The following is a 57,671-nucleotide window of genomic DNA, read 5'->3' as shown; positions in this document are numbered from 1 at the left end:
CTGCGTTATACGGGACGATCACGAGGACATCGACTCCTTCTGCGATGAGCGTTTCCGCCTGCAGCACCTGGAGGGCATCATCCCCACGGGCCTCCGTGATCAACACTTCCGCTCCCTGGTCCTCCACGGCCTGCTTGAAGAGGTCCCGGTCCCGCACCCATCGCTCCTCCTCAAGCGTATCCATGGAGAATCCGATCTTCACGGAGCCTGGTGCTTCTTTTTTTTCTTTATGGACCGGAACAACCGGTGCTTTCTCTTCGCATCCGGCGAGGATCATCCCGAAGAGGAGGAGCCACGCCAGGTGACGCATCGCTTTCCCCATGCCCCATCACCCTTTACACATGTTGTCCGAGCAGGCTCCTCCGGTACTCTTTCGGGGAGTGCTTCGTCATTTTCTTGAATACCTTACTGAAATAATTCGGATCGTGATACCCGACTTCGTAGCTGATTTCCTTGATGCTTTTCTCGGGATCCTTCATGAGCCCCTTCGCCTTGTCCATGCGGCATTCCGTGAGAAAATCGATGTAGTTTATTCCCTGCTTCTCCTTGAACATCTTACTGATGTAAATCGGGCTGAGATGGACGGTCTGGGCCAGGGTGTCGAGTGACATGTCCTCGTGGGAGTGATCCTGGATGTACTGCTTGATCTGTTGGAACGTATCAGCCTCCGTATGGCTGAAATGAGTCCGGTAGCCTTCCTTCATATCATCCAGTAGGCGCTCCGCTTCCTTCCGCAGCGTGCGGTAGTCCGTCGGCTGCACGGAAAAGAGAGGCTCCTGCGTGTCGATTCCGCTCTCACTGAGAACACGGGACGTCATCCACAGCACCTGGAGGATCCGCTGCTGGGAATAGATGATTGGCGTCCCTTCTTTCTCCAGGGTAGTGATGGCGTTGGTCACCTGAGTCTGGACCCGGTCCCACTGGCCTAAGCGAATGTTTTCCATGAGCTCCTTCTGGTCGGTCAGCCTGCTCCCGGGTTTCGGGCTTCAGGGGGATTTCCTCGAAGAAGCGGTACCGTTTCCGTCCCTGTGTATCGACGGTGGCGAGCATCGCCTCCTGATAGGAACGCCTCACGTCATCCAGGGAGGAGCAGACGGTCCCAATCCCGATGAACCAGTCCTGCTCCGAACCGAGGGAAAGGAGCTCCCGTGCAAGAGCCGTCGCCTGTGAACGGTACGTGGTCCCGGGCTCCCTGAAGACGATGAGGGGAAGCTGCCGGCCGTATAAGGCACCGGTCCAGCCGCGCTGGCGGATCGCCTGACGAATCTCGGAGTAATGGGCATCCCCATTTTCCGGAAGGAGGAGGACCAGGACGAACAGATCCCCTTCTGCCGGAACGTCCAACATCTCCATGAGCAGATCCACATGCACATCGTGGACGTGGTCAAAGAGGAGCTGGGTCACGACGTCGGTTTCAACGAGCATCCGTGCCCTCTCCCATTTCTCCTGCTGATCGAGGCTCGCCACATGCTTACTACGCTCCGACTCGATTTCACCGAGGACCTTTCCGATCGTCGCCACGATCTCCGCCGCCTTGCTCGGCTTCAGGATGTAATCCTTCGCCCCGAGCTTGATGGCTGCTTTCATATAAGAAAAGGTATCATAGGCCGTCACCATGATGAACTTGATATGAGGTTGTTCCGCCGTGATGGCCTCGATGGCTTCAAGGCCGTTCATCCCCGGCATCTTGATGTCCATGAGGATGAGATCAGGGGTGAATGTGGCCGCCATCTCAACGGCCACCCTTCCGTTTTTCGCCTGTTGGATGACGATGTCGGGGAAATGCTTCTCCAGGATGAGCTGCATCCCTTCCCTTTCCATCGGTTCATCATCCACGATGAGCAATTTGATCATGATTCTCCGCTCCTTCCCGTTTGATTCGCAGTGTGATGGTCGTTCCCTTTCCCTCTTCGCTTTCGATCGCAATCACATCCTCGACTCCGTAAAAGAGGTGCAGGCGCTTCACGACGTTGCTGAATCCTATGCCCGTCGAATGCCCTTCCGGCAGTGCTTCTTCCTCGACGATCTGACGGATTTTTTCCCGGGGCATGCCCGCTCCGTCATCACTGATTTCAACCGCGATCCCGTCTCCCTCCTCATACACCCGGAAGCGGATGTTGCCTCCATCTTCCTGCGGTTCGACGGCATGGATGACGGCATTCTCCACGATGGGCTGCAGGGTGAGGGCCGGGATCTTCGCGTCCAGGCAGGAAGGATCGATGTCGGTGGTGAACTGAAGGCGGTCGGCAAACCGGGCCTTTTGGATATCCATATACTGAAGGAGCACAGCAATCTCATCCCCGAGGGTGACGGAGCGGTTCTGGCGCTTCAGGTTGTAGCGCAGGATGCCCGCCACGCTCACCAGCAGGTCACTCGTCTCCTCGGACCCTTCCATATAGGCTTTCTTCGACAATGTATTCAGCGTATTGAAGAGAAAGTGAGGATTGATCTGACTCTGAAGGCTCCTGAACTGACTTTCCTGGAGGAGAAGCTTGCTTTCCTGAAGCTCCCTCTCTAAGGCAGCCTTCTGTTTCATCTCCGAGATGAGGTTGTTGATGTTGATCCGCATCCGGTCGAAGGTTTTTGCGAGGAAGGCGATCTCGTCATTCCCCTCCACCTTCACCTCCTGGCTGAAGTTCCCCCTGGACAGCTCATTGGCGGCTTTCGTCAATTTGAAGACTGGCCGCGTGATGCCTAAGGAGAACCAGTACGAGGCAATCAGCAAGAGACAGGTGATGAGGAGGAGCACCCAGATCCCGAGCTTGATCACTTCGGCGGACTGCTCCATGATCCCCCGGTAGCGCACATTGTACGTCGTGAGCTCCTTATCGATCAGAGTGAGGGTCGTTTCGGAAATATACCCCGAGATCCGGTTCGCCTCGGCAAACTCCCTCGCCGACGCTTCCGCATCGTTCTCTTCCTGGAAAAGGAGGAAGCGATCCGTCGTCTCAACGAGACTGTCGATGAGATTCAGATAGTTTGATAGGGTGAAATCATTGTCCCGGTTCCGCAGGCCGTCCACGACGGTCTTCCCGTCCTTCATCTTTTCTTTGCTTGCCTGCAGTTTCGCTAGATTCCCATCGGTGCTCTCGACCATATAGTTATTGAGATCCGTGACCACCTGCTGGCTGTTCCGTGATACCTCATTCATGCCGAGGTAGCGCTGGAGGATATCATTATATTGTTCGTGTGTGCGGTAATTGTAGTAGGTCAGGGCAAGCCAGATCGCCGACATGATGATCATGACGACCGTGATGAGGGTGAGGATCTTTTTCTGTATGTAGGTCATCGGTCGTCACCTTTCACAATCTTCACGTCGGTAATGTAGCCCGCGGGGTCAAGGGGTACCGTCTCCCCGTTCAGCCATTCCTCCATGAGCTGAACGCTCCACTCCCCCATGCGTTCGGGTTCCTGTTCGACGACGGCGTTGATCTTGCCCTTGGCAAGGAGCGTCATGGATTCGGGACCGTCATCGAAGGAGTAGATGAGGTACCCTTCTTCTTGAGAGCGCTTACTTATTTCCTCGATCATGGCCCCGAGATTCCCCGCATTCACCGAGATGAACGCATCGACATCGGGCTCACGGTTCATGACCTCCCGGGTCGCCGTGATGATCTGGTCGCGGGCGCTTCCTGTTTCCCCCTCCACGATGGTGATGGACGGATGACTATCAAGGACGGAGCGGATGCCTCGTATTCTCTCATTCTGATTGTATTCGCGCTCGGCATCCACCATGAGGACGACCTTGCCTGCATTCCCCATTTCCTTCACCAGGGCTTCAGCCATGAGCTTGCCAGCTTCGAATGGATCGGAGCCGATGTAGGTGCGGCGGAGGCTCTCACTCATGGGGACGTCGTTGGCAACCGTGATGACGGGGATCCCGTTGAAGGAGGCTTTCACCTTCGTCAGCTCCTTGAACTCCGGCGTATCCATCCCCTGGATGAGGATGCCGTCTACTTTCGATTGAATCGCGATCTCGATATTCTTCAAAAATTCTTCTTCATTCTTGCCGTACGTCCCCCACACCTCGAGACTCACGCCTTCCTTCTTCGCCTGCTCCTTCGCCCCTGTCGCCACCTGATCCCAGAACGGCGTCTGCGTATCCTGGGTGATCAGGACGAGTCGGCGCTGCTCCTTGGCAGCAGGCATCGATTCCCGCAAAGGGCCTTCATCGGCCAGAAATACTTTTTTCGCTGACAGGAACGTCAGATGACACAGCATCAGCACCCCCACACACAGCACCACCAACCCGATCTTCCTCACGTCCCATCACCTCCCGTACATGCCAAATCTCCTACGCCTATCATAGCATGGCAACGCCCTCTGCGCTTCCTATTTTTTGCAGGTGCGCGAGGACGATACTTGTGTGTCATGTCACGCCCCTTCACTCAGCAAACGCCCAAAAGGACGACCCTTTTGGGGCCGTCCTGGTGCGTCAGCGTTTTTTACGGGTAAGGACGTCGAAGATGACGGCGCCTGCAAGTACGCCTCCGCGGATCATGTATTGGTAGGAGATCCCTACTCCGAGGAGGTTCATGCCGCTTGTGAGGGAGGCCATGACGATGGCACCAATGATGGCACCTGTCACTTTCCCTACTCCACCGGCACTGGATACACCGCCGACATAGGCCGCGGCGATGGCATCAAGCTCGAACAGGGTCCCGGCCGTCGTGGTGGCCGATTGGAGCCTGGAGGTGAAGAGGATTCCCGATAGGGCGGCTAGCATCCCCATGGAGCCAAACACGATATACGTGATTTTCTTGACGTTGATCCCGCTCAGGTGAGCCGCTTCCGGATTACTTCCGACGGCGTAGATGTGACGTCCGAGGACGGTTTTCGTCGATAGGAAGTGATACACCACCACGACGAAGAGGATGATGACCATCGTCCAGGAGAAACCGTTGTATCCGGCAAGGATCCATGTTACGTAGCCGATGATGGCTGAGACGAACACGAGCTTCAGGGCAAAGATCGGCGCTGAAATGACTTCGAACTCGTACTTGATCTTGTTGCGGCGTGTGGAAAATTCGCTGTAGATGTACAGGAGAATCCCCACGACTCCGACCAGTAAGGAGAGGAGGTGAAGACCGTTCACCTGTGTGAGGGACGGGATGAACCCGTTCCCGATGGCATTGAATTTGTCATCCTGGATGATGATCGTCCCGGTCTTCTCCGTCACCTGAAGGAGGGCTCCACGGAAGATCAGCATGCCGGCAAGGGTCGCCACGAAGGACGGGATGCCGATTTGTGCCACAAGAAGTCCGTTGAAGAGTCCCACAACCGCCCCGAGTACGAGGATGATGGGAATGGTCAACCATGGGGACAAGCCCGCCTGTGTCAATAGGATCGCTGCAATGGCCCCAAGGAACCCGGCAGCGTACCCGACGGAAAGATCGATGTGGCGGATGACGATGACGAGGGTCATCCCCACGGCAAGGACCGCGATGTATCCGGCGGAATCCAATAGATTACTAATGTTCCTCGACGTCATGAACAGCCCGTCGGTCATGAATGTGAATGTTAGAATGATAACGGCTAATGCAATGTACATCCCGTAGTCACGGATATTATCCCGGATCAGCATCCTTGTTTCTTGAAAAATATTCATCTCTATCTACCCCCTTATTGCGTTGCTAGCTCCATGATTTTTTCCTGATTGGCGTCTTCAACTTGAAGTTCGCCCTTGATCTGGCCCTGGGCCATGACGTATACCCGGTCGCTCATGCCGAGGACCTCCCCGAGTTCGGATGAGATCATGACGATGCTGAGGCCCTGTTCAATGAGCTCATTCATCACCGTGTAGATCTCGAACTTCGCCCCGACGTCGATTCCCCGCGTCGGCTCATCGAGGATGAGCAGCTTCGGTCCGACGAACAGCCATTTCCCGATGGACACCTTCTGCTGGTTCCCCCCGCTCAGGTTCCCGACGAGTTGCTCAAGGGATGACGCCTTGATGTGAAGGGATTTATGATATTTCTCCCCTACCCGTATCTCTTCGTTTTCATTGATCACGCCGGCCTTGGAGGAAATGCCCCCGAGGTTCGCAGCGGAAATATTGCTCTTGATATCCTGGAGAAGGAAGAGTCCATCATCCTTCCGATCCTCCGTCACGTAGGCGATGCCCGCCTTGATGGCATCACGCGTATGCTTCAGGACGGTGAGGGTGTCGTTCCAGATCAGATCCCCTTCTAGCTTGTAGTGCTTGGCGTTGCCAAAAATACTCATGGCAAGCTCGGTACGCCCGGACCCCATGAGCCCCGCAATCCCGACAATTTCGCCTTTTTTCACCGACAGATTGACGTTCTTGATCACCTGTCGGCCGAGCTGCGGGTCATAGGCCGACCAGTTGTGGAGCTCGAGGATGTTCTCGCCGTGCTTCTTATTCGGACGCTTCGGATAGATATCCTGGATGTCGCGCCCGACCATGTTCTTGATGATGACGGGTTCTGTGATCTGGCCCGTCGCGGCATCGAGGGTACAGATCGTCTGCCCGTCCCGGATAACCGTCGCCTTGTCGGCGATATGGATGACCTCTTTCAGCTTGTGGCTGATCATGATGCACGTGATGCCCTGTGCCTTCAGGTCCTTCAAGAGCTCCAGCAGGTTTTCACTGTCGTCTTCATTCAGTGCCGCCGTCGGCTCATCGAGGATGAGGAGCTTGACGTCCTTACTGAGTGCCTTCGCGATTTCCACGAGCTGACGCTTCCCGACGCTGAGGTCGCGGATGAGCGTATCGGGATTCACGTCGAGCTTCACTTTCTTCAGAAGCTTCTGGGCTTCCACGATCGTACGGTTCCAGTCGATGAACCCGCCGACCTTCACTTCATTCCCAGCAAAGATATTTTCATAGACCGTGAGATCCGGGAAGAGAGCGAGTTCCTGATAAATGATGGCGATGCCTGCCTGCACACTGTCACTGATTTTGTTAAATTGCTGAACGTCCCCTTCGAACACAATGTCACCCGTGTAGGTCCCATATGGATAGACGCCGCTCAGCACCTTCATGAGCGTGGACTTCCCAGCCCCGTTTTCCCCGATCAGACAGTGGATTTCGCCTTCCTCGACCTTGAAATTCACATCGCTCAGTGCTTTGACCCCTGTAAACTCCTTGGAGATATCATTCATCTCCAGCAAATACTTCTTCAATTCGTTAACCCCCTTTAACAAAAGCAATGACAGGTGGAAAAGTGGCGGGATCGCCCCGCCACCACATCCTTCTTACTCCAAACCTGTGAATTCGCTAGCTTCATAGTATTTGGAATCAATCAGCTTTTCTTTCACATTTTCTTTATCCACTACGATGACTTCCGTTTGCTTCGCTTCTACTTCTTTCTTGCCATTATCGTAAGAACCGGTTGTTTCAGGTTTCTTATCATCAAGCACGTCGACTGCGATACCCATGGCATCCGTTACAAGTGTGCGGACATCCTTGAAGACCGTCATGGACTGCTTGCCGTCGATTACATATTGGATCGAAGCTTTCTCTGCATCCTGACCTGTGACCACAAAACTCTTCACTTCTGAATCGGATCCGAATACATCCGCGATGCTTCGTGCCGTACCATCATTCGGTGCAAGGACGGCTACGTCACCCTTCATGTCCGCTCCGACTGCTGTCAAATGCGTTTGAGCCTTGTTCTTGGCTTCGTTTGGATCCCAGTTCGTTGTGACCTGTCCGAGGATCTTACTCATCTGGTCACGGCTGAGTTCTGCCGTATCCTTCAGGCCTTCTGCTTCACTTGAGTTGGCAATCTTGAAAGTGCCATCGGCGATTTTCGGTTGAAGGGCTTTCCAAGCTCCTTCGAAGAATAGGAACGCGTTGTTATCTGACGCTGCCCCAGCATACAGGTAAAGTGGTACATCCTTGCCTTTTGCGTGGTCGATTAAGTATTGACCTTGAGCTTCCCCAACCGCGACGCTATCGAATGTCACGTAGTAATCAACGGCATCCGTATTCGTGATCAAACGGTCGTACGAGATGACCGTTACGCCTTCTTTCTTCGCAGACTCGACAGCCGCTGCTGCAGCGTCCCCGTCCTGAGGCGTGATGATCAGGACATCGATGCCTTTATTCAGCAATGTTTCCACATTTTCTTTTTCCTTGGCAGATGAACCCTGACTGAACAGGATTTCAACATTGTAATCCGAATCCTTCAGCGCATCTTTAAAGCGTTTTTCATCCTGAACCCATCTCGGCTCATCCTTCGTCGGAAGAACGATCCCGATATCGACGCCGGATTTGCTCTTTCCTCCACCTGAACTACTGCTGCTGCCACAAGCGGCCAGCATCCCCATGAATAAAGCCAGAACCATAAAAAATGAAGCCATTCTCAACATTTTCTTCACACTTGAATCCCCCTTTAACGTGTTGGTACATCTTGATTATATGGGTCCTTCATCATAATTGTAATCGCTTTCAATAGCACTCTTTTGGTATCACCTGTATTTTTTTGGTGTTGGGGGTTTGGGAGGAATAGGATGGGGGGAGCGGGCGTATGGTTTTGGGTTGCGCTGTGGTGAGTTGAAGATGGGTTGATGGCTGCGCGTTTTTGTTGGGAGTGTCGGAGCTTGAATGGTGGATGGTCGTTCAGGGGGGATGGCGGTGGTGGCTCGGGGTTGGAATGATGGATGCGATCTGTTGGTTGGTGCCCGTTAGTGGTTGTTGGCGTTCGCACATAACGAAGTAGATTCATATGGAACAGCATTCAATCGCTGATTTGACTGGAATGTCGCAAGTAGAAAAACGGTGAGGCTGGGAGTTCGCAAATAACCAAGCAGATTCATATGGAACAGCATTCAATCGCTGATTTGACTGGAATGTCGCAAAATAGAAAAATCGTAGACCCGGGAGTTCGCAAATAGATTTTCGTTTTTCGCAAATAAATTTTTAAAAGTCGCAAGTATTTTTTTGATTTTCGCAAGTAAATCGATCTTTAACAGTTCCGAATCTTCCCGTTCGACAAGGTTCGACCAAATTCACAGCGTGTTTGAATGATTCAAGACCTTTTTGAACAGATCCGTTGAAATTACGACTGGTAAACGCATGGTAAATCAGGGCAATTCTCGTATAAATTTAGATTGTTAACGATATCGGGAAAAAGTCGCAAATAAGCTGCATGCGGCCCATTCAGAAATGACCACCATCCATCCCCCCACCTAAAAAAGACCCCCTATACCTTACGCCTTCAGGGGGTCCCTCCATTATTTCATCAATCTCGGTACAACCTTGATATACACCAGCTCCCCCACGAGCTCGACGATCGTCTGGGTGACGATGACGGCGGCAGCGATCCTTGCCCAGTCCCCTGGCAGAGCGAGGGCGAGGGGCAGCACAACCAGTGAATTCCGCGTACCGGCGCTGAAGATAAGGGCGCGTCCCTCCCCTGTGTTGAGCTTGAACAGGGCCGCAATGGAACGGGAGATGAGCGGGCTCACGACCAGGAACAGCACATAGATCGGAATGACACGAACAATCACATCGAGGTCGCTGTACACCTTACCGATCTGCGAGGCGACAACGACGATGAGGACAATGGCCATGAACGGGACGGGAAGCCATGCCGTCCAATTGAGGAACCGGGCTCCGGTTATCTTCCTGCCTGCCCACACTTGAGTGAGTATCGCCAAGATAAGCGGCGCCACGATCAGGAAGAGAAAGGCTTCGAGGAAGGGACCAACGCGCACGATTCCGGTTATCTCTCCCCCTATGAACAGCCAAAGATACACCGGTAAGAGCAGCATCTGCATAACGAACAGTACTGGTGTGGAAGCGAGCATGAGCTTTTCATTGCCTTTCCCGAGCTGGGTGAACACGATCACGTAATCGATGCAAGGCGTGAGAAGCACGAGGCACAGCCCCAGCAGGAAGGGCGGCGTCAAAGGAAACAGTGTAATCAGAACCCAAACAATGACGGGTACCGCAATAAAATTTGCAATCAATAAAGCCGTCATGAACCTCAGGTTCGACCAGGCTTCACCAAGGTTCAAAAATGGGATTTGCGTGAACATCCCGTACATTAGGATCGCGATTAACGGTGAAATCCCCGCGTCGAGGCTGCCCCCTGCCTCCGGACTGAGAAGCCCCACTGTCCCACCGATGAGGAGGGCAATGGCATAAATCCAAATTTGCTGGTTTTCCAGCTGTTCTCTTGTCATTTTCATTTCTTACTCCTTCTCTCATCCGATAGTAGTAAGTGTAAAGGAAGTGATGGGGTATCTCAATAGCGGTTCATGGGGACGATTCTTATGCGCCAAAAAAATGGCGCACCGGAACCGTCCCCATGCTTCACCTCCCCACAAAAAAAGAAGAAACACACATGTGCTTCTTCTTTTTTGTCTTTCAGTTGTCGGTGTATAAGGTCTTCTCAGCTAGTTGGGCGAGTTCTTGAGCTTTGGCGCTGATTTCCTGGATGGTAGCTGAGAATTCCTGGATGGATCCTGATTGGGTGTCAGTCAACGTGTAGACTTCCTGGAATGATTGGTTAAGGGATAGAAGGAGTCCCTGGATGTTCTTTGTGATATCGTTGATCTGGGTCACGTTCTCTTTTGAGTTCGTGGCAAGCTTGCGGATTTCGTTGGCGACGACAGAGAAGCCTTTTCCGACTTCACCGGCGCGGGCCGCTTCAATGGCCGCATTCAGTCCAAGAAGGTTACTTTGATCCGAAATGCCTTTGACGACCCCGGAGATTTCTCCAATCTCTTCTGCACTTGAGCTGACGTCCTTCATCTGCTCAGTCATATCCGTGACACGACCAGACAATTGAGTGACGGATGCGCTGATATCCTCAATTGAAGCCGCCGTCTGTTCGACGATAACCGAGAAACTTTCGGCCATTTCAAACAGGGCACTTGCCTTCTCAAGGCTAGTTCCAATTCCGACACCGCCGATGACATTCCCTTCGTCATCATGGAGTGGGATTGCGCGGGCAATCAGCGGAAATCCGAACAGCTCTTTTGGGACGACTGCCGTCAGCTCTTCGTTTCCACGTATGGCCTTCGTGACAATGTCCTCATCCATGAGTGGATCTCCAGGTTTCACGTTCAGGGAGAACGTTTTGCCAGGAATGTTCAGGATGAGTTTTTCGGTATCATAGATCCCGACTGTTACATCATCCTGAAGCAGTCCGTTAAGGAAGGGTGCAACTTGGACGAAGGATTCGATTATTCTTTCGTTTGCCATCATCATTCACATTCTTTCTATTAATATGGTAGTTGACGCTGTCCGTAGTTGACAGAAATCCATTTAAGGGTTGTGAATTCATCCAAGCTCCATTCGCCGTTCATGCGTCCGATACCGGATTGTTTCTCTCCACCGAAGGCCACGATCGGCTCATCGTTGATCGTAATGTCATTCACATGAATCATGCCGGTATGGACCTTCTTCGCAAATTCCACTCCGCGCTCCAGATTCGAAGTATGCACGGCGCCGCTTAGTCCGAAGCGGGTCTCATTGGCGATGGCAATCGCTTCTTCTTCCGTGTCGAACGGAATGACGCACACGACTGGACCAAAGAGTTCTTCTTGGGCAACCGTCATATCTGTCGTCACATCCGCAAGCACGGTCGGTTCGAAGAGGCGGCCGCTGTTGGATCCTCTGAGCACAGGGTTTGCTCCTTCTTCGATTCCTTTTTCGATGAGGGCGGATAGGTTTTTCGCCTGGCGGTCATTGATCACAGGCCCTATGATGGTGTCCGGATCTTTCGGGTCACCGGTTTTCAATGTTGAAACCTTTGCCGTAAATTTCGTCACGAACTCATCGTATACTGAGCGCTGTACGAGCACGCGGTTTGCACACATGCAGATCTGCCCCTGATGGGTGAATCGGCTGAAGGCCGCTGCATTGACGGCGTACTCAAGATCAGCGTCTTCGAGTACGATGAAGGCACTGTTCCCACCAAGCTCAAGAAGAGGCTTTTTGAAGTTCTTCACGGCTACTTGACCGATGTAGCTTCCGACGCCGGTTGAACCGGTGAACGAGATGATGCGCGGAATCGGATGCTCCACAAACGCATCCCCGATTTCCTTGATGTCTGCAACGACAACATTCAGAAGACCTTTCGGCACCCCTGCTTCTTCAAAGATCTTCCCGATGAGTGTTCCGCCTGTGATCGGGGAATCTTCATGTGGCTTCAGGACGACGCCATTTCCGGCTCCGAGTGCAGGTGCCACGGATTTAACGGATAGGAAGAACGGGAAGTTGAACGGACTGATGACGCCCACGACCCCAGCCGGGATGCGGTACAGTCTGTTTTCCACGTCATCGATCGTAGACGGCAGGATCTTGCCTTCCATGCGGATCGGGAAGGTGGCTGCTTCTTTGATCATGTTTTTCACTAGACCGATCTCGAATACGGCCTTCAATCTTGTTCCACCGAGCTCATCGATGATGATCGAGATGATCTCTTCTTCATTCTCTTCAATGTATTTAACGGCATTTTCAAGGATGTCGCGCTTCTTGAACGGGTTTACTTTATCCCACTGAAGCTTAGCCTCTGCGGCTGCTTTGTAGGCTGCATCTATGTCTTCTGTATCTGCAAGCTTATAGGTAACGATGGATTCACCGTTGTACGGGTTGATGTCAACCATTTCACCGGTGCTGTTCCCGTCTCTCCACTCGCCTCCGATGAATTGTTTTCCCAATGACTCTCTATTCATGCTAAAACCTCCAGATAGTATAAATCTCCAACATTCTTTTTATCGGCTACTTAAGGAAAATCTTTACTGGGAAATGGATATTTCATCCCATACCGTTTTCACTATTCACTCTGAGCCGTATAACCAAGACGTACTTGAAAATAAAAACCGATCCCAAAACGGGATCGGTCATGTGTTAGCAATTTGGAGGCCATTCCGGAAAGTCACAGCTGGAATTGGCATCCTGATCGACGAATTCAGGGTTTCCACGAGGGAAGCAGAATTCAGCGAGAACCTCCAGGGTGACGTTGGCATGGACCTCGATCTGCAGGCAGGCCAAGAGGTTGATCTCGAAGAACTGATCGGTGAGGACTCCGCCATCTGCCATGCATTTTACTTCAAGGAGCGAGCAGTCGATGTTCCCGGCGTTGAGGCCATCAGGAATGCAAACGGCAAGGGAACGGTCGAGGTAAGCCCGGTAGTCGATGGTGCACGAGCCCCCGTCCTCCGTTTCAAGGGTCAGGCTGACCGGGATCTCAATCCTGACATTCACGACACCCGGACTTCCATTCTCGTACCCGATCACGCGGCAGGTTGTGGCTCCGGTGCTACAGGAGATTGTCACGTCTTCGCCGAGGGCGAGGGCGTCTTCTACGATTCCCCTGCAGTCAGGCGGGATCATGACCTTTTGACTTTCCCGGAATGGAGCAAACACCCAGTCATAGACTTTGCTTACGTTGATGCATTCCGCATTCAGTTCGATCACAGGCGGTGTAGTTGGAGGGGGAGTTGGTGGAATCTCTCCCAGTTGAATATCAAGATCAAGTACCTGCCCCTCTGTCAGAGTGACCTCAATCCGCCTCTCTTCATATCCTTCTGCCCTGACCCGTACCACAAATCGGCCAGCCGGCAACCCGATTAGAAGATAGACCCCATCTTGAAGGGACAGTGTGGATTTGAAAGGAACTTCTGAACCAACGGGAAGGATTTGCACAAGAGCCCCCGGAACCGGTCCACCTGTCCCGATATCCGTGATGAAACCTGTTAAGCTTGCAGGATTCGCTACTAAGGCGAAATCCTCTTGAGCGGTTTGACCAGCCCTGATGGCAACATCCCTTCTCTCAGATTGAAAACCTGTGGCCCTTACAACCAAGACCACCGGTCCCTGAGGAAGACCACTCAGCAAATATGCCCCATTGACATCTGTCAAGGTACTTCCAAGCGGCTGCCCGGCGACCGTGAAGGCAAGAACGAGTGCGTTCACAATCGGAGTATCGTCGCTTGCCCGTCTCACTGATCCCGCAATAGTACCAGAACCCAGTCCCAATGCCTGATTGACCACGACCCGCTCATTCAGCCCGAGGACAATCGGGACCGTTCCCGTGACATATCCTGGGGCTTGGAAACGGAGAGTATACTCACCTGGTGACAACCCATCCAATGCATAATTCCCGTTCGGGTCGGTGAATCCTGTTGCCGCAATGATGCCGGAGCCGCTGTATAGGAGCGTCACCGATGCATTGGCAATCGGAAGTCCACTGGCGGCCTCTGTGACGGTGCCCTCAATCCTTGATGGAAGTCGATCCAAAGCCACATCATTCGTCTTTACTTCTCCCGGATTGAAAAAAAGGAGGTTCGTCTGGGATTGATAATTTGTGGCACTATAGACGACCCGATATTCTTGGGGTAAGAGACCATCAATGGTGTAGCCCCCTTGTTGGTTCGTCAGGACGGATGCAACAGGGATTGTGGTCCCTACCACGAATATCTGTACGAGTGCCGATGGAAGTGGAAGTCCGTTCGCAGCATCCCGAACGGTGCCTTGGATGGAGGCAGTATCCTGCACAAGGGATACATCCACGGTAACACTCGTTCCGGCAGGTAAGGGAATCGTCCTGAGAGTCGTTCCAAATCCGGTCGCGCTGTAGATCACGGAATAGGTTCCTTCCCTGATACCCGGTAGTTCATAAAAGCCATTTGCATCCGTCAACGTACTCGTCACAAAGGCACCATTCTGAGTAAAGACCCTCACAAGAGCCCCTTGAATCCCTGCCCCCGATCCCTGAGCCGTCACCCTGCCAGAAATAGTAGAAGGATTAGCGTCCAGGAATGCATTGATGGTTGCAACTTCATTTTCTTCAAGCGTGATGGATTGTACGTCACTAGCAAAGGCATTAGCTGAGAAAGTCAGGGTATACTGTCCTTCAGGTATATTGCTCAACGTGTAGGTCCCATCGGTGCTGGTTAAGACGCTTCCTACTTCTATATCGGTATTCGGAATGACTAGACGGACAAGCGCCCCGGCGATTGGGGATAATGTGATGGCATCGGCCACAGTTCCAATGATCGTTGCTGGGAACGGACTTAATGGGATATTGAGACTCTCCACTTCACCAGGGCTAAGGAACACCGTATTGGTACTGATTTTATAATTTTGAAGCTGTGCTCCGACATCGAACGTCCCTTCCGGTAGACCGGAAACAATATACCTTCCGTTCCCATCCGATATTACTCTTCGGACGAGGACATTGGTTCCGCTTACCCTGATTTCAATCACCACCCCAGATAAAGGAGAACCATCTACCGCATCAAAGACTAACCCGTTCAACGTAGCAGGGTTCCCTTGTAAGAGCAAGTTCACCGTGTTGGTCACGTTCGGTTGCACCAAGGTTTCACTCAGGCCGGCCTGGTAAACGGGGTTCACCGCTCCCACCGTATAATCACCTGGAGGCAACCCTCCTGCATAATAGAAGCCATTCGCATCCGTATTCACTGAAGCAATAATGGTTCCTTGGTTGTTGATGACCCGCACGAGTGTCCCTCCTAGCGGCTGCAGGGTCTCAGCATCCAGGATGGTTCCTTGGATGGCACCCGGATTCGGCGTGAGGAATACCTCAACCGTCGTCACCTGACTGCTGACGACATCGGCTGACACGGCGGCTGACCCATATCCATCGATACCGGATACGACCACGTAGGACCTTGGTGATAATTGAGTGGATCGGAAGAACCCATTCGCATCCGTGAGAGTCGTTGTTATGATCGGCCCATCTCCAGAGAACTGCCGGATTGTCACGGTGGCATTCGGGATCGGCAGATTGGTTCCCGCATCACGCACCGTTCCTTGAATCACCCCCGGATTAGGCTGGAGGGCAAAGCTGACATTGCTTACGATATTGGGCGCAACCGTTACACCTGACAACTCAGGTCCGAAATTCGCGGCATTGGCTATAACGGTGTAAGTGCCCGGAGTCACTCCTGTAAAGGAGTATTGGCCAGAATCATTTGTCAATGCAGTGGATACATTGACCCCCGCTACATTCCTGAGTGTCACGGAAGCATTCGGTACTGGGGCTCCTGTAGTCAAATCGGTCACAAGTCCCACAACCTGACCTGGGTCATCCCTCAGGAGCAGTTCAACCGTCAGGATATCTCCTGGACCTGCAAAGACAGTCTTGGAATCGGTTCCGAAATCCACAGCATCCGCTGTAAAGAATAAGGTGCCCGCGGGAAGTCCTTGAAACGTTACCTGACCTGAAGAATCGGTCGTTCCTGCCGCAATGACGATGTTATTTGCCGATTTGACCTGCACTTGAGATCCTGCAATCGGCGTAGACGAACCTACGATAAGGACGGTCGCTGTCACGGCAACAGGATTTGGAGTGAGGACATTCGAGACGGGGGTTACCTGATCGCTTGCTACAATCGCTGAAACCGTAGAGGAAGCAAAACCTGGGGCGCTGGCCGTGATAAAATATGTCCCCTGCAGAAGCTGAGGAATCTGATACGTTCCATCCGAATTGGCCAGGACCGTTGCAATGATGACATTGTCTTCGTTCACAACGGTGATCTGAATGTTTGTACCCGTTACAGGGTTTCCATTCGTATCCACCACGGTACCTGCAATGGTCCCTGGATCCGGGGTGAGGAATAAGTGGACGATGCCGTTCTGATCGCTGACAACGATCGCTCCCACTTGTCGGGAGGCATAGCCGGTCAGGGAAGCTGTCACAATATAGGTTCCAGGAGCGAGACCACTCACAAGGAAGTTCCCGAACAAAGAGGTGGTGGTGGTGATAACGGGAAGCTGTGTTGTGGCATCCGATATGACAACCGTGGCTCCTGACAAGAGGGTACCCGTAAACGCATCCGTTACCTGACCAGTCAAGCCCCCTGTATCCGCCAGGAGCGTGAAGTTCACATCCGGCAGGATTTGCCCTGCTGTCAGCGTTACGCCTTGTGACGCCTGACCAAAATTGACCGCATTGCCCACTACCGTATAAGAGCCCGCCGGAAGATTCCCCACCGTATAGACTCCGTTGGCGTCAGAAAAACCTGAAGCCACCAAGATGCCTATCGGATTCAACACTTGAACGAATGAGGTCGGAAGCGGCACCCCGCCGGTTGTCGTGATGGTGCCCGTTATGGTGGCGGGATTCGGTAAGATGGTCAGTGCGATGACATCTGTCTCCCCACTAACCACCACTGCACCTGCTTGTGCGGATGAATAGTTCGGTGCACTCGCCGTGACTGTGTACACACCTGGTGCCAGATTATTGAAAGAGAAGGTTCCATCAGGGTTCGCTGCAAACGAATCGATGAAGACGTTATTGATATCCCTTAGCTGTAAAAGCGTGTTCTGTACTGTAGGGGTGACCGTCCCGGTAATGCTCCCAGGATCAGGGATCAGTTGAACGGCTACCGGCGTAGTGACGCCCGAAACGACGATCGCGCCCACACTGCGATTTTGAAAATCGGGAGAAAGGACCGATAGGGTATATTGATCCGGCGCAAGTCCGGTTACGGTGAAGTTCCCGGCAATGTCCGTCAGTACGGACGTGACCAATTGACCGCTACTATTCAGGACCGATACTACCGCCCCTCCAATCGGCGTTGAGCCGATACTGCTTGTGACCGTGCCGAAAATACTTCCCGGATTTGGCAAAAGGGCCACATTCCCGACCGTCGTCAGATTCGGGAACACTTGTACCGTAGCGCTATTGGTCTGGAAGTCCACCGCAGAGGCGACAACGGTATACACCCCCGGTGCAAGATTCCCCAAAACGTATTGACCGTCCGGGGCAGATTGAACCGTGGCGACAAGAGAGCCCCCTGCATCCAAAACCCGTATCTGTACATTCGCTCCTGCAATCGGACTCCCAGTCTGGGCGTCGAGAATCACCCCGGAGATGGTCCCAGGATCACTGGCAAGAGATAGGTTCAATACGGTCGTTCCGGCAGCTGCGATACTGGCGCCAGCCGAAACTTGTTGGAAATTGAGACTGCTTGCCACCACGATGTAGTTTCCGGGAGCAAGACCCGTGACCGTATACGTCCCGTCATTTCCTGTCACCGTCGTTGCGACGATGATTCCCGTACCCGAGCTTGCTGCCACCGTCACCGAGACGCCCGATAGGGGATTGGCACCCTGATCGGTTATGGTTCCAGTCAACGTACCTGGATTTGGAGTCAGGAGTGCGTCAAGCGTTGTAGTCTGTCCACCTGATATGGATGTCCCTAGAGAGGCCGACGTGAACGTATTGGCCCCGATCACGACGGTATAGGAACCTGGAGAAAGCCCCGGAACGGTGTAATTCCCTGCCAGATCCGTCAACACGCTCGCGATCTGGACGTTATTAGCGTACACCGTTACGACCGCACCAGGGATTGGCAGGCTGCCCGGGCCAGTCACGGTACCCGATAACGTTCCTGCTATCCGTGTCAATGGAGCATCCACAACCGTGATGGCATTGGACGTCACCACGGCTCCATTGGTTACACTTCCATATCCAGGTGCCGAAAATATAAGAGAATACGAACCTGGACGCAAGGAGGCAAAGGTATACACTCCCGTCACATCGGTCGACAGTGTCCCCGATACGACCCCCTGTCCGTCGATCACTTGAACCGTGGCCCCCTGTATCGGCAGCAGAGTCGCCGCATCCCTTACCTGCCCCGTCACCGTTCCCGGGTTTTGCAAAAGGAGAAGATTCCCTGTCGCCGTCAACCCCGAGACAACCAATGCCGATACGATACCCGTGGAATATCCTGAAACCGACGCCCTTACCTGATAAAGCCCGGGAGCTAGTGCATCGAATGTATAGACGCCCCCTGCATCCGTCGTCGTCGAGTTGAGGAGGATCCCCGTAGATGTAAGCAATTCCACCGTGGTACCGGGAAGTGGTGCACTGGTCACGCTATCCTGTACCGTACCGGAAAGGGCACCGGGGTTCGGCACTAAGGTAACATTCACGACCGATGCCTGATTGGCCACCGTCGTGACGCCAATCGTCTGAGATTGAAACGCCGGGGCGGAAACCGCTAGATTGTATGGCCCCGGTATGAGTCCCACAAAAGAGTAATTTCCTAAAGCATCCGTGATCGTGGTACCCACGATGACACCTGAAGAATTCGTGAGGACGATCGTCGCCCCGAGGATCGGACCACCGCTTGAAACATTCCCCGAAATGCTACTTGTTTGAGGCTGTAGCGGGATATTCACCGTATTAGAAGCACCAGGGGCTACAGATGTGTTAACACTGGCGGTATTATACGTCGCCCTGGCTGCTTCGATTGTATAGTTCCCCGGTACCAGATTGGTGAAGGAATAAAAGCCGATGGCATTCGTAATCGTCGAGGCCACAACCGTGACCCCCTGTAGGAGATTGACCGTAGTATTTGGCAGGAAAAGCCCCGTAGCCTGATCGGTGACAACGCCATTGATCGTAGCAGAAGCTGTTACATTTACGTTCACAACGGTCGTATTGGAAGTCACCACCCCTCCCGAGAAACTATCCAGTCCCGTAGCCACTACGCGATCAAGGAGCCTTTGTCCGCTCAGTGTGTAGGAACCTGTAAGAGTGAACGTCAAAGTAGCTTGGATGTTGGCAGGAAGATTTCCTACATTCCACGTCAACTGCTTCGTCAGTGCATTATAACTGATCAACCCTTGGGAGACACTGTCCACCACAAACGAACTGACCACATCTGTCCCGATGAGATCAACCAGAGACACGGCATTGGCCGCTGACTGCCCATTGTTCCTCACGGTGATGGTCCCGGTCCACGTGGCTTGCTGCCCGAGCAGCAGGCTGGTCGGGCCACCGGTGAGCTGCTTATTTGTTTCAAGACGGGCACGGATATCAGCATCCTGAGCAGATATGGGATTACTAAAAGCATTGACAAACGAAAACCCTTCACTTGTACGCAAGGAGTCCTTGTTATAATTATTCGCATTCGCCGATGAAAAATATATGGTGCGCAACAGTGAAGCCTCTGTGATCCCCAGGGTGGAGAAAAACACACTGGCCGGTAAATACCAGTCCAAAAAGAAATCCGGAGTACCTCCGATCGACGAATCAGCGGGAACCACCCTTGCAAAGTCGAAATTGGTTATGGTCCTTGACACATTGGGAGCCCCATTGCCATTGGTCCCTTCCGCCTGATCTGTCCAAGAATTGAATTGAACGATCGTGTTCTGGATCAAGCTGACCCGATTGTTCAGTCCATCCACATTGAATAGCCAGTTGTATGTTCCTGCAACGCCTGTCGTGTTGATCAGTACGCCCCAAGAAAAGTTCCTGAAACCAGTCAGCTGCGTGTTACGCGGATCTGCCTCCAGTCGTAGCCTGAAATAAACGTTGGTCCCATCATAGGCAAAAAAGCCGGTCGGGAACGTCGAATTCCCGACAAGGTCCGTCGAAGCGGGGGATTCATCCCCCAAAACGTCAAAGAGCGGGACGCCACCAACCTCTATCGCAGTATATTGATTGTTACTAGGAAACGCCAAACCTAAACCCCTCCTTATCCTGTCATCCATACATCTTATTGAGAAGAGGACAAAACGGATCTAGGGGTTCCGTCTAATTCATGCCATTTTTTCTTTACAGGCTTCGCTGTTAAATGAAAACTGGCATTTCACCTCACCACCTCGACGCCCAAGCCACAATGGAATAAAGTAGACAGTCACATCAATCGGGAGATGTTCAACATGTTTTACCATGGACAAAACAATTACGTTGAGCAGCCATGTCAATTTGGAGGGGTACCAAAGCTTTCTAAAGCAACACCCAATGGCTATGAAACACCGAAGATGCTGAGTTATTAATTTCACAATGGTTCTTTGCCCAATCCAATGTATTAGTCACCTGCACACAGAAAGGTCATCACCTCTAAGGATGATGACCTTTCTGTGTATATAAAATTAAAAATATTTTTAAAATTAATTTCATCCAAAAGGTTTATGTTTAAAATGGAAGGGTAAAACTACAATTGGACAGATATTGATACTTCGATTAATAATTCGATACCCACCTCGAGCAATTCCCCAAGACAAGGATATAATCAAAAGAATTAGGGCTATTGCACCTAGTTCTTATTTTTTGGAAGTGGGTGTTCTTCTTGGAGATTACACAATATATAGGACGAAGGCTCAGATACCATCGAAGGACACAGGACATTACCATTCAAGAACTGAGCAAGGCAACCGGACTCTCAATCAACTTTATCTCGTCATTAGAAAGAGGTAAAACAAATGCCTCTATTAACAAGGTCGACATTATCGTCAAAGCCCTAAATATTTACTGGGTGGATATCTTGCCACCCAGAGAGACATAATTTCCAATTTACAATTGGAAATTATTCAATTAAAAAGTCTTATTTTCACTACTTTTAACCGTAATATAAATGGGAAATTATGAATATTGCTCGTGTGGGATACACTGAAGTAGAATGGGAACTAATGTTTCCAAGTCAAAATTCAGGATGTGTTTCATACGTGATATTCCACATCGAACGTACTGGTTGCAGAAACCAAGAAAAACCTTTGGATCGTGCTTACGAAATCAAAGGGAAATGGTATGTTGAACTTGATGACCTATCTGAACTGGTCGGAATTATTGAGCAGTTTAGCGAAGCCGTGATCATCAAGCAACATTACCTCCATTCAAACAGCGAAGGTATCTCCTCCATCCTCATACAGGATAAGGAATGCGATTGCTGCTCGTAAGTTTAGCAGGGAGAGCCCATCTCCCTGCTTCTTTATTAGACACAACTACTATTACCCTACTTTATAGATCCTCAAACCCTACTCACCCAATTTCAGTATGTTTTCTACTCTTTTGGATCAGCGTTCCACCGAAATACTTCACCATGAACTAGGATGATGCCAAAACATCGTTGGAAGAGCTCCAGCACCTATACCAAGAACCCCCCCACTGGACACGGAGAATACATGGAAGGTGACGATCTCAAGAAATCATTGGATTATCTCGTCGCTCACTTTAATGAAATCGCCCTTCCGTGACCAAAAAAAACGCCATTCCAGGAATGGCGTTTTCTTCTTTACATCACGATGATCAGGGCAATCAGCGCCAGTATAGCTGGCATCCCCTGTTTCACAATGATCCCCTTATTGGAAGTGAACCCGCCAAACAACGCAGCGATCACCACGCAAATCACAAAGAACAGTTGGACCATATAGCCTGTCGATGTGCTTCCAAGAATTAATCCCCAGATAAGCCCTGCAGCAAGAAATCCATTGTACAGGCCCTGATTGGCGAACATCGTTGCCACATTGGGATCCCCTTGGAGATGCTCCGGCAGATTGAAAGCCCGTTTGGCCATCTTTGATCGGATAAAGAACATTTCGAGGATCATGATGAACAGATGCTCGATCGCCACGATCCCTACTAATATAATTGCTATGATTTCCACAATAATCTCTCCTCTACTCGTACATCCCTTAATAGTATGTTCAACAGTTGTTCTTGACAAGCGGGGAGACACGGAAAAGTTGCAGACCAGAATGTGATTTTCAACTTTTCTACATTCATTGAGTAGGTAATCCGGAAGAATAAAATGACAAAGGTTGGATGCAGAAAATAATATGTTCTACTATTACTGAATCAAACTGATAGATGTTATCCTACCTTTTTTGCTCCTCTTTTAAAAATCGCTGTGTTGACCTTATAAGGGAGTGACTTGTAGCCGTATAAAGGCTCGCGCTCAGTGCTTTATATTTAGTTCGTTAACATTCATCTAGAAAATTGATCACTCGCTTGATGACAAGCTTCGTCGCGTCGTCATCGTAAGACGGTAAACAACTCTCTGTGAAGAGATGTTCATTTCCTTCATATAAAAATAGTTCAGCATTATTGGTTGATTCAACAAGCTCACGGGCCGCATCAATGTCACCATCTTCAACAAAAAAAGGATCTTCAGTCATTGCGTGAATTTGAACCGGTACGTTTTTGGGCCACTCGGAATCGAATACCGAGGGCGGAAGGCAGGCATGGAAAAACAGTGCACCTCTTGCGCCTTCACGGGTTTGAGCGAGCTGCTGTGCAGCCGGGACACCTAATGAAAAACCTGCATAAACAATATCATTTGGAAGTTCGTTAGCCACCTGAACGCCGCGCGCCGACACTTCTCCAAATCCAATCCCCTTCACGAATTCCAAGCCCTCTTCCAGCGTAGAAAAAATGCGGCCATCAAATAAATCTGGCACATGAACAATATGTCCTGCATCTCTCAATCGATCCGCTATTGCTTCAATTCCCTTTGTTCGGCCTAAAACATGATGGAACATTAAAACCTCTGCCATCTTCTTTTCCTCCTGCCAATTAAGTTTCATATCTATAAAATTCAACGATAAGACTCTTATACCTTCATACATTATAAGATACATGTGATCATTCTGCTTTAGTATCATTCATTGAAACACCATTTAATGGCCTATACACTCACTTTGTATAGTTTATTTTGACCACAGGATAGGGCATCTCTTGATTCACTCATAATCTAGGATCGACCGGATCGGCATTGCTTGCGAGTGTACCGAGGGCGCACTCGTGTATGCGTTCGAGGCTCTCCCCGTCAACGAAGCGCCTGATGCCTTCAAGGCCGAGGGCGAACTGCCGGAGGGCAAGCTTTTGTTTCTTGGACACATTCCGTTTTCTTAGGCGGTCCAGGTTTTCGGGCTCCGTATAATCCATGCCGTAGATGATATGGAGATACTTCTGTCCTCTCACCTTGATGGCAGGCTGGACGAGCTTACCTTTCGACCGCGCTATGAAGGTTTCCGGCTTGATGACGATGCCTTCATGTCCGTCCGCTGTCATCTTGAGCCACCAATCGATCACGTCCTGCTCCGATGCTTCATCGTCGATCACCTTGAACTCCGTCTCCACGAAGAGGGGACTGAGGCGTGCGAACTCCCGGTTCTTCTCCATATGCCATGTATGAGGCTGATCGAAGAACGTTTCCCCGCTGTGGGCGAGCACGTGGAACGGGGCGATCTGGATATCGTCGAGGGTTTCTACGTCCCAGCAGTAGGTTTCATACACATTCTTGAACACGCCGGCATGATGGAGCTTTTCTTCATACTCCGTGAGCCAGGCGTTGATCCCTTCATGCTCACCTAATGCGGCTGCGAGCTTCTTCGTCAGCCTCCCCCGGTCCATGAGCGCCTGCTCCGACACGTGGGCGTATTGTCGATGGATCAGTTCCTTCGCCTTCAGGTTCCACGGCATGATCTCGGCATCGAGGAGCACATAGTCGGTCTCGTACCGCGAGAAATATCCACCCTTCTCGAGATCTTCATGAAGGGCATGAAGGACACGATCCTCCACCTCTTCCTGGAAGAAACGCCTACCCGTCCGCGTGTACATGACGCCTAAGGTTCGTCTTCCTATGACACGCTCCCCGACTTCCTCGTCCTTGAATAAGAGCACGATCCCCCTGCTGCCCATATGCTTCTTCTCGGCCACCATCCGGTTGATGCCGAGACTCCGGTAGTAGTCGATGGCGTCCTGCGGGTGTTCGAGGAACCCGTCGACCGTCGATGCTTTCGGAGTCGGGCTCATGGTCGGCGGGATGTAGATGAGTTCCTCGACCGGGACCGTGAAATGGGAGACAGCGTCAATCGTCGGTATAATCTGCGCCTTCGGGATGGCCACTTCCCCGTATGTTTCCGTCTCCACGCTGTAGCCGTTCAAGAATCGGGCAATATTCGGCGGCTGAAGTAGCTTTTTCGCAAGCTCTTCCAGCGGATTCGAATCACTGCCTGAATAGTCCGTTTTCCCCTTCACTGACAGCAGTGTCCGCTCCGGATACCGGTAGGCCGTGAGCTCTCCTCCGAACACCACGCCTTGATCGATATTCAGGGTGTTGTTCATCATGAGGGGCTTAGGCTTCGGATCATGCCCCCATAGGATTAGAAGGCTGTTGTGATGATGAACCGTCCAATCCTTCCTCACCGGGCGCCCGTCTTCATGGAAGCCATCGGTATCACCGTACCGGCAGAAATCACTGATCGCATGGGACTGCTTCCCGATGAATTCATCCTTGATGCCGGCATGGGCACAGACTGCGACCGGTACCGCGTTTTGCTTCAACACAAGATGGGACGGGGCCCTTAATAGGAAGCTACGCCATGTTTCTTTCAGCTCATTGACCGCCTCTTCCCCGTGCTCCTCTTCGTATCGCTCAAGCGTTTCCGCGATCCACTCATCTCCGTGGCTCAATGTGACGTTTCTGCCGCCAAGATATCGCGCAATCTTCCATCCGTGATTGCTGTCGATCATATGGGCAAGCCCTCGCTCCACATGCCTGTGGAAAAAGGTCATGGTCTGAAAAGACTTCGGGCCACGGCTCATGATGTCGCCGAGGGAAAGGAATGTTCGCCCGTCTGGATGGATGTAGAATCCGTCTTCATTTTCTTCATAGCCGAGTTTCACGAGGAGCTCGATCAGTTCATCAAAGCATCCGTGGACGTCCCCGATGATGTCGACTCCATTTCCTACATCAAGTTCCAGCGGATTGCCTCCCCGGATCCACTCGACGGAATCAGAAGGACGGACCGTATAGACAGCGCGGTAGCCTTCTTTCTTCACGAAGCGCTTTTCCCTTTTGAAAATCTGGTACTGTTGCTTGATGCGGCGTTTCCCCCGGGGGGTGTCCCTGTGGACATCACGCTCAAGTAGTTGATCCTGATCGGCATCAAGGATGAGGGCCACGACGGGAATATGGTTCTCCTTCGCCATGGCGATGTAGCGCTTCCGGTCATCAGGATGCAGATGGGTGGCATCGACGAACGTCAGCTTGTTCATGCGGCAGCGTGCCCCGATCACGGCATCCATCATCCCGAACGCTTCCTTGGAGATCTGCTGGTACGTTTCATACAGCGTATCGGCTTCTTCCTTCGGCCTGTCCTTCCAGTCGATGAATTCCACGTCCCCGACGAGCTTCCTGAACTCATCGGAGCTCACGATTTCGGAGGGTAATAGAATGTCCTGCTCGACCAGTCCGCGAAGGAGCGTCGATTTGCCACTATTGGATGGCCCTATGAGAAGGACGATGCCGGCATGTGGGATCATGATCTTCATCATGATTCCTCCTTTCGTGTAAAAATGGCAAACTGTGTCGGCTGCCCGTGGGTGTCATGGTCATTACCGATTCCCTGATGGGTGATGTCATACGCCTGATCCCCGTTCATCTCCGAGCACCAGGTCTGGAACTCTTCCCGGGTCCATTCGAAGCGGTGATCGGGGTGGCGGTATCCTTCCCCCATGTCGTACACCCGGTTGTACTCGGCGTTTGGCGTCGTGATCAGGAGGGTGCGCGGTCTGTAGGCACCAAGGATCGTCTCCATGATCTTCGGCAGGCGGTGTTCATCGATATGCTCGATCACTTCGCACAGGATGATCACATCCTTATTTCGGAGGCGCTCATCATAATAGAATAGCGACCCCATCACGTTTGTCGGTTTCAAGAAACCCGGCTGACTTTCCGCTTTCTCGAAGCGCTTCAACGCCTTCAGAGTGGCCTGCTCCGAAGGCTCGACTGCGAGCACTTCCTCTATTCCGGGAACAAACCCGAGGCGTGTGGCCAGCTTTCCTTCCCCTGAGCCTATGTCGACCACGCTCGATTTCGTTTGTAGTCCTTTGACCACGTGGATGATCGACTCATACCGGGTCTCATTGAGTCTCGGTTTGGCCGGTTCCGACTTCCCTTTCCCTTCCTCGGGAAGAACATGGCGGTACACATCCTTGAAGCGAAGGGCCCGCTGCAGGATGAAGGAGCGTTTCGGGTGATCATCGAGCCACCCTTCCCCATATCTCTCAATCTTGTCGATTTCCTTTTCATCGATATAGTAGTGCTTGTACTGATCAAGGACCGGGATGAGGACGAACAGCTGCCTCAGTCCTAGTTGGAGGGTCGTTCTCCCTTTCAGTGTGATGAACCTGGCAGCTGGTTCCCCTTCGCTCCGGTCGATCCCCACGGCAAATCCAAGGGGCTCGAACAGCTCGGTGATCGCCCCGTCTGACAGGGAGGATGCGAGGGGGCCGAATTCGAATGTGAACGGAAAGGCATGATCCACCCACTCCGTGTAGGCTTCCTTCGGTTTGCCGTTCAGGGCCGTGCCGAGGGCTGAGCGCAGGAACGTACAGAAGATGCTGCTTACGGAAAATTCGCGGTCATTGATGTAGGAAGTGATGTCATACTTCTCCGAACCGTCCCTCGACAGTTCGATCGGGTCGGGCGTCACGAAGAAGGTCACTTCCACCTCATCCTCACTGAACGTGCTGAAGAACATCCTGACGAGATGCCCGTTCTGACTACGCTCGTAGAGGTTCGCCGGGTTCTTCGCAAGTAGATGGGAGATGACTCTCGCATCCTTATCTGCCGTATGGATCGTCAATTGCATGGGGATCCTTCCTTTCTACTGGGTTATTAATTCACTAGTATACCAGTTCAGGATGGAATAAGTTTCAATAATTGTTAAATATTCTTGCCAATTTTCATAGAAGGAGGTACAATCCAAATATACCTCGTAAAACGATGTGCATAGTAACACGATATATAAGGAGGAATGACGGTTGGACAAAGAAATTATGAAAGGCAGCATCGACATCCTGCTCCTATCCCTGATCAGCTCGGAGGATATGTACGGCTATCAGATCGTGAAGGCGCTGAAGGAAAACAGTGACGAGCTCTACAGCATGAGCGAAGGCACCCTCTATCCCGCCCTGAAGCGGTTGGAGAAAAAGGGATGGATCCGCTCCTACTGGCAGGAGCCTGATACGGGAGCGCGCCGGAAATACTACGCCGTCACCGAAGACGGGAAGGCAGAACTGAGCCGGAAGCTAAAAGAGTGGAACAACCTCAACACCTTAATCAACAGATGTTCGGAGGGAATCGCATGGATCAAACCATTGAAGACTACATCGACCGCATTGTAAACAAACTCGACATGGACGAGATCGACCGACTCGAGCTGAAAGAAGAAATGATGGGGCACATCGACCTGTTGAAAAGCGATTTCATTGCACAGGGACTTGATCCTGAAGAAGCGACCAAGGCGGCACTGCAAAGCTTCGGTCATGAAGAAACCTTGAAGGACGGGCTGAAGGAGTCGTATTCCCCTTTCAATAATGGCGTTCTTCTGTTCCTGAAGCTGGCCGGAGGTGCCTATGCCCTTGTGCTGGTTTGGGTACTGCTGCTTCAACGCATAGTGAATAACATGGTGGCCTACTTCTCCTCAACTCCTTTCTACTTCAATCGATACTTCTGGAGCCCAGAGAGGGCAGGATACTTCAATATGGACGCATGGATTCTTAATGCAAACATCATCCCGTTTCACAGCCTGTATGAATACACATCGAGATGGGGCCATTACAATGTCGATATCATTCTATCCAACACATTCGGCAACATCCTTCTCTATATCCCACTCGGATTCTTCCTGCCACTCCTTATCAAGAAGGGTGCGGGAATGTTGAAGGTGGTCAAGCAGTCAGCCATCCTTATCTTCCTTGTGAATCTGGCACAGTATGTGCTCCACTTAGGACGCTTTGATGTGGATGATGTGATCCTCGGTACGGTTGGTGCGGCGTTCGGGTATCTGATCTATCGCCCGTTCATGCAATGGTCGAAGGGGATGGCAAGTCGGCGGGTTGTGAAGGCGTAGATTTTACTTAAAGGACCCTAGTAGAGCACAAGTAGTCAATGGCATCATTCATTTCTACGGATTCTTATGTTTGAACACGCTATATAGATAGAAAAGGAGACCCATCCTGAACGAATTGGGTCTCCTTTTTCTATTATTGAATGTAATAATGGTCGGCCTTTTACTTCTGTTCCGATTGCACCAAAATCTTTACCTGATTCTTCTCCTTGATCAAGCTCTGGAAGCCTTCTTCGATGACGTCATCGAGAGGGATCCGTTTGGTGACGAGTTTGTCGGCAGAGAAGTAGCCTTTTTGCATGAGGGAAAGGACGGCCGGATACACGTCGCGGTAGCCGATGATGCCTTTGACGGTCCGTTCCTTGATGACGATGTCATTCGGCAGGATTTCCGCTCCCTGTTCCCAGATGGAGACGATGATCGTTTCGCCGCCGATCCCTGTTGACTGGATTGCCTGGCGAAGGACGACCGGTACCCCTGTCACTTCGAAGGATACATCGACACCCCCGCCGGTAAGGCGGCTGATTTCCGCCACGGTATCGTCCACTTCGGCCGGGTTGACGACAATCGCACCGAGTTCTTCTGCCTTGGCTTGTCTCTCAGGAGAAAGCTCGACGGCATAGATATCGGTCGCACCAGCGGCTTTCAATGCTTCGATCACAAGAAGCCCGATCGGCCCGCATCCGAACACCGCGACTTTATCCCCTGCCTTTACTTTACTTGAACGTACCGCGTATAGAGCCACAGCAGACGGTTCCACAAGTGCGCCCTGTTCGTAGGAAAGGTCATCAGGAAGCTTGAAGAGGAGCTCTTCATCGACAGCCACGTATTCACTCAAGCCGCCACCGCCGCCTGCAAGTCCGAGGAAGCCCATTTGCTCATCGAGGTTATAAGCCCCTTGGTGACCATGTGTGGCAAAGATCGGTTCCACGACGACGCGGTCGCCTACCTTATAATTGCTCACGCCTTCTCCGACTTCCACGACTTCACCGGAGAACTCATGCCCGAGGGTGACAGGCGCTTTTTCGCCCGTAAGAGGATGGGGCTCATCGACCGGTATGAAGATCGGTCCGCCCAAGTATTCATGAAGATCACTACCGCAGATTCCACACCATTTCACTTTCATTTTCACCTGACCGGCACCTGTCACCGGTTCTTCGATTTCTTCCAAACGAATGTCTTTCTGGTCATGCCATCTTAGTGCTTTCATCATGTGCCATCTCCTTCTATCTTGTCTACACCCTCAGTATACAACGAACGACACTTATGTTAAATTTAGTTAATATTAACGTTTGTTAAGCAGAACGTAACTAAAAAGAGGTTTATTATGACGATCGAACAGTTGAAGTACATTGTCGAAATCGGAAAAACCGGCTCCCTGAAGGCAGCGGCAGAACAACTCCATATCACCCTCCCTGCCCTCAGTCAGTCGATCAAACAGCTGGAAAAAGAACTCAACATCCCAATTTTCCATCGCTCAAGAAGGGGCTCGATCCCCACCGAGGAAGGACGCCGGCTCATCGAAAAGGCCCAGGTTGTCCTCTTGAAGCTCCAGGATTTCATGGATGAAGTCGAAACCTACACGGAAACCATGAACGGCGAGATCAAGGTCGCCACCTATCCCGGCCCCATGGAGATTCTCGTGCGCGTCATCACGGATCTGAAGCGGGAATACCCGAACGTCAAGGCGTCCGTTTATGAAAACAGTACCGAGTTCATCATCGACCGCGTCCTCGAAGGCGAAGTCGACGTAGGCTTCATCACCTATACGGAAAAAGAAGAAAAGCGATACCGCAATCTCGTTTTCAAAAAGCTCGTCGACGGTCATATGGTGGCAGCCGTCAACAAGCACTCCCCCCTTGCCAAGGAAACGCTCATCACCCAGGACATGCTCATCGGCCAACCCATCGTCCTGTACAATGACAAGTACATACAGGAATTCATGAAGGGCTTCAGCTCCCTCCCCTTCGATATCCTGTTCACCACCAACAACGTCGACACGATCCGACTCGCCCTCGAGACGAACACGGCCATCAACATCGGATTCGACTACGCCTTCCGCACCGACGCAGGATTATCCCGAAGCGACGAATACGTCCTCGTGAACTTCGCCCCGCCTTATTATAAGACGTATTCCTTCGGGTATTTTTATAACGCCAATAATGGATTGTCCCGGGTCATACGGGAGTTTTTGAAGCGGGTGCGGTCGGTGATCGTGGATTAGAAAGAGGTTAAGACAAAAATAGATACCATTGAATGACAAACACGATCAACTTGGTCCTTTATACCGCTAATGATTTCCGTGCAAGACTTCGCTTTCCGCGGGTAGCCCGTGAGCTTCCTCGGCAAGCCTGTGGGGTCTCACATCAGCTACCCTTCCCGCTGGAGCCTGCGTCTTGCACTCCAATCAACCGCTAGAAAGCATTTACATGATCAACAAACAAAATAATAAACCCGAACTATTTTTGCCTAATTTCATGCAAAGAAGTTCGGGTTTTATTATGACTAAAAACTTTTCTCCAGCCTCTTTTGATCCGCTCAGATGACCAACCCGAATCCACCTACCACTACAAGCATGAGGACGAAACGGATAAGTTGATGGCTGAACGTCACCTTTCCATTCATGAATTTCCCATTCAGGATGGCCCCGAGCTGAATCACAAGAAACCCTGCCGCCAGTAACGCCAGTGCCCCCAGGGTATTTGTGAAGAAGACGAGATAAACGGCCATGCATAAGCTTCCGGCCACGAACAGCACGGCGTTTTGAACCGGAATATCCCGCTTGAAGAGCTGGACCGATCCTGTTAAAAGGTGAAGAAGTGCGTAGAGAGATGCAATGACGATGAGTGTGATGAGCATAATGACCTCCATACTTTAAGTATTCGATCAATTCAACATCGTAACTATCATTCTATCTAAAACAAACCTTCCAAACCAACTATTTCCAAATAAAGAAATATATGATATATTTAGACTATCTGTAAATGAGACCAGCGGAGGATTCACTATGTGGATTATATTAGGACTTATCGCAATCGCAGCAACGGTATTAAATCTTTTCCTGTATTTCTCTGGAAAGGATCACAAACTCGCCATGGCGCTGGGGCTATCATTCACCGCATTGACGATGTGTGCAGAGTACAGTCTCGTCTCGCAGTGGGTAAAAGCGGGAGACTGGTCTGCCCTCGAGGATGTGGTACCCGGTATGGAAAAGGCCTTATGGGTTCTTGTCATTGTTTCCATCCTACTAAATACAGCACCTATGATTTTAGGCAGAGGTAAAAAATAAAATCGAATGTGGAAGAATTGCGCTACATTCGTCATAATAATTACGATAAATGGGTACTTGTGTTAATAAGGATAAACACAGAAGAGGAGGAATGCTATATGAGTTATTGGACGTGGCTCATCATCTGTATACCCATCATCGCCGGGGTCATCGCGGCAAATTCTTCAAGGAAGGGTAAACAATGAACGTCATTCGCCGACCATTGACTCTCATGCTATTGGCCATGCTTATCATCGGCGGGTGTTCGGAATCTGTCGATAAGCCAGAGGAAAAGGAAGAAAAAGAGGAAAAACAGACCGTCCTGCAATACGAAGGAAAGCCTTTGAGTATCGCCGTTGTCGGGGAAGACGGACCCGCAGAATTCCCCGGGGTCACCTATCACACCTACTCCATGCAGAACCTGGCAAACAAAGACCAACTGGAGTACAATGCCATCATTGTCATGAAAAGCGAATTTGAAGAAGCCGCAAAGAAAACCTTCACCCCTTTCTTCAACTCCGTCGACATTCCCGTCTTCTTCTCCGACGCAGATGACATCGGTCTGTGGGCCTTCACCCATGAAGAAATGACCCTTGATAGAGCCAAAAGAAACAGCGCCGGATTTATTCAGGGGTATTGGAACGGAACGGCTGAACGTGACTCAAAGGGTTGGAGCTATTACTTGCCAGATGATCCGACAGAAGCCGACCGGACAAAAGCTTGGGTTGGGGTGTTCGAGACGGTGGAATCGATCGTGGATTGATCCTGTAGGGGACAGACCATCAGTTCATAAAAGCAGGTGCAAGAATTCAACGATATTTAATAGAGGTGATCGGAATGTTTACTGAGGGTTTTTGGCTTGTCGTTATAGTGATACTGATTATTTTTAGTGTTTATGTGACGGTGAAATCGAATCGTTGAGAGGGTAAAAAAGGCTTGTATCCTTATCCAATTGTTTCTCAAATTTATTCATCATGAGCGAGTATCAGGTACAATCAAGACACTGGAAAGAAATCAAAGAATTAAATAGGCCCATCTCCATTTCACTACTATTCGTTCATGTCTTCCACCCAACATGCTGATACAATGATCTTACCTATATTTTCATTAGATAAGTTGGGGTGAGAAAATTGACGTTTTGGATCATAGTGGCGGTAATTCTAACGATTTATGGAACGTATGTGACAATTAAATCCAATAGACCTTAAACCATAAGGATTTACTTGACACAAATAAAAGGAGTCCCTTTTTTTATTTTAAAGGGGCTCCTTTTATACTTAAGAATTTTTCACTAATTGAGAAGCTAGCTCCCCAATTCCTTCCAACATCTCTTCCCATTCCTTATCATCTGCTAAATGAAAATACACAGTATCCGAATCGTCCTGATATTCTGTAAGCCAGATTCCTTCGGTTGATGGTAAGAAGAACAGTATGTTTTCAAGATAGACTTCATCTTCTACGGTCACAATATTAAAATTTGAAATATTGAACAGCGACCATTGGAAACGTTCTAAATCTTCTACAAACAAATGAAAGCTTTCTTCATCCTCTTTTGTAAACGTCGAACTTTTTAACACTTTCTTCAGCTTATCAGGTTTGCTGAGGCGATCAAAATTCTTCTCGGTTAAAGTAAACGAGTGCGATATAGTTGTATCGAGATTTTTGATTCTGTAATACTCCTTCATATAGGTATGTATCTGCTGTGCCTTGATGATTGAAAACTCATGGATGATATCTCGATCAATTAAATGGAGTAACCAGTCTTCACCCTCGAAATGGTGTATCATCAAAACTGACTTCATTGGTGCATTTGAACATCGGATCATACGCTTCGATTCTACATATTTTTGGAGAAATCCTAGCATATCCTCTGTTAAAGGATTTTCCCCTCGTGCTTCTCTCTCTTCATCAAATATTCTTTTCATGATCAGATGCTTGCTTGTAGCTTCCATTACGGCAACCCACTCTTGCTCGCTTTTCTCCCCAACAGCCGCTTCAGCAATTCCTTTTGCCACACTGTCATATCCAGCAACGCTAACCATTAATGCCAACTCTTCTGATGTACACGTTAATACATGATCCATAATTTACTCACACCCCTTACATTTTTTATAATGGAACCGGAACAAGAATTTCAAAAATTAAAGCAATAATTTGGAATAGGATGATTGATAAGATCCCTTGTACAATTAATATAAATAAGTACAGTATTTTTCTGACAAACCAATTGTATTTGCCTATTTTAGTGTAAACGTAGTACCCAGAACTGATGGTTACCCTTTGAAATGCATTGGTGATTTTTTGGATTATATTCTTGGGCGGTTCAAAAATTGAAATCTCATAAAAATCTAACATTGTCTTTTCAAAAAGTAAAATAGCACATCCGTATGAGAACTGTGCGGCTAATATTGCAATAATTAATATTTTCAAAAACTCTACTGCTGTGTAAAGTGCCAAGTTCATTCCCCTTTACGCAATGTATGAAACTATTTAAACCAGCTTACAACGGAGTCTTTTAATTTCCCTACCTTTTTTGCAGCCTTACTATTTTTAACTTTATCCCATGTTTTTTTAGCAACATCTCCTGTAAAATCTTTAATTTTGTCTCCATACTTACTGCTAACGATACCTCCGACTAGTCCGCCTACAGCACCACCCACTACAATGCCAACTGGCCCACCAACACTACCAATCGTAGCCCCAATCTTCACACCCGTACCTACAGCTACTGCATCGGTAAGTGTCCCACCAATAAAGCGACCTGTTTTCTCAGCCATTCCTTTATTCGCATTTTCTTCAGATGTAAATTCACTTAAATTTGAAGTAAATGATACGATGTTTCCTACGACCGGAACGGTTTTTGCTACTCTTGTAAACTTACTGGACTTAGCTGCCAGGTCCGCGAGATCTTTCGTTGAAGTTTCAACACGATTCTTAATACTTTTTAATAGATCAGATCCCTTAATTCTATTAGAGTTTTTAGGAAATCCAGCAACATTTTTATATAAATCTGAAGGACTATTATACGAATCAACAAATTTATGGGCCATTTTTAACAGGGGGTTAGACGGTGAAGGAGCACGCTTAAAATCCAGAATTTTTTTTGCGATTTTAGAACTATGCTTAGATTTACTTGTCCAAGAATCATCCATCTTTATACTAAATTCATAGTTGCCCTTAAGCTTGTTCCACAAAGACGGTTTACCTTTAAAATAATTGACCTTTATCTTCGATGCAAAGAGGCTAGTGGACATAATTGAAAGTGTATGATATCCAAGTAGTAAATTGTCTCCCCATCCCAAACCTTCGTTAATTGTATCAAGGGGAGAAAGAATTTTATTCACAACTTCCGATGCTTGTCTTTGTATTTGGTTCGTAGCCAATTCCTTATAGTCTTTCGACTTTAACAGATCTTTGTAATTGTAATTCCTTACTTCAAGGCTCCCATTATTAAATCTTTCATTTATATCATCAATAACCCTCTCCATCAACTGAATATCTTCCTCCACAGAATCAAAGCTCTTAGACTGTGTCGAATCATACTTATTCAGTTTTTCAACGGTATCCGTGATTTCTTTCTGAGCTTGTTGATGGTAGCTCAAAAAACGATCATCTTGGATAGTAGGAGCGTAGAGGATATCATTGACACTGCTTATGGAAGAATTGGCGTCGTTCACTAATCCAACGGTTAAATTCCGCCCATTGTCTAGACCATTAGTAAGGTCATTCGATAGGAAGGATTCACTAATATAACCGGATGGATCAGATTCCAATTCCTTTGTGGCCTCTTTAACATTTTTTAATACTTTCTCATAATTTTCAAGAGTCGAAGTATAGTAAGTTAAGAACTTTCCGTGAAAATCTTTATAGAAGGCACGGATAGAATCTCCTGCTTCTCCTTTGAACGCGTCATTTAAGTTGACGAGATTATCAATTTCACTTTTTAGCTTTTCAATGCTTTCTTGCTGTTCTTTAAACTTACTGCTCTGCTTTTCAATACCTTCATGAAGAGCACTCGCATCCAGTACCTTCACCCTCATCACTCCCAGCCCATTTGTTTAGCTATCAGTACTCTCACTTTTTTTCGTTGCGCTTCCGTTCAAGGTCCGCTTTTTCACGCGTGATGTCTGCTTCCAAAGAATTGATTTCGTATTGAAGCGACTGACATTTACTTTCCATTAGTTGTATCGATTCACTTAATTGATTTTGAGCCATATCCCTATAGCTCGTCATCATGTTCTCCCGAATGTCACTGAATTCGTTTGCAAGGTTCCCTTTCCACACTGCCGGTGATAATTTGGGATCATCCACTCTTTTCTGACTATGTATAAATTCACTTTGGGTATCATCCAATTCCCTGATGGTCGACTGGAGGCGCCTAAGCTGTTCGCGTTTTTGCGCAACTTGTTGCTGTAACAAAGATAAATAGGACAGAAGATTCATCCCCTTTCATAAATAGACAATTTCTCCCTATGTTAAATGGTACCAAATGGTATATTCTGAGGTAATAGGAAATTCAACTCAACTTAGGATGAGTTGACAGTACTTTTTTCCCATTATCATTCATGTTCATTACCCTATTTTATACCTAAATAAACATTTATTGGGTTTTACCAGTAATAAAAGACCGTCACGAGATCCACCCGGAATTGGCTTTTCATTGGCATATATTGAAACTTATAAAAATAAAAACCTCCTCCCAATCAACCGGAAGAAGGTTTTCTGTCGTTAATCCCTATATCGAAGCACATATTTCTTATACAAATCTTCACGATACTCAATCTCCTCACCATGCGATGAGCTGATCAATGCGGGCTTGAGGTCGTCAACGATGGCACCGCTGTCGATGTTTTCGTTCATATCAACACTGAATTTCCGGATTGGGGGATGCAGATCTTCCCTGCTGGTGATAAAGAGGTCCCCTGTCATGAGCACCTTGTCCTCTTCATGGTAGTAGACGACATGTCCAGGAGCATGACCCGGCGTCAAGTAGGCACTGACGGGAAGGGTGGCAAGGACTTCATCCGTCAGCGGCTCCACGATACCGGCGACTGCATTCTGTTCAGGCGCCTGCTTATTCGGGTAGGGCTTTTCCCCGTTGATGAAGGGCAGTTCCACCTCATGGGCATAGATGGGGATGTCGTACGCCTTCAGCCACTCACCGGTCCCTTTGATGTGATCGCTGTGCCCATGGGTCAGCAGGACCGCCTTAGGGGTGCCGAGTGATTCGGCCGCTTTGATTTGATCATCCACATGGGATTCGACGCCCGTATCGATGATGTACACATCCTCCCCATCTTTGACCAGCCACACATTGACCGGGATCTCCACGGAAACATTGATTGAAAACCCGCACTTATAGACATGCGGAGACAATTGAATAACATTCATGGTAAGCATCCTTTCTACAAAACATTCTCTTCTTATTCACTCTACCCCACCCATCAACGAATACTCAACCAATCCACCTGCATGAAAGAAGGACCTAACAACAACGCCTCTTTCAACGTCTTCTTATACTTCTTGGCGATCGGACCCATTTCATCCGGTGAGCTGCTTCTATTCAAGAACCCTACAAATAAAATGCCAACCATCTGAGATCCACTCAAATGGTTGGCATTTTTTATCTACTTCGAAGCAATCGTTTGATGCCTTCGGTACAAATGACGCTACTTGCTATCCCAACGTATACGCTTGATGACATCACTTTTCCCAAGTAATAAAAACCCGTCCCCGCCAAACAGTCCAGGAGAAGAAATCTCTTGATACTCGAACTGTGGATGGCGCAGAAGATCACTTGATGCTGAGCTTTCATCCCCATAATCACACACCTGTTTTTTCAAAGGATATGCCAGATGCGGATTGTCTTATTCACCCCATAAAAAAGAAGGACCCCGGTGAGCCCTTCTTCTACATCATTTCCCGTAAACGGAAAACTTGTCTTCAATCGGTGTCCTCTTCCTCGCTGGTGGCACCTCATCAAAGTACCCGAGATGCAAGAAACCGGCAATCCGTTCTCCTTTCTCGACACCAAGCAATTCATGGACCTTCGGATCATAAATATGAGGATTTGTTTTCCACACTACTCCGAGCTGCTGTTCCCAGGCGAGGAGCTGGAAGTTTTGGATCATGGCGCCGATGGCTCCGAAGTTCTCGTCCCACTGCTTCTGACGGGGGTCTTCGGTCATGACGACGACGAGGATCGCCGCAGGCTGGCTGAAGTAGTTGCGGCGGTTGTCCCTCATATCGGGCGGGAAGGTTTTCACGAGATCCTCTACGAATCCTTCCTTCTCATCCGCCGGTACGAAGATGAATCTCCACGGCTCACGGAGTCCGTGATTCGGCGCCCAGACGGCATCTTCCAACAGGTTCAGCACCGTTTCCTGTGTGACTTCTTTATCGATGTAGCCGGCTTTTATGGAGCGGCGTTCGCGTATCGTTTTAGCTATGTTTGTCATGATTGTATCTCCTTATCTGCTTATCTCTCATCTAAATGATAACAATTCTCACTCTCAATTGCAATCTTTCTATAGGAAAGGAGTCCCCTTAATAGGTAAAAAAGTGCTGCGTATCCTTTGGATCGTACCGAAAGTTTCTCTCTATGTTCGCGTATGTGTTCCTCACGCAATAAGCGGACACTGAGAACATAGATAGTGGGTTCTATCACATACTGCCTGCTCATGGTGACCATATCCGGAAGTATATCAGAAGATTTAACAGCAAATTATTATTGAAAAAGAAAAACTTTTTATTGTTTTGCAATAAATAATCCGATACAATCATGTCATAGAAATCATTTACCAAGATTCTACATGTACAAATTCAACGGAATGGACGTGAACATCATCGGATTCATGATTATTTTTCTATTATTTATTGGATTGATCGTATTTGGTTCCATCATGACAGCGCTCATGGTGAGGAAGACAAACACCAGGCCTCCTAGGAAATTATCCTATATTGTTTTGAGCCTCCTGATCCTTCACTGGATTTTCTGGCTTTCAAGCGGCTATGAATGGTTTTCCGACGAAGTGGCCGAGGCTATCTTCAATCCTATATGGGGTGTGTTATGCGCAGCAGGACTGGCTGCCAGCCTTTATGAACTAAGGCATAATAAGAGCTTCGCCTTCCCCGTCGGTGCATTGTCGGGTGTCACCCTGATGTTCGTCATCCTCATCAACGGTATTACCAGTATGTAAAAGGAGCGTTAACCTACATGAAACTTTTTGCCTGGGTGCTCGTGGCACTCCACCTGATCATTACGATCCTATGGATTGCCAACTCGCCTGCCCTGTTTTCAATCGCCGGGATGGTTGCCTGGCTCCTCTTGATCGCAGGGGGATTCGTCCTCTATTTCAAAACGAAACATATGGCGGTCATCGTCTCCAGTTCCTTCATGGTCTTCCTGGTCCTCTTGACCGGATTGATCGAATGGACGGTTTCATCCATGCCTTAACATAAAAAAGAGACTCCCTCGTTGGCGAGTCTCTCACAAAGGAGAATGCTTTATTTTGAAGAAAAACATCATGAATGTGTACAATGCGACCCTGAGCATGGGTGCTTTTTATCTCGGTGGTTCCATGATCTCAGGTAAAGGGATCTTTGCAACCTTCCCACCAGAGTGGGCAGGAGATCTGCCTTTTGACAGCTGGATGGCTATGGCGATCGTGGGCATGATCGTCTTCGGACTGGGAAATGCGGTAGTAGCAATCAGAGGGCTCATCCGGTATGACCGGCAGATTCTCTTCTCGACCCTGTTCATGGGCGCCCTTCTTTTCATTGCGACGATCGGTGCCACTCTCTCCGTGGGAGAATGGTACTTACCATCGGTACAGCTCTTGATCGCCAGTGTGGTTCAGCTTGCCCTTGTTCTTGGCGCTTTCATCCTTCATTTTCTTCGTCCGGAATCGGTAGGGGTCACAGAATGACCCCCTCCGCCCCTTACTCTCCTAAAAAGCCATCCTCGAATGTCTTCAAGAGATGCTCAAGTGTCACAGGGTCACTGTACGTCGATTCCTTGCTGTTGATCTCGATAACATGACCGTTTTTCACGGCCGGGATGTTCTTCCACGTATCCGTGTCCATGAACGAATTGTCCACATCGGGATTCTTGCTCAGGACGAGGTAATCTCCGGTGAAGTCTCCTACCGCTTCCGGCGAGATGACGTGAATCCCAGTTTCCAAGGCGTTATCCTTCACGGCATCCGGCATGTTGAGCTTCATGGCCTGATACAAGATCTCAGAACCACGGGCATAATTGTTCCCGAAGACATAGAGCTCCTTTTGACCGGTTTCAATGACGGATACCGTGGCGTCGTCGCCGATCTTCTTGCGGATCTCATCCCCGATCGTCGCGGCACGCTCCTGGAAGTCATCCGCCCATTCCTTCGCTTCTTTCTCCTTATTCAACAGCTTGCCGATCTCGATCTGCTGATCGATGTAATTCAGTTTCCCCCATGTGAAAGCGACGGTTGGCGCAATCTCCTTCATCTTATCGAGGTTCTTCGTCTGACTTCCGGCAATGATCAAGTCCGGGTCGAGCTCGATGATCTTCTCGAGCTGATCGTCACCCACCACTTCCACATCTTTCAGCTTGTCGGTGAAGAGTGGGTTCATCTCGGTCCACTCATCGATTCCGACGAGCTTCCCTTCGAGGGAAATCACATTCGGACCATTGGTGAGGGCGACGATCCGCTTCGGCTCTTTCGGCACCTCCACCGGTCCCTGCTCTGATTCATATGTAAATGTCGATGATTCCTCCTTGGACGAATCCGTTTTTGTTTCTCCGCTGCTGCATGCCGCCAAGAGCAGACAGACCAGCAATATGGTAAAGAACGATGCTTTTTTCATGTGGTTCCCCTTTCATTTCTTGATAATGAGAATCATTTTCAATTATTACTTTACGGGGGAGGAGGCTGATTGTCAATGGAATGTTCCACAATTTTCTTAGATTGGAAGAGTTCCGCTCCATTTCGCTGCGATGGCTCGCTTTCCGCGGGGCGTGCGGTGAGCCACATCGGCTGCGCCTGCTGGGTCTCACCTGCCCGCCTTTCCGCAGGAGTCGAGCCATCTCCGCTTCATTGCACTCATCGGATTAGTTGGAGGGCCATCCTTCATTTTATAAAAAATAAATAATTAGTTAAAAAGAAGTGTTTTCCGATTATCCTCATCAAAATAAAAGGCTTTCATTTTCTTTCTTTTGAATCCATAGACCTATTTTCACCCCATTTCCACTTCTTCCAGCCTGTCTCATTTCTGTCAGAGGGTGTTGACGCAGGAAAAAGTCCGGCGTAGAATAGGGCTCACGTTAAACAAATACAACTTCTTATCACGAGAGGTGGAGGGATTTGGCCCTTTGATACCTCGGCAGCGGGCTCACTTGAGCACTGTGCCAACTCCAACAGGCGGACGCCTGAGAGATGAGAAGAGTACGGATCTTTCTTTCCTTATGGATCTCCGGCCTCTTCCTGTCTCAGGAAGGGGCCTTTTGTTTACCCTAATTGAATAATTTCTTATCCAGAGAAGCTGAGGGACTGGCCCGATGACGCTTCGGCAGCAGACTTTCCACAAAGTACTGTGCCAATTCCAGCAGGCAACGCGCCTGGGAGATGAGAAGGGACCCATTGATTCCGTGTGAATCCATGCCCTCTTCTCGAGACCTCGGGAAGAGGGTTTTTATTTTTAACCACCAGGAGGCATGACGAACATGATTGAATTCAAAAGCGCCACGAAAGTATATAACAGCGGCGGAAAGGAAGTCCGGGCCCTCGACGGCATCGACCTGCGGGTTGAGCAGGGGGAAATATGCGGGGTGATCGGATTCAGCGGCGCCGGGAAAAGTACGCTGATCCGCACCGTGAACCGATTGGAGCGATTGAGCTCGGGGAAGGTGATCGTAGACGGCCAGGATCTCATGGCCCTTTCACCGAAAGACGTGCGCGAGGTGAAGCGGAAGATCGGGATGGTGTTCCAGCACTTCAACCTCCTGAATTCCAAGACGGTCTTCGCCAATGTGGCGATGCCCCTCATCCTCGCGAAGCAATCCAAGGCTGAGATCCAAAAGCGGGTGACAGAGCTGCTGAGCTTCGTCGGTCTTGAAGATAAAGCGAACCAGTACCCAGATCAATTATCAGGCGGTCAGAAGCAACGCGTCGGCATCGCCCGTGCCCTTGCCACGCAGCCGTCGATCCTTCTGTGCGACGAGGCGACATCGGCCCTCGATCCGCAGACGACAGGCTCGATCCTGAAGCTGCTGAAAAAGATCAACCGTGAGTACAACATCACGATCCTCATGATCACCCATGAGATGTCGGTGATCCGGGAAGTGTGCGACCGGGTGGCGGTCATCGAAGGCGGGAAGATCATCGAGTCCGGATCCGTATTCGACGTCTTCTCCTCCCCTCAGACCGAGACGGCGGCGAACTTCGTGAGCTCCGTGCTGAACGACTCCATCCCGGAATCGGTCCTCGAGCTTGTGCAGAAGGAAAACGCACCGGGACGGATCTACAAGATCCGCTTCGTCGGCGCCTCATCGGGTCAGCCGCTCCTTTCACAAGTGGCGAAGCGCTTCGACCTCGATGTAAACGTGCTGTTCGGAAATATTACAGAGCTGCAGGGCACACCATTCGGTCATCTCATCGTCGAGCTCATCGGCTCCGAGAGCGAGATCAACCGTGCACTGCTTGTCATGAATGGAGAAAACGTCACCGTGAAGGAGGTCGCACCACATGCTAGTTGATTCACAGCAGATCATCGATGCACTCATTGAAACTTTGGTCATGACCGGCTTCTCCCTCCTCTTCTCCACCGTGATCGGGCTGCCCCTCGGGGTACTTCTCGTCATCACGAGGAAGGGTCATCTATGGGAGAATGCCTTTATTTTCACCATCCTGAACGGGGTCGTGAACATCTTCCGTTCCGTCCCATTCATCATCCTGATGGTAGCGATCGTCCCCCTCACGCGTTTGATTGTGGGAACATCGATCGGAACGGCCGCAGCCGTCGTGCCACTGGTCTTCTATGCAGGACCGTATATTGCACGATTGATTGAGAACTCCCTCCTTGAAGTCGACAAAGGCGTCATCGAGGCGGCGGAATCCATGGGGGCGACATCCACCCAGATCATCTTCCGCTTCCTCGTCCCGGAAGCGCTCAGCTCCCTCGTCCTCAGCCTCACCATCGCCACCGTCGGACTCGTCGGGGCATCGGCCATGGCAGGCGCCATCGGCGGAGGCGGACTCGGGGATCTCGCCATTACCTACGGCTACCAGCGCTTTGACACCTGGGTCATGGTCATCACCGTCGCCATACTCATCGTCCTTGTACAGGGACTGCAATCATCGGGTAATTTCGTATCGAAAAAAATCAGAAGAAGATAGCGAGGAGATACAACATGAAGAAATGGATCATTCTATCACTCATTCTACTAATCGGCGGGTTCGCTGCAGGCTGTAGCTCAAGCGCCAGCAAAGACGAAACGAAGGTCAAGATCGGAGTCAGCGGTTCCGATAACCGCATCTGGGACTTCGTCGCGAAGAAAGCAAAGAAAGAAGGCATCGACATCGAGATCGTCCGCTTCTCCGATTATGTCCAGCCGAACCTGGCCCTTGAAGAAGGCGAGCTTGATGCCAACGCATTCCAAACAATCTCTTATTTCAACGAATTCAAGAAAGAGCATGACCTCGATCTCACACCGGTGGGTACCACGGTCATCGCTCCGCTCGGCCTTTACTCTGAGAAATATAAATCAGTAGATGACATCCCGGATGGCGCCAAGATTGCTGTCCCGAACGAAGCGACCAACATGGGAAGAGCCTTCCTCCTCCTTCAAGAAGCAGGCCTCATCGAGCTGCCTGAAGACTTCGACGGAAACGGCTCACTGGATAAAATCAAAAAGAATCCGAAGAACATCGAGATCGTTCCGGTCGTAGCCGGCCAAACACCGCGCGTCCTGCCTGATGTCGCTGCATCCATCATCAACAATGGTATCGCCGTCGACGCCGGATTCAACCCCGTGAAGGATTCCATCTTCCACGAAGATGACACGGCTACACCTTACATCAACATCATCGCCGCACGTACAGAAGACAAGGACAACAAAACACTCAAGAAAATCGTCGAGCTCTACCAGGAAGAAGACACAGCCGACTTCATTGAAAAAGAATACAACGGAAGCACGATCCCGACCTTCGTCCCACTGAGCAAGATCGGAGAATAAACAACCCAGAGGAGGAATGGAAATGAGTACCGTCGTTGACACATTGAGAGATCAGATCATCGCGAACCTTGAGGAAAATAAGGAAAAGTACATCGAAATCAGTCATTCGATCCACGACCGTCCTGAGATCGGCAACGAGGAATTCTTTGCCTCGAAGACCCACGCCGAGCTTCTGGAGTCGGAAGGATTCACGGTGGAACGCGGGGTGGCGGGACATGAGACCGCCCTCCTTGCCCGCCGGAAATCGGATAAACCCGGCCCGGCAATCGCGTTCCTCGCCGAATACGATGCCCTTCCCGGCCTCGGTCACGCCTGCGGACACAACATCATCGGCACGACGAGCGTATCGGCGGCCATCACCCTCAGCAAGGTAATCGACGAAACCGGCGGAGAAGTCGTCGTTTTCGGGACACCCGCCGAGGAAGGCGGCCCCAATGGAAGCGCCAAGGGAAGCTTCGTCAAGCACGGACTCCTTGAGGGGATCGACGCCGCCCTCATGGTGCATCCGGCTAACTCAACCCGGATCACATCGAACTCCCTCGCCGTCGATCCCCTGGACTTTGAATACATTGGGAAACCGGCCCATGCGGCGGGGTCTCCCCATCACGGCATCAACGCACTCGATGCGGTCATCGGCCTGTTCAACGGGATCAACGCCCTTCGCCAGCACGTAACCGACGACGTCCGCATCCACGGCATCATCACCCACGGAGGCGACGCGCCGAACATCGTACCGGAATACGCCAAGGCCCGCTTCTTCATCCGCGCGGCGACCCGCAAGACCTGCAGCGAAGTGACCGCACGCGTGAAGGCGATCGCAGAAGGCTCCGCCCTGGCAACGGGGGCGAAGCTGAACGTCATTGCCTTCCAGAATGAAGTGGATAATCTTGTGTTGAACCGGGCGTATGATACGGTCTTTAAAGAAGAGCTTGAACGACTGGGCGAGTATGTTTCAACCGAAGAGCGAAACGGACTCGGCTCCACCGATGCCGGCAACATCAGCCAGGTCGTCCCGACGATCCACCCATATATCCAGATCGGACCGGAAAGCCTCGTCGCCCATACGGATGAGTTCCGCGAAGCAGCCAAATCACCCAAGGGGGATGAAGCACTGATCCTCGGAGCGAAAGGCCTGGCACTCACGGCCTTGCGACTGGTCACAGACAGCGACGTGCTCGCTGAAATCAAAGAAGAGTTTACTAGAAGAAAAGCATTAGAGAGCTGAAGTTCTGTGGGAGTCCCCTTGGTTGGTCATGGGGGCTCTTTTTTTGTTGGGTTGGGGGTGATGGGCTAGTGGATTGGAGGGGATCGGGGCATTTTTGTATGTGAGATCACTTTTAGTTTGGGGTAGATGTGGCTTTATAGGTTTGAAATGGAGGGTTTTGAGCTTAAATCACACCCTTTATTTTCCACCAAACAGCTACCTCCCCGTTTTTCTACCGACTTTTGAATTTTTACTATCAACTTTTCAACTTTTACTTCCAACTTTCGAGATTTAATTACCAACTTTTTTTGGAGGAGAATTTTTATCGACAACTCAGCCTGTTTATTTTCAACTCTATTCTTTTATTACCGACTTTCACGCTTTATCACCAACTTCCCATGCCCCATTTTCTGGTAGAATAAGAGGGAAGTGAAAGGAGCCTGAACGATGATCATCCTTCCCACCGGCGTCACAGGATTTTTCGATTCGCAGTCTGGAGAACCTCCCCTGACGGATCTCTCCCTATTTCAAAAGCTTTGCTACGGCATCGCGGCTGAATCGGGTGGGCAGGTACTGACATTCGAATCAGCCGATGTTTCAACGAATTTCGCCTATTGCCGGATCAAATGGAATGGAGATGAGCTCTTTGTGCTGCTCAATGACCATTACCCCTATCTTGCAATGGCCGATGCTATCGGGTTCGGGGGATCTCCTTCGTCGACAGAATGTTGTTAAGAGAAGCGTTTTCCCCGTACTACAGCGTGTTGGAGGCTGATGAACTGAACACACCCATCGAACCGCCGATGATTCAACACCTCAACCGGGCAGAACGGGCGCAGATTTCCTATTGGAAACCAAAGAACGTTGGGGAGGTCGTGTTTCATTATTGGGATTAATAGTAAAAGGAGTGATGGAAATTGATTACCATCCAAAAAGCCGAAAGGTCCGATGCTGAGAAGCTGACCGATATCATGAAAAAAACCTTTGATGAAGAAGCACGGAGATGGCTGTCTGATGACTCTACCGTCGATTACAATATTCAGCCCCCTGGATATTCTTCGGTCGAGATGACGAACTATATGATCGAAGAATTGGTCTATTTCAAGATTATTGCTCATGATGTAGTAGTGGGCGGGATAATTCTTACTCTGACGGGGAGCTCCTTCGGCAGGATCGACCGCATATTTGTCGATCCCGACGTGCAGGGACAAAACATCGGGTCAACGGTCATCCGTCTCATCGAAGAGGCATTCCCTGACGTGAGGACGTGGGATCTCGAGACGTCCAGCAGGCAAGTGAACAACCATCATTTTTACGAAAAGATGGGATATCAAGCTGTGTTTCAGACAGAAGACGAGTATAGCTATATTAAGAGAATTAAGCGCCAATCCCCCGCCGGGAACGTCGTGGAACAGCAAGATCTATCCCTTACCCAATATGAGGACTGTAGGATGGAACACACGGACCACTATCAAGTCACACTACAGGGAAGTTCCTTCTGCAACAGCAATTTAATGAATACGCACTTCAGCAATTGCAACCTCCGTGATTCTACCTTCAAGAATATCAATCTCACCCATGCCTCTTACGCCGACCTGAATCTTTCCTACAGTAGCATGAGGCTGGTCACGATGGGGGGCGTCCGTTTTATGGATACCAGTCTCGGAGAAAAGCAGGACCCTCTTTCGTTCGAACGCTGTGAACTACAAGGTACGACCATCAAGAACAGCAATCTAAAAAACGTACAAATTACAGGCAGTGATATATCAGGAATGACCATAGACGGAATCTCGGTAGAAGAACTGCTCGACGTGTATAAGCGCCATTCTCTACTATAAAAAAGACAGCCAATCCCCGTAAAAGGTTCCGTTCCCTATCGCCAAACTTGAAATTGCAGTTGAGTAAAATGAATATCAAAAAAAGAATAGCTTCATTCATATGAATGGAGCTATTCTTTGAATATTTCCTATCAAGGTGCAGTTCTAAGAAAATCATCGATGAATTCCATCATTAGACCGTAAACAAGAATACCGAGCGGCGATCCATTTATCACTAAAACAATCATTCTTTTTGCTAAATGTTCTTTACTGAACATGGAGACGATACTCAGTGGTATGCCGAACACCGAAAGAAGAAAAGTAAGTAGTAATAACGGGCGTATAATTGGAACGACATGGTCGCCGGAAATGGTTGAAATGAGGAACAGTGGCAGAACAATCATCATAGGTAGTGCAATATAGGATGAGATGTGAGTGAACATCTTCAGATCATTCCTTTTCATTTAACACACTCCCTAGGCTAACCGATGCCTCAGTGTTACATCTCCGGCTGTCTCCTCCCTATTCAAACGAATGCGTCGTCGCCATGATTTCACCGGACGGATCCACACTGTACTGGGCCACGGCGTTGGTGGCGACATTCTTGTTGGTGAGACCATCTTTGTAGTTGAACGACACTTCCCATGCTTTTGAGGTGCTGCTGAAGACCGTGTCGTTCGAGAGGAGCTCGAGGTCGTTGATGTTGATCGGTTCACTGGCGGTTTCATTGTAGATGTGCAGGTCCTGCTCAAGTTGGACGATAGCAATAAATTCGGCATCCGTACTGTCGATGGCTTCGGCTCCTTTGTTTCCGCACCCCATTAGAATCAGGATGACGCCGACGATCAGGAATGATATTTTTTTCATACAACACTTCCCCCTTTATCCAATTTTTCGATCAACCCGTTCAAAATCTTCTTTTCCGTCCAAGCGGCTATCTTCTGTAGCGGGAGCTTCTTTCCTTTTCACCCCTACTCCCCCATGCGTCTCCTGATATCCTTCCACCATGAGCTTGAGGGCGATGATGGCGAGCGTGAGAAAAAGGATGGGAATGAAGGGGATCCATGTATAGGTCGTAAATAGGTACTTAAAATCCTTTCCGATGAGGCCCGACCATTCGTTTGAGAGGGAAGCCATGGCAGGATTCCCGAATAGGTCTTCCATCAGTGCCCCTCCTCCAAAGAAGATGCCGAGGATACCGAGGTGGGAAAGGAGGATCAGCACTTGGATTGCTTCCCTCAAAAAGAGGACGACGAACCGCGGCTTCAGGAACGGAAGAAGATGCTTCCGCAGGATGTGTCGCCTATTCCCACCGAGAACCTGGACGCTTTCCATGAACTCCTGCTTCATGATGTCCTTCACTTCATTGGACACGATGAGGGTGGAAATCGGGACGGCTGCCAGGGTGAGGACGGCGAGTTCGATCAGCACCCGTGCACTGAAGGAGTAGCTGAATTCTCCCCCCATGAGTCCGTCCTCAAACAGCACCCAATACAGCATCATGAAGGCCAGGAGGGTGATCGGATAATAATAGAAGGTTTGCAGGAACGGACGGATCCACGCGGTGAACTTCGGAACGTACAGGGTCATCACGGTCCCGATGAAGGCAGACAGGACAAAGCGCAGAAACGCCACCAGGAAGGCGATCCCCAGGGTGAATTTCGCCCCGACCAACATCACGAGGAACATGCTTTGCCCCAGGGCGTTGGTACCGAACGGGAGGTGGTCCATCGGTCCATAGGGTGGTTTCATCGCCCCTTCCGCTCCGGACTTCAACGGAACGACAGGGATGGCATCACCGTACACCCACCCGTAAACGAGGCTCCCTCCCAGTATGAGGGCAATGAACGAAAAGCCGATCACAAACGAGAGGTTTTTGAATGCCTTCACTGCCCTTCACCTCCGACGATGCTTGATTTCAGCTTATTCATGCCCTGCTCAAAGAGAAGGATAGGAATGGCAAGGAGCAGGATGCTGACGGTGGCGATTTCCGGGGTTGGATGATAATAGACGAACCAGGTGATTCCCCTCGTATTGAAGATGATCTCCAGCATGATGAGGTTTGAGAGCATGAACGTCAGGATCATCTTGGAATGATGGAGAAGACCCATCAGCCCATTCCGGAACACATGGACGAATAGCACCCGAAAACCCGTCAGCCCCTTCCCCCTCGCAAGCTCCACATAGGGCTTCCGCAGCTCTTCATCGAATAGGAGCGTCAGCGTCCGGTACAGGAAGATGGTCGGAAGGATCGTATAGGTGATGAGCGGCAGGATGAACGGACGTTCATAGGCGCCGACAACATCAAAGAACAGAATCCCCGTCTGCTTGAACAGGAAAATGATGAACAGCTGGGCCATGGCGATGACGAACAGGTCGGGCACCGCCTCCAGAATGGTGGACAGCTTCATAAGCGCCGTGCGTTTTTTCACCGATAATTGAAACGTGATCATGATGAGGGAAACCGCGATGATAAGGGCCAGGATGAAGCCCAAGAAAAGGACGGAGATCGAATAGCCGTAGAACTCAAAGAAGTATGGAAACAACGGGTACTGGCTGCCCGTATTGTAGTCACCCGTGGAATACATGATGGAACCTGGTTGAACCAGTGAAGCGACCAACCCTTTGAGGCTGCTCCAATAGGTGGATAGACTGAGATCGATGCCTCCCTGGAAGAGCGTGATGAAGGCGCCGAGAAGGATGATGGAGATGAGAATGATGGCTGTTTTGGTGAGGAATCGGATGAAGACACCCCCTTTTTCTTCTTATTTTAACATAAAATCCCATAAATGATTGTACTAAAAAAAGAAAACAAGCAAAATAAGAATGATAAACCCCACTATAAGCAGCCCATATAGGAACGAGAGCGTTTTAAATAGGGTGACAAAGTATGGAGCAGGAGCGATCTTTTTTGAGATGAACAATAGAAAATCCATGATCCAATGAACAGGCAAGATTTCCAATGTGGGGTGATGAATTTCATCATCCTCTTGATACGTCTTGAAGACGATATAAAATGCGTTCCCGGCTAAATAAAGTAATAGGACTATGACAACCGCCACAAGTATCTTTTCCAATTATTTCTCCCCACAATCGTAATGAACTTAATGCGAAAACTAGCTGGTCCACACTGTCCTTTTCCTAACCAACCCATACACCATCCCGCCAGATACCACAAACGTCACATAAGGGAAGAAAACCGGAAAGCTGAATGCCGGAAGCCCCTCGCTCAGCTGCGTATGGTATCCGATCGATTCACGGTGGGCACCGGAATGATTGATGACCCGCACTGTCTCGGGATCACGACGCAATTCTTTTATGGACGGGATGCTCTCCCGCACTACGGCCCCTTCAGGATCAACGGTGAATACTTCCCATGACTCGGGTCCACGCTGCTCCACCATTATCGTTTCCCCCGTTCCACTGTCCGGGTCCGTCTTTCGGACCAGTCCCAGGTTTCCGTAGCGCATATCGACTGAATCCTCCAGGTGGATCCTTTTGGGAAACGAGCTGACGAACTCCCCATTCACCGTCAAAATCACCTGATCAGAGTCGAATTCTTCCTTGAGAGACAATGTATTCCCCTCCACTGCGTAGGTCCGTTCGTATCCCGTCGCACCTCCATCGTTCATGGCCGACACATAATCGGAGTAGGTAGCCGTGCGGATGTCATCTCCTTCCCCTGTAGAGAAGACATGGGTAACGGTCACGCCGGGAATTTCGCGATACGGTGGCGAGTCCACCACCTCGTACAATCGTTCAATCGATGTATTTCCTTCCCTCTCATCAAACGTCAACGGTTCGATCTTGTATCGGTCCTTACTTCTTTCATCAGTTATGTATTCCCTTACGATCAAGCCGATTGTGACGGATGAAGCCAAAAAGACCAGTCCCCCGATCAGCCCTATGATGATCCGTTTCATCCTTTCCCTCCAATCCCTGTCTAGTTTCAAGTATACTATTTCTCCCCCACCTAGTATTCTCATTTTTGGATGATAAAGGATCTAAATATGAACCAGGAATACCTCATGAAGTAGAACGTGATCGGCACGGAAATGCGAGCTAAGCCAGTCATTTCATCATCTTTCCCTAATGAATGAATACTAATTTACAGCAAGGAGTAATTTACTTTTTATGGTATTATATAAAAAAGACTTACTCAGCAAACGGGTAGATAACACAAAAGGTAATTGTAACTATGGTGACATTACAATCTTCAGACTACATAAGGGGGTGTATCATTTATGAATTTAACGATCAAGGTTTTCTTATTATACTTTTTATCATTTGTTGGATTTTACTTGGGATTTATTCAGTTGAGCTCCTTTGCAGATACGTATAACCTCTCTTACTTATACGTTGTAAATATTAAAGAAGACGGGGTAGAAATTTTCCCAAGTATAATCCCTTTATTAATCATGTTCATCTATATCTTAGGTTCTCATAAATTGATTTCCAGAATAAAAAAAGGACTCTAAAAGGACTCTAATCTTCACGAAAATACGATCGCAGATGGTCCAACTAGTAACTAAAAGAGCTACCCACTCAACATGATGGGTAGCTCTTCTTTCATATACCGGTTTTGATTCCGAATCCGACGAGGAGGATCCCCGCCACTCGTTGGAACATTTGTTGATGTTTTTTATCATTCAACCATTTCTTCGCATAGTCCACTACATACACCAGGATCAGGAACCAGGCGGCTGCCAGTCCCGTCAGGATCGAGGCCAGGATGATCAACTGCTGGTTGACATGACCGTTCAAGTTGATGAACTGCGGCATGATGGTGATATACACGATGACGGTCTTTGGATTCAGCACATTGCTGAGCATGGCCTGCATGAAGGACTTTTTATGATAGCGGCGGTCGACGGGTACGTCCGCCGAGGGTTCCATTTGATCCACAGCAAGGGTCTGTTTCGAAATCAGGCTTTTAATTCCAAGGTAGATCAAGTAAGCAGCACCGAGGTATTTGATCGTGGTAAACAACACCACAGATTTGGCAATCACGACGGATAATCCGAGTATGGCAATGCCCGTCCAGAACGAAAGGCCCGAGAGCATGCCGAGAACCGTAAAGCGTCCCGCTTTCGGTCCGTAACTCAAAGTGTTCTTCATGAGAAGCATGGTGTCTGCGCCGGGAATGACGACCATAAGCGTAGCGACAGGTATGTAAGCAAGCAAGTTGTCCATGTGTCCTCTCCTCACATGATAATAGTGGTTACTACAGTAACTACTAAAAAGAATACCAGAATCGATTAGAAATAATCAATCTATTTTGATACACTAACAGAAATAAACCCACGCATACGGAGGATCTATGAGCGATACCCTTTTAAACACACTGACCAAGCTGCATTTCACCGAATACGAAGCCAAAGCCTATCTGGCACTCCTGGAAGAATCCCCTCTTACGGGCTATGCCGTAGCGAAAAAATCCGGGGTCCCACGGTCGAGAATCTACGAAACCTTGGATCACCTTGCGGGAAGAGGAGATATTCTCGTCAGTCCGGGCACCACCCCTCAGTACACCCCGATCCCGGCGAAAGAACTCATCAAAAATCGGCGCAGGGAAGCGAATGATCACTTCAAGCTGGCCGAGAAGTCACTCGCGGAGTTTGAACAATCCTCCCATGATCGGGAAAACATTTGGAACATCACAGGCCGGAATGAAATCATCGACAAAGTGAAAAACTGCATTGCCACCGCAAAAACGAGGATTCTTCTTGAAGTCATGGAAGAGGAATATGAGGAGGTGGAAGAGGAGCTGAAACAAGCGGCCCTCCGCGGGGTCAACGTCACCATCATCGCCTATGGGGATATTTCCTCCGACTTTGCCCACGTTCATCTCCACTACATGGGCTCTGCCATCAAGGAGGAATACGGCGGCAACTGGATCGTCATCAGCGCCGACGATGTGGAAGTGGTGGCGGGCATCGTCTCCCTCGGGACCGACAGCCGCGCTGCCTGGACAAGGCACGTCGGACTGGTCATGCCCATCACGGAGGTCATGATCCACGACCTCTATCTCATGGAGATCATGAAGGAACACCGGGATGAGCTGGAGAAAACGTTTGGAAAGAACCTCGTGAATCTGAGGCGGAAATTTTCGATTCATCCTGATTTTAAGAAGCATTATTTAAAGTGAGATCATTCCATAAACGAATAGAGGGAAAGAGATGATCCTAATAGAAAGAGCGGCCCTTCAACACGTGGAGGGGATTTCCGATGTATGTTCCCGCGGCTACCGTTCGACCTACGGGGAAAGATATCCTAAATCGTATATCGAGCGTATCATCGAAGAATTTTATCATCCCGACCGGATTAGCAGTGAAATCACCGATGGAGGTGGCGGCTGGGACGGGTGGTATGTGGCCCTCAAGGATGGTACCGTCCTCGGCGCAATCGGCGGCGGTATGACCGGCGCATATCAGGGCGAAGTGTTCGTCCTTTATCTTGACCCGGACCGGCGGGGAGAAGGAATCGGCACGCTCCTCCTTGAAGCCCTTACCCGGGTCCAGCGCGAAAAAGGCGCCACTGAACAATGGGTATCGGTGTCGAGAGGGAATCAAAAAGGGATCCCTTTCTATGAAGCGAGGGGCTTCGTTTTTCAGCATGAGCAGGAGAGCTACTCGAATGGGGAGGATGAACCGTTTGTGTCGAACCTGTACTGTCGTGGGATCTGAGCAAGCTTGACTCAAATTAAATAATCAAAAAAGGCGATGCCTCCCACACGGAAGCATCGCCTTACTCTTTCTAGCCTTCAACCGGCAGCGCCACCCACACAGTCAGCTCACCTTCCCCACTCTCTGCCCAGATCTCCCCGTCATGAAGCTCAACAATGCGCTTGGCAATCGCAAGGCCAAGTCCGGAACCAGCGATCTTGGTGGAGCGGGCTTCGTCGAGTCGGTAGAACTGGTCGAAGAGCCGGTGCAGTTCTTCAGGATCCACAGGGTCGGATGGATTCGAGAGACTGGTGAGCACCCGGTCCCCTTCCACTCTCATCCTGAGATTGATCGTCCCTTCCAGGCTGTACTTCTCTACGTTGGAAAGGAGGTTATCGAACACGCGGATCATCTTCTCGATATCCACGGTGACGAGGACGGGTTCTTCCGGCACCTCCATCTCAACACGAAGACCCTTCCCTTCGAGGATCGGGGTGTACTCACCAACGAGCTGGTGGAGCAAGGCGGCAAAGTCGACCCAATCGGTCTGGAGCTCGACCTGATGATGGGTGAGCTTCGTATACTCGAACAGCTCGTCCATGAGCCCCTTCAGCTTGAGTGACAGGCGGTAGGTGGTGTCCACATACCCCTTATCTCCCGGTGACTTCTGGTCTTTTGCCAGCTGCAGATAGCCGATGATCGACGTAAGCGGCGTCCGGAGATCATGGGACAGATTCGTGATAAGCTCACTTTTCGACTGCTCGAGCTCCCTTTCCCTCTCGAACCGGAGCCGGAGCTGATCCGTCATCCAGTTGATGTTCGCCGCTAAGGAGGACAGCTCATCACGCCCTTTCACCGGAATCTCATACGTCCAGTCATGATCCACGATCCGTCCGATGCCCGATTCGATCTGCTCGATGTAGCGTGTCACCGGTCTCATGAAGAGGACGAACAGGATCAGGAAGACGACGACGGCCAGGGCAAAGGCAAGGATGAGCTGGATGAGTTGTTGATTGTAGGTCGTCGGATTGACCACCTTGACCAACAGCGGTGCTTCAATGACCACATACCCCAACCCCTCGGGGAAAGAGACCATGGTAATGAACGGGGCCTGCATCACATCGGTTTCATGGGTCGCGCCGTTACTCAATTTCTCTTCAAGGAGCTTCGACAGGTCGTCGCTGTAAAGATTCCCTGCCCGGTACGCCACATTCCCCTCGGCATCGGTCACAAGGAATCCCCACTCCTTTTCATGCTGACCCTTCACCGTACCGAGGGCATCTTCTATTCCGTCCCGATCAGCAAGGCTCACATTCCCGGCTTCCATTGATTCCTTCCAATCGTCCAGTCTTTCTTTCACCTGATCATTGAGCTTTTCTTGTTTCCTGTAGTCTTCAAACGGGGTGAAATAGAACACCGTGAAGAAAAACGTGATCGTCGCCGCGGCCAGGCAGGCGATGAAGATCAGGATGAGCCGCACATTCAGGTTCAGTTTACGGGGCAGGAACCTCATGCCTTATACCCCACGCCCCACACCGTCTTCACGTAGAAAGGCTTCTTCGGATTCTCCTCGATCTTGTCGCGGATATTGGTGATATGCACCATCACCGTGCTGTCGGATTTAAAGAACGGTTCCTTCCACACCGCTTCATAGATCTGCTCGATGCTGAAGACCTGTGCCTGATTACGCAGCAACAAGGAAAGGATATGGAATTCCTTCGGTGTGAGACGTACCTCACGCCCTCCGACGGTCACTTCATTCGTCCGCTCATTGACGGTGAGATCCCCTTTTTCAAGAAGATGGGAAGGTTCGCTGTTCCCGGAAGTCATCTTGTAGCGGCGGAGCTGGGATTTCACGCGGGCCATGAGCTCGAGGGGATTGAACGGCTTGGTCACATAATCCTCCGCACCGCTCGCGAGGCCATGGATCTTATCGAGGTCCTCGCTCTTCGCCGACAGGAAGATAATCGGCATATCATACGACTGCCGGATCGTCATGCACGCCTCCACCCCGCTCATCCCCGGCATCATGACATCCAGGATGATAAGGTCGACAGGGCTCTCCTCGAGCACGCCGAATGCTTCGTGGGCATCAGCCGCTTCCAGCACCCCGTACCCTTCATTTTTCAAATAAATCGAGATCATGTTCCGGATATCGGCTTCATCATCAACGATCAGGATGTTTGTTCCGATCATATGGTCCACTCTTTTCTCTTCATCATTTCATCGGTCTCGCGGCAAGCACATAGGCAGGCGGTACATTCCACCACACCCGCTGCCATTATATCCCTGCAAAATATTGCTGGAATAGGCCCTTTTTCATCATGGAGTACTGGAACGTGACGAACACGCCTCCAGGCGCGAGCACCTGATTGGTTACTCTTAAAATAGCGTGTGACACGTCATTTGGCAAGCTTGCGAAGGGAAGCCCCGACACAATCGCATCCAATTGTCCGATCCCATACGCCTGCATATGCCCTCGTACATCCTCGGCCGACCCGTGAATCACCACCACATCGTCCCGCTCACCGTACCGGTCATGGAGGAGATCACAGAACTCACGATTTTCCTCAATCAGCATCAGCACGGTCCCGTCCCGCTTCCTCCGCAGGATCTCTTCCGTGAACACACCCGTACCCGGCCCGAACTCCGCGATGTTCTCCACTTTATCAAACGCAATCGCCTCCACCATCTGACGGGCAAGCACCTTCGAACTCGGCATCACCGCCCCCACCGTCCTCGGCCGTTTCACATACTCCTTAACAAACTGCAGCGCACTCATCATCTATTCCTCGCCCTTCTCTACTCGTTTCCATCAGACTACCGGACGGACCTTAAGAAAAAGGATGGGGAAATCTTAAGGAAAGTTAAGATTTCCACTACCTGGATATGCTACACTCAAATCATCAACCGTTGGAGGCCATCCATGTTACCAAGAAAAATCATGTCCGCATGCATTTCAGGACCGATCTTTGCCATCATCCTGGCTCTTGTGAATCCGAATCCGTTTGAAGAGCCCATCACATCCTTCTGGGACTATGCCTCATCCATTACGCTTGCGACGCCAGCTTATCTTCTCTACAGCTTTCCCGTCATCTTGATTTACGGTGTCATCACCTCGGTGATCAGCGATAAGCTGGCATCCATGGTCCGCTCAGCAACCAATCGGTATGAGACAGTCCTATCATGCGTGCTCCATCTTCTATTCGGACTCGTACTCCTCCCTTATTCACTGGGAGCCTCCTTGTTATTCTTCCTCATCGATCGCAGGCTTCAAGGACAAAACCGGGCATTTAAACCGATTCACGCTTTAAAAAGCCTGATCCTCCCACCGGTACTGTACACCTTCTGTTGGGATTGGTGTACATTCAGGGGCTTTGGGCATAATTGACCCTTTCAAGACATGTTGCAGGTGACATCTCCGAACTTGACATCGAATCACTTAAAAGAAACATCGTATACCAAAAAAGGATGGGACAAAAGTAAAACCCGAATTCATTTACCTGCGATAGGACAAATGAGTTCGGGTTTTTAAATTTATTGTTTCTAGCGGTTGATTGGAGTGCAAGACGAAGACTCCCTCGGAAAAAGTTATTATGACGGGTGTTCCCCACACTTTTCTTAGGTGAAAAATTTTTTTGAATATCCTTTCGGATTTTCTTCATTCCTTCATTTATCATTTATTCAAAATAAAGGGGATCGAGCCTACGCGTTGCGTCAGGAGATTGGATAAATCCCCCCTTTTTAATTTTTATGGGCACCTTTGATCTCTGCTTGTTAAGGGGACTCACCCTCCCATATCTCCTGGCATCTATGTGCTCACATTCCTTCGTTGGGTCTCGCCTTAACGCAGAGGCCAGCTTATGCTCCTGCATGGACTGATCTAAGATGATCGTCGAA

General features: G+C 49.9%; 55 protein-coding genes and 2 riboswitches (1 of these 57 running past the window's edge). Of the genes, 19 read left to right on the top strand and 36 right to left on the bottom strand.

Annotated elements, in window-relative coordinates; genetic code table 11:
• The 12 genes from ABJ225_RS07930 to ABJ225_RS07875 all read right to left on the bottom strand — a co-directional run.
• Positions 1-322: the beginning of a sugar ABC transporter substrate-binding protein gene (locus ABJ225_RS07930; RefSeq protein ID WP_238283816.1), read on the bottom strand. 722 nt of this gene lie to the left of the window's left edge; the window shows 322 of its 1,044 coding nt (coding positions 1-322); the start codon lies at positions 320-322; its stop codon lies off the left edge, out of view.
• Positions 323-335: 13 nt separating this feature from the next.
• Positions 336-818: a helix-turn-helix transcriptional regulator gene (locus tag ABJ225_RS07925; RefSeq protein ID WP_347319403.1), complete on the bottom strand. Its 483-nt coding sequence runs from the start codon at positions 816-818 to the stop codon at positions 336-338.
• Positions 796-1,854, bottom strand: a complete 1,059-nt coding sequence (locus ABJ225_RS07920; protein WP_347319401.1) for a response regulator — start codon at positions 1,852-1,854, stop codon at positions 796-798. The genes ABJ225_RS07925 and ABJ225_RS07920 overlap by 23 nt, the downstream gene beginning before the upstream one ends.
• Positions 1,829-3,289 (bottom strand): sensor histidine kinase, encoded by a 1,461-nt coding sequence (locus ABJ225_RS07915; protein WP_347319399.1) that lies wholly within the window; start codon positions 3,287-3,289, stop codon positions 1,829-1,831. The genes ABJ225_RS07920 and ABJ225_RS07915 overlap by 26 nt, the downstream gene beginning before the upstream one ends.
• Positions 3,286-4,263, bottom strand: a complete 978-nt coding sequence (locus tag ABJ225_RS07910) for a sugar ABC transporter substrate-binding protein (protein WP_347319397.1) — start codon at positions 4,261-4,263, stop codon at positions 3,286-3,288. Before ABJ225_RS07910 ends, ABJ225_RS07915 begins: the two co-directional genes overlap by 4 nt.
• Before the next feature lie 172 nt (positions 4,264-4,435).
• Positions 4,436-5,608, bottom strand: a complete 1,173-nt coding sequence (locus tag ABJ225_RS07905) for a sugar ABC transporter permease (RefSeq protein WP_148796601.1) — start codon at positions 5,606-5,608, stop codon at positions 4,436-4,438.
• Positions 5,609-5,622: 14 nt separating this feature from the next.
• Positions 5,623-7,146, bottom strand: a complete 1,524-nt coding sequence (locus ABJ225_RS07900; RefSeq protein WP_156183325.1) for a sugar ABC transporter ATP-binding protein — start codon at positions 7,144-7,146, stop codon at positions 5,623-5,625.
• Between the two features lie 72 nt (positions 7,147-7,218).
• Entirely contained in the window at positions 7,219-8,328 is a 1,110-nt protein-coding gene (locus tag ABJ225_RS07895) for a sugar ABC transporter substrate-binding protein (protein ID WP_481900613.1), read from the bottom strand.
• Positions 8,329-9,201: 873 nt separating this feature from the next.
• Positions 9,202-10,161, bottom strand: coding sequence for an arsenic resistance protein (locus ABJ225_RS07890; protein ID WP_347319394.1), 960 nt, complete (start codon positions 10,159-10,161; stop codon positions 9,202-9,204).
• 178 nt (positions 10,162-10,339) lie between these two features.
• Positions 10,340-11,179 (bottom strand): methyl-accepting chemotaxis protein, encoded by an 840-nt coding sequence (locus ABJ225_RS07885; protein WP_481900610.1) that lies wholly within the window; start codon positions 11,177-11,179, stop codon positions 10,340-10,342.
• A gap of 20 nt (positions 11,180-11,199) precedes the next feature.
• Positions 11,200-12,654 carry a benzaldehyde dehydrogenase gene (yfmT, locus tag ABJ225_RS07880; RefSeq protein ID WP_290031307.1) on the bottom strand — a complete coding sequence of 485 codons (1,455 nt, stop codon included), beginning with the start codon at positions 12,652-12,654 and terminating at the stop codon, positions 11,200-11,202.
• Positions 12,655-12,829: 175 nt separating this feature from the next.
• Complete coding sequence (locus ABJ225_RS07875; RefSeq protein ID WP_347319392.1) at positions 12,830-20,422, bottom strand: carboxypeptidase regulatory-like domain-containing protein; 7,593 nt, start codon at positions 20,420-20,422, stop codon at positions 12,830-12,832.
• Positions 20,423-21,024: 602 nt separating this feature from the next.
• Between ABJ225_RS07875 and ABJ225_RS22360 the strand changes: the two genes are divergently transcribed.
• Both ABJ225_RS22360 and ABJ225_RS07870 read left to right on the top strand, forming a co-directional pair.
• Positions 21,025-21,249, top strand: coding sequence for a helix-turn-helix domain-containing protein (locus ABJ225_RS22360; protein ID WP_353852441.1), 225 nt, complete (start codon positions 21,025-21,027; stop codon positions 21,247-21,249).
• Between the two features lie 208 nt (positions 21,250-21,457).
• Positions 21,458-21,640: a hypothetical protein gene (locus tag ABJ225_RS07870; protein ID WP_197082280.1), complete on the top strand. Its 183-nt coding sequence runs from the start codon at positions 21,458-21,460 to the stop codon at positions 21,638-21,640.
• A 335-nt stretch (positions 21,641-21,975) separates the two neighbouring features.
• On the opposite strand, the gene ABJ225_RS07865 is transcribed toward ABJ225_RS07870, so the two are convergent.
• The 4 genes from ABJ225_RS07865 to ABJ225_RS07850 form a co-directional block, all read right to left on the bottom strand.
• Positions 21,976-22,347, bottom strand: a complete 372-nt coding sequence (locus ABJ225_RS07865) for a DUF1304 domain-containing protein (RefSeq protein WP_048013704.1) — start codon at positions 22,345-22,347, stop codon at positions 21,976-21,978.
• 313 nt (positions 22,348-22,660) lie between these two features.
• Positions 22,661-23,236 carry a dienelactone hydrolase family protein gene (locus ABJ225_RS07860; protein ID WP_218245536.1) on the bottom strand — a complete coding sequence of 192 codons (576 nt, stop codon included), beginning with the start codon at positions 23,234-23,236 and terminating at the stop codon, positions 22,661-22,663.
• A gap of 190 nt (positions 23,237-23,426) precedes the next feature.
• Positions 23,427-26,018 carry a polynucleotide kinase-phosphatase gene (locus ABJ225_RS07855; protein ID WP_347319389.1) on the bottom strand — a complete coding sequence of 864 codons (2,592 nt, stop codon included), beginning with the start codon at positions 26,016-26,018 and terminating at the stop codon, positions 23,427-23,429.
• Positions 26,018-27,340: a methyltransferase domain-containing protein gene (locus tag ABJ225_RS07850; RefSeq protein WP_347319387.1), complete on the bottom strand. Its 1,323-nt coding sequence runs from the start codon at positions 27,338-27,340 to the stop codon at positions 26,018-26,020. Before ABJ225_RS07850 ends, ABJ225_RS07855 begins: the two co-directional genes overlap by 1 nt.
• A 172-nt stretch (positions 27,341-27,512) precedes the next feature.
• Between ABJ225_RS07850 and ABJ225_RS07845 the strand changes: the two genes are divergently transcribed.
• The gene (locus ABJ225_RS07845; protein ID WP_347319385.1) at positions 27,513-27,875 is read left to right on the top strand and encodes a PadR family transcriptional regulator; all 363 of its coding nucleotides are present in this window, start codon (positions 27,513-27,515) and stop codon (positions 27,873-27,875) included.
• Positions 27,836-28,603 carry a VanZ family protein gene (locus ABJ225_RS07840; protein ID WP_347319383.1) on the top strand — a complete coding sequence of 256 codons (768 nt, stop codon included), beginning with the start codon at positions 27,836-27,838 and terminating at the stop codon, positions 28,601-28,603. Before ABJ225_RS07845 ends, ABJ225_RS07840 begins: the two co-directional genes overlap by 40 nt.
• A 160-nt stretch (positions 28,604-28,763) precedes the next feature.
• Here ABJ225_RS07840 and ABJ225_RS07835 read toward each other — a convergent pair whose 3' ends face one another.
• Positions 28,764-29,810, bottom strand: a complete 1,047-nt coding sequence (locus ABJ225_RS07835) for a 2,3-butanediol dehydrogenase (RefSeq protein WP_048005661.1) — start codon at positions 29,808-29,810, stop codon at positions 28,764-28,766.
• A 117-nt stretch (positions 29,811-29,927) separates the two neighbouring features.
• Between ABJ225_RS07835 and ABJ225_RS07830 the strand changes: the two genes are divergently transcribed.
• Complete coding sequence (locus ABJ225_RS07830) at positions 29,928-30,824, top strand: LysR family transcriptional regulator (protein ID WP_218245531.1); 897 nt, start codon at positions 29,928-29,930, stop codon at positions 30,822-30,824.
• Positions 30,825-31,138: 314 nt separating this feature from the next.
• On the opposite strand, the gene ABJ225_RS07825 is transcribed toward ABJ225_RS07830, so the two are convergent.
• On the bottom strand, positions 31,139-31,459 hold the full coding sequence (locus ABJ225_RS07825; protein ID WP_347319381.1) for a hypothetical protein: 321 nt from the start codon (positions 31,457-31,459) through the stop codon (positions 31,139-31,141).
• Between the two features lie 148 nt (positions 31,460-31,607).
• Between ABJ225_RS07825 and ABJ225_RS07820 the strand changes: the two genes are divergently transcribed.
• Entirely contained in the window at positions 31,608-31,889 is a 282-nt protein-coding gene (locus ABJ225_RS07820) for a hypothetical protein (RefSeq protein WP_347319379.1), read from the top strand.
• A 181-nt stretch (positions 31,890-32,070) separates the two neighbouring features.
• Complete coding sequence (locus ABJ225_RS07815; RefSeq protein WP_347319377.1) at positions 32,071-32,631, top strand: hypothetical protein; 561 nt, start codon at positions 32,071-32,073, stop codon at positions 32,629-32,631.
• 514 nt (positions 32,632-33,145) lie between these two features.
• Here the strand turns inward: ABJ225_RS07815 and ABJ225_RS07810 are convergent.
• The 7 genes from ABJ225_RS07810 to ABJ225_RS07780 all read right to left on the bottom strand — a co-directional run bounded on the left by ABJ225_RS07810 (position 33,146) and on the right by ABJ225_RS07780 (position 38,326).
• Positions 33,146-33,952 carry a hypothetical protein gene (locus ABJ225_RS07810; RefSeq protein WP_347319375.1) on the bottom strand — a complete coding sequence of 269 codons (807 nt, stop codon included), beginning with the start codon at positions 33,950-33,952 and terminating at the stop codon, positions 33,146-33,148.
• Between the two features lie 25 nt (positions 33,953-33,977).
• Positions 33,978-34,325, bottom strand: a complete 348-nt coding sequence (locus ABJ225_RS07805) for a hypothetical protein (RefSeq protein WP_347319373.1) — start codon at positions 34,323-34,325, stop codon at positions 33,978-33,980.
• A gap of 29 nt (positions 34,326-34,354) precedes the next feature.
• Positions 34,355-35,902: an LXG domain-containing protein gene (locus tag ABJ225_RS07800; RefSeq protein ID WP_347319371.1), complete on the bottom strand. Its 1,548-nt coding sequence runs from the start codon at positions 35,900-35,902 to the stop codon at positions 34,355-34,357.
• Between the two features lie 40 nt (positions 35,903-35,942).
• Complete coding sequence (locus ABJ225_RS07795; RefSeq protein ID WP_481900609.1) at positions 35,943-36,311, bottom strand: YwqH-like family protein; 369 nt, start codon at positions 36,309-36,311, stop codon at positions 35,943-35,945.
• A gap of 285 nt (positions 36,312-36,596) precedes the next feature.
• Positions 36,597-37,259 carry an MBL fold metallo-hydrolase gene (locus tag ABJ225_RS07790; RefSeq protein ID WP_347319367.1) on the bottom strand — a complete coding sequence of 221 codons (663 nt, stop codon included), beginning with the start codon at positions 37,257-37,259 and terminating at the stop codon, positions 36,597-36,599.
• A gap of 53 nt (positions 37,260-37,312) precedes the next feature.
• A complete protein-coding gene (locus ABJ225_RS07785) occupies positions 37,313-37,462 on the bottom strand; it encodes a hypothetical protein (RefSeq protein ID WP_347319365.1) in 150 nt (49 codons plus the stop codon).
• Positions 37,463-37,783: 321 nt separating this feature from the next.
• Positions 37,784-38,326: a nitroreductase family protein gene (locus tag ABJ225_RS07780; RefSeq protein WP_218245527.1), complete on the bottom strand. Its 543-nt coding sequence runs from the start codon at positions 38,324-38,326 to the stop codon at positions 37,784-37,786.
• A 354-nt stretch (positions 38,327-38,680) separates the two neighbouring features.
• On the opposite strand from ABJ225_RS07780, the gene ABJ225_RS07775 reads away from it, so the two are divergent.
• From ABJ225_RS07775 to ABJ225_RS07765, 3 genes are read left to right on the top strand one after another with little or no spacing between them, the layout of a single operon-like run.
• Positions 38,681-39,067 (top strand): hypothetical protein, encoded by a 387-nt coding sequence (locus ABJ225_RS07775; RefSeq protein WP_347319363.1) that lies wholly within the window; start codon positions 38,681-38,683, stop codon positions 39,065-39,067.
• 17 nt (positions 39,068-39,084) lie between these two features.
• Positions 39,085-39,324 (top strand): hypothetical protein, encoded by a 240-nt coding sequence (locus ABJ225_RS07770; RefSeq protein ID WP_048005334.1) that lies wholly within the window; start codon positions 39,085-39,087, stop codon positions 39,322-39,324.
• 55 nt (positions 39,325-39,379) lie between these two features.
• Positions 39,380-39,796 (top strand): hypothetical protein, encoded by a 417-nt coding sequence (locus ABJ225_RS07765; protein WP_347319361.1) that lies wholly within the window; start codon positions 39,380-39,382, stop codon positions 39,794-39,796.
• Positions 39,797-39,809: 13 nt separating this feature from the next.
• On the opposite strand, the gene ABJ225_RS07760 is transcribed toward ABJ225_RS07765, so the two are convergent.
• Entirely contained in the window at positions 39,810-40,718 is a 909-nt protein-coding gene (locus ABJ225_RS07760; RefSeq protein WP_347319359.1) for an ABC transporter substrate-binding protein, read from the bottom strand.
• A 472-nt stretch (positions 40,719-41,190) separates the two neighbouring features.
• Positions 41,191-41,294, top strand: a riboswitch (SAM riboswitch).
• A gap of 83 nt (positions 41,295-41,377) precedes the next feature.
• Positions 41,378-41,483: riboswitch (SAM riboswitch) on the top strand.
• A gap of 91 nt (positions 41,484-41,574) precedes the next feature.
• Between ABJ225_RS07760 and ABJ225_RS07755 the strand changes: the two genes are divergently transcribed.
• From ABJ225_RS07755 to ABJ225_RS07730, 6 genes are all read left to right on the top strand, one after another.
• Positions 41,575-42,606 (top strand): methionine ABC transporter ATP-binding protein, encoded by a 1,032-nt coding sequence (locus ABJ225_RS07755; RefSeq protein WP_347319357.1) that lies wholly within the window; start codon positions 41,575-41,577, stop codon positions 42,604-42,606.
• Positions 42,596-43,246 carry a methionine ABC transporter permease gene (locus tag ABJ225_RS07750; protein ID WP_048005662.1) on the top strand — a complete coding sequence of 217 codons (651 nt, stop codon included), beginning with the start codon at positions 42,596-42,598 and terminating at the stop codon, positions 43,244-43,246. Before ABJ225_RS07755 ends, ABJ225_RS07750 begins: the two co-directional genes overlap by 11 nt.
• Before the next feature lie 14 nt (positions 43,247-43,260).
• Positions 43,261-44,085, top strand: a complete 825-nt coding sequence (locus ABJ225_RS07745; RefSeq protein ID WP_079515067.1) for a MetQ/NlpA family ABC transporter substrate-binding protein — start codon at positions 43,261-43,263, stop codon at positions 44,083-44,085.
• 22 nt (positions 44,086-44,107) lie between these two features.
• Positions 44,108-45,310 (top strand): M20 family metallopeptidase, encoded by a 1,203-nt coding sequence (locus ABJ225_RS07740; protein WP_347319354.1) that lies wholly within the window; start codon positions 44,108-44,110, stop codon positions 45,308-45,310.
• 426 nt (positions 45,311-45,736) lie between these two features.
• Positions 45,737-46,024, top strand: coding sequence for a hypothetical protein (locus ABJ225_RS07735; protein WP_347319352.1), 288 nt, complete (start codon positions 45,737-45,739; stop codon positions 46,022-46,024).
• A 236-nt stretch (positions 46,025-46,260) separates the two neighbouring features.
• Positions 46,261-47,127 carry a GNAT family N-acetyltransferase gene (locus tag ABJ225_RS07730; protein WP_347319889.1) on the top strand — a complete coding sequence of 289 codons (867 nt, stop codon included), beginning with the start codon at positions 46,261-46,263 and terminating at the stop codon, positions 47,125-47,127.
• 131 nt (positions 47,128-47,258) lie between these two features.
• On the opposite strand, the gene ABJ225_RS07725 is transcribed toward ABJ225_RS07730, so the two are convergent.
• The 6 genes from ABJ225_RS07725 to ABJ225_RS07700 form a co-directional block, all read right to left on the bottom strand.
• Positions 47,259-47,570 carry a 2-acyl-glycerophospho-ethanolamine acyltransferase gene (locus ABJ225_RS07725; protein ID WP_347319350.1) on the bottom strand — a complete coding sequence of 104 codons (312 nt, stop codon included), beginning with the start codon at positions 47,568-47,570 and terminating at the stop codon, positions 47,259-47,261.
• Positions 47,571-47,628: 58 nt separating this feature from the next.
• Positions 47,629-47,973 carry a hypothetical protein gene (locus tag ABJ225_RS07720; protein WP_347319348.1) on the bottom strand — a complete coding sequence of 115 codons (345 nt, stop codon included), beginning with the start codon at positions 47,971-47,973 and terminating at the stop codon, positions 47,629-47,631.
• A 15-nt stretch (positions 47,974-47,988) separates the two neighbouring features.
• Positions 47,989-48,996 carry an ABC transporter permease subunit gene (locus ABJ225_RS07715; protein WP_218245516.1) on the bottom strand — a complete coding sequence of 336 codons (1,008 nt, stop codon included), beginning with the start codon at positions 48,994-48,996 and terminating at the stop codon, positions 47,989-47,991.
• The gene (locus tag ABJ225_RS07710) at positions 48,993-49,694 is read right to left on the bottom strand and encodes an ABC transporter permease subunit (protein ID WP_218245515.1); all 702 of its coding nucleotides are present in this window, start codon (positions 49,692-49,694) and stop codon (positions 48,993-48,995) included. The genes ABJ225_RS07715 and ABJ225_RS07710 overlap by 4 nt, the downstream gene beginning before the upstream one ends.
• 528 nt (positions 49,695-50,222) lie before the next feature.
• Positions 50,223-51,029 (bottom strand): hypothetical protein, encoded by an 807-nt coding sequence (locus ABJ225_RS07705; RefSeq protein ID WP_347319345.1) that lies wholly within the window; start codon positions 51,027-51,029, stop codon positions 50,223-50,225.
• Positions 51,030-51,675: 646 nt separating this feature from the next.
• A complete protein-coding gene (locus ABJ225_RS07700; RefSeq protein WP_218245513.1) occupies positions 51,676-52,299 on the bottom strand; it encodes a homoserine/threonine efflux transporter in 624 nt (207 codons plus the stop codon).
• A 127-nt stretch (positions 52,300-52,426) separates the two neighbouring features.
• Between ABJ225_RS07700 and ABJ225_RS07695 the strand changes: the two genes are divergently transcribed.
• The gene (locus ABJ225_RS07695) at positions 52,427-53,254 is read left to right on the top strand and encodes a TrmB family transcriptional regulator (protein WP_218245512.1); all 828 of its coding nucleotides are present in this window, start codon (positions 52,427-52,429) and stop codon (positions 53,252-53,254) included.
• 31 nt (positions 53,255-53,285) lie between these two features.
• Positions 53,286-53,792 carry a GNAT family N-acetyltransferase gene (locus ABJ225_RS07690; RefSeq protein WP_347319343.1) on the top strand — a complete coding sequence of 169 codons (507 nt, stop codon included), beginning with the start codon at positions 53,286-53,288 and terminating at the stop codon, positions 53,790-53,792.
• A gap of 70 nt (positions 53,793-53,862) precedes the next feature.
• On the opposite strand, the gene ABJ225_RS07685 is transcribed toward ABJ225_RS07690, so the two are convergent.
• The 3 genes from ABJ225_RS07685 to ABJ225_RS07675 all read right to left on the bottom strand — a co-directional run bounded on the left by ABJ225_RS07685 (position 53,863) and on the right by ABJ225_RS07675 (position 56,556).
• Positions 53,863-55,284: a sensor histidine kinase gene (locus ABJ225_RS07685; RefSeq protein ID WP_347319341.1), complete on the bottom strand. Its 1,422-nt coding sequence runs from the start codon at positions 55,282-55,284 to the stop codon at positions 53,863-53,865.
• On the bottom strand, positions 55,281-55,964 hold the full coding sequence (locus tag ABJ225_RS07680) for a response regulator transcription factor (protein ID WP_347319887.1): 684 nt from the start codon (positions 55,962-55,964) through the stop codon (positions 55,281-55,283). Before ABJ225_RS07680 ends, ABJ225_RS07685 begins: the two co-directional genes overlap by 4 nt.
• A gap of 88 nt (positions 55,965-56,052) precedes the next feature.
• On the bottom strand, positions 56,053-56,556 hold the full coding sequence (locus ABJ225_RS07675; protein ID WP_347319339.1) for a class I SAM-dependent methyltransferase: 504 nt from the start codon (positions 56,554-56,556) through the stop codon (positions 56,053-56,055).
• Between the two features lie 141 nt (positions 56,557-56,697).
• Here ABJ225_RS07675 and ABJ225_RS07670 point away from each other — a divergent pair, with 141 nt between their 5' ends.
• Positions 56,698-57,162, top strand: coding sequence for a hypothetical protein (locus ABJ225_RS07670; protein ID WP_218245509.1), 465 nt, complete (start codon positions 56,698-56,700; stop codon positions 57,160-57,162).
• A gap of 289 nt (positions 57,163-57,451) precedes the next feature.
• Here ABJ225_RS07670 and ABJ225_RS07665 read toward each other — a convergent pair.
• Positions 57,452-57,671, bottom strand: a 220-nt coding sequence (locus ABJ225_RS07665) for a hypothetical protein (RefSeq protein WP_347319336.1), incomplete at its 5' end; no start/stop codon positions are given.

Source organism: Rossellomorea sp. RS05 (assembly GCF_039822645.1).
Taxonomy (GTDB): Bacteria; Bacillota; Bacilli; order Bacillales; family Bacillaceae_B; genus Rossellomorea; species Rossellomorea marisflavi_B.
The sequence above is the reverse complement of the archived record's forward strand: the minus strand, read 5'-3'. Positions and strand labels throughout refer to the sequence as shown.

Coding starts and splice junctions, on each gene's coding strand:
- ABJ225_RS07925 (WP_347319403.1), bottom strand. CDS start 818: ATGACGTCCCGTGTTCTCAGTGAGAGCGGAATCGACACGCAGGAGCCT.
- ABJ225_RS07920 (WP_347319401.1), bottom strand. CDS start 1,854: ATGATCAAATTGCTCATCGTGGATGATGAACCGATGGAAAGGGAAGGG.
- ABJ225_RS07915 (WP_347319399.1), bottom strand. CDS start 3,289: ATGACCTACATACAGAAAAAGATCCTCACCCTCATCACGGTCGTCATG.
- ABJ225_RS07905 (WP_148796601.1), bottom strand. CDS start 5,608: ATGAATATTTTTCAAGAAACAAGGATGCTGATCCGGGATAATATCCGT.
- ABJ225_RS07895 (WP_481900613.1), bottom strand. CDS start 8,328: ATGGCTTCATTTTTTATGGTTCTGGCTTTATTCATGGGGATGCTGGCC.
- ABJ225_RS07890 (WP_347319394.1), bottom strand. CDS start 10,161: ATGAAAATGACAAGAGAACAGCTGGAAAACCAGCAAATTTGGATTTAT.
- ABJ225_RS07885 (WP_481900610.1), bottom strand. CDS start 11,179: ATGGCAAACGAAAGAATAATCGAATCCTTCGTCCAAGTTGCACCCTTC.
- yfmT (WP_290031307.1), bottom strand. CDS start 12,654: ATGAATAGAGAGTCATTGGGAAAACAATTCATCGGAGGCGAGTGGAGA.
- ABJ225_RS07860 (WP_218245536.1), bottom strand. CDS start 23,236: ATGGCAGAGGTTTTAATGTTCCATCATGTTTTAGGCCGAACAAAGGGA.
- ABJ225_RS07855 (WP_347319389.1), bottom strand. CDS start 26,018: ATGAAGATCATGATCCCACATGCCGGCATCGTCCTTCTCATAGGGCCA.
- ABJ225_RS07850 (WP_347319387.1), bottom strand. CDS start 27,340: ATGCAATTGACGATCCATACGGCAGATAAGGATGCGAGAGTCATCTCC.
- ABJ225_RS07840 (WP_347319383.1), top strand. CDS start 27,836: ATGGATCAAACCATTGAAGACTACATCGACCGCATTGTAAACAAACTC.
- ABJ225_RS07835 (WP_048005661.1), bottom strand. CDS start 29,810: ATGAAAGCACTAAGATGGCATGACCAGAAAGACATTCGTTTGGAAGAA.
- ABJ225_RS07830 (WP_218245531.1), top strand. CDS start 29,928: ATGACGATCGAACAGTTGAAGTACATTGTCGAAATCGGAAAAACCGGC.
- ABJ225_RS07825 (WP_347319381.1), bottom strand. CDS start 31,459: ATGCTCATCACACTCATCGTCATTGCATCTCTCTACGCACTTCTTCAC.
- ABJ225_RS07820 (WP_347319379.1), top strand. CDS start 31,608: ATGTGGATTATATTAGGACTTATCGCAATCGCAGCAACGGTATTAAAT.
- ABJ225_RS07815 (WP_347319377.1), top strand. CDS start 32,071: ATGAACGTCATTCGCCGACCATTGACTCTCATGCTATTGGCCATGCTT.
- ABJ225_RS07810 (WP_347319375.1), bottom strand. CDS start 33,952: ATGGATCATGTATTAACGTGTACATCAGAAGAGTTGGCATTAATGGTT.
- ABJ225_RS07795 (WP_481900609.1), bottom strand. CDS start 36,311: ATGAATCTTCTGTCCTATTTATCTTTGTTACAGCAACAAGTTGCGCAA.
- ABJ225_RS07790 (WP_347319367.1), bottom strand. CDS start 37,259: ATGAATGTTATTCAATTGTCTCCGCATGTCTATAAGTGCGGGTTTTCA.
- ABJ225_RS07785 (WP_347319365.1), bottom strand. CDS start 37,462: ATGGTTGGCATTTTATTTGTAGGGTTCTTGAATAGAAGCAGCTCACCG.
- ABJ225_RS07780 (WP_218245527.1), bottom strand. CDS start 38,326: ATGACAAACATAGCTAAAACGATACGCGAACGCCGCTCCATAAAAGCC.
- ABJ225_RS07775 (WP_347319363.1), top strand. CDS start 38,681: ATGTACAAATTCAACGGAATGGACGTGAACATCATCGGATTCATGATT.
- ABJ225_RS07770 (WP_048005334.1), top strand. CDS start 39,085: ATGAAACTTTTTGCCTGGGTGCTCGTGGCACTCCACCTGATCATTACG.
- ABJ225_RS07760 (WP_347319359.1), bottom strand. CDS start 40,718: ATGAAAAAAGCATCGTTCTTTACCATATTGCTGGTCTGTCTGCTCTTG.
- ABJ225_RS07755 (WP_347319357.1), top strand. CDS start 41,575: ATGATTGAATTCAAAAGCGCCACGAAAGTATATAACAGCGGCGGAAAG.
- ABJ225_RS07750 (WP_048005662.1), top strand. CDS start 42,596: ATGCTAGTTGATTCACAGCAGATCATCGATGCACTCATTGAAACTTTG.
- ABJ225_RS07745 (WP_079515067.1), top strand. CDS start 43,261: ATGAAGAAATGGATCATTCTATCACTCATTCTACTAATCGGCGGGTTC.
- ABJ225_RS07740 (WP_347319354.1), top strand. CDS start 44,108: ATGAGTACCGTCGTTGACACATTGAGAGATCAGATCATCGCGAACCTT.
- ABJ225_RS07735 (WP_347319352.1), top strand. CDS start 45,737: ATGATCATCCTTCCCACCGGCGTCACAGGATTTTTCGATTCGCAGTCT.
- ABJ225_RS07730 (WP_347319889.1), top strand. CDS start 46,261: ATGAAAAAAACCTTTGATGAAGAAGCACGGAGATGGCTGTCTGATGAC.
- ABJ225_RS07725 (WP_347319350.1), bottom strand. CDS start 47,570: ATGAAAAGGAATGATCTGAAGATGTTCACTCACATCTCATCCTATATT.
- ABJ225_RS07720 (WP_347319348.1), bottom strand. CDS start 47,973: ATGAAAAAAATATCATTCCTGATCGTCGGCGTCATCCTGATTCTAATG.
- ABJ225_RS07710 (WP_218245515.1), bottom strand. CDS start 49,694: ATGTATTCCACGGGTGACTACAATACGGGCAGCCAGTACCCGTTGTTT.
- ABJ225_RS07705 (WP_347319345.1), bottom strand. CDS start 51,029: ATGAAACGGATCATCATAGGGCTGATCGGGGGACTGGTCTTTTTGGCT.
- ABJ225_RS07700 (WP_218245513.1), bottom strand. CDS start 52,299: ATGGACAACTTGCTTGCTTACATACCTGTCGCTACGCTTATGGTCGTC.
- ABJ225_RS07695 (WP_218245512.1), top strand. CDS start 52,427: ATGAGCGATACCCTTTTAAACACACTGACCAAGCTGCATTTCACCGAA.
- ABJ225_RS07690 (WP_347319343.1), top strand. CDS start 53,286: ATGATCCTAATAGAAAGAGCGGCCCTTCAACACGTGGAGGGGATTTCC.
- ABJ225_RS07685 (WP_347319341.1), bottom strand. CDS start 55,284: ATGAGGTTCCTGCCCCGTAAACTGAACCTGAATGTGCGGCTCATCCTG.
- ABJ225_RS07675 (WP_347319339.1), bottom strand. CDS start 56,556: ATGATGAGTGCGCTGCAGTTTGTTAAGGAGTATGTGAAACGGCCGAGG.
- ABJ225_RS07670 (WP_218245509.1), top strand. CDS start 56,698: ATGTTACCAAGAAAAATCATGTCCGCATGCATTTCAGGACCGATCTTT.